The 56,471-nt window shown below is 61.2% G+C and carries 52 protein-coding genes, 1 tRNA gene and 1 pseudogene (1 of these 54 running past the window's edge); 30 read left to right on the top strand and 24 right to left on the bottom strand.

Features of this window, described 5'->3' with window-relative positions; all coding sequences use genetic code 11:
- The 5 genes from ACW9I6_RS06145 to ACW9I6_RS06125 form a co-directional block, all read right to left on the bottom strand.
- Window positions 1-558 carry the beginning of an amidase gene (locus ACW9I6_RS06145; RefSeq protein WP_008436038.1) on the bottom strand. Its footprint begins 831 nt before the window's first position, so the window shows 558 of its 1,389 coding nt (coding positions 1-558); it begins with the start codon at window positions 556-558; the stop codon falls past the left edge of the window.
- Between the two features lie 181 nt (window positions 559-739).
- Complete coding sequence (locus tag ACW9I6_RS06140) at window positions 740-1,567, bottom strand: hypothetical protein (protein WP_457339058.1); 828 nt, start codon at window positions 1,565-1,567, stop codon at window positions 740-742.
- Window positions 1,568-1,570: 3 nt separating this feature from the next.
- Entirely contained in the window at window positions 1,571-1,759 is a 189-nt protein-coding gene (locus ACW9I6_RS06135) for a hypothetical protein (protein ID WP_003208968.1), read from the bottom strand.
- Window positions 1,760-1,880: 121 nt separating this feature from the next.
- Window positions 1,881-2,471: a helix-turn-helix domain-containing protein gene (locus tag ACW9I6_RS06130; RefSeq protein WP_457339060.1), complete on the bottom strand. Its 591-nt coding sequence runs from the start codon at window positions 2,469-2,471 to the stop codon at window positions 1,881-1,883.
- On the bottom strand, window positions 2,447-4,402 hold the full coding sequence (locus ACW9I6_RS06125) for an oxidoreductase (RefSeq protein ID WP_457339057.1): 1,956 nt from the start codon (window positions 4,400-4,402) through the stop codon (window positions 2,447-2,449). Before ACW9I6_RS06125 ends, ACW9I6_RS06130 begins: the two co-directional genes overlap by 25 nt.
- 131 nt (window positions 4,403-4,533) lie before the next feature.
- On the opposite strand from ACW9I6_RS06125, the gene ACW9I6_RS06120 reads away from it, so the two are divergent.
- The 11 genes from ACW9I6_RS06120 to ACW9I6_RS06070 all read left to right on the top strand — a co-directional run bounded on the left by ACW9I6_RS06120 (window position 4,534) and on the right by ACW9I6_RS06070 (window position 17,745).
- A complete protein-coding gene (locus ACW9I6_RS06120) occupies window positions 4,534-5,292 on the top strand; it encodes a class II aldolase/adducin family protein (RefSeq protein ID WP_177022036.1) in 759 nt (252 codons plus the stop codon).
- 41 nt (window positions 5,293-5,333) lie between these two features.
- Window positions 5,334-5,972 (top strand): TetR family transcriptional regulator C-terminal domain-containing protein, encoded by a 639-nt coding sequence (locus tag ACW9I6_RS06115; protein WP_003208961.1) that lies wholly within the window; start codon window positions 5,334-5,336, stop codon window positions 5,970-5,972.
- Window positions 5,973-6,126: 154 nt separating this feature from the next.
- The gene (locus ACW9I6_RS06110) at window positions 6,127-6,918 is read left to right on the top strand and encodes an enoyl-CoA hydratase/isomerase family protein (protein WP_457339056.1); all 792 of its coding nucleotides are present in this window, start codon (window positions 6,127-6,129) and stop codon (window positions 6,916-6,918) included.
- Between the two features lie 41 nt (window positions 6,919-6,959).
- On the top strand, window positions 6,960-8,120 hold the full coding sequence (locus ACW9I6_RS06105; protein WP_008436052.1) for an acyl-CoA dehydrogenase family protein: 1,161 nt from the start codon (window positions 6,960-6,962) through the stop codon (window positions 8,118-8,120).
- An 18-nt stretch (window positions 8,121-8,138) separates the two neighbouring features.
- Window positions 8,139-10,238, top strand: a complete 2,100-nt coding sequence (locus tag ACW9I6_RS06100; RefSeq protein WP_457339055.1) for an acetate--CoA ligase family protein — start codon at window positions 8,139-8,141, stop codon at window positions 10,236-10,238.
- 11 nt (window positions 10,239-10,249) lie between these two features.
- Window positions 10,250-11,860, top strand: a complete 1,611-nt coding sequence (locus ACW9I6_RS06095; RefSeq protein WP_457339054.1) for a 5-guanidino-2-oxopentanoate decarboxylase — start codon at window positions 10,250-10,252, stop codon at window positions 11,858-11,860.
- A gap of 12 nt (window positions 11,861-11,872) precedes the next feature.
- Window positions 11,873-13,459 (top strand): ABC transporter substrate-binding protein, encoded by a 1,587-nt coding sequence (locus tag ACW9I6_RS06090; protein ID WP_457339053.1) that lies wholly within the window; start codon window positions 11,873-11,875, stop codon window positions 13,457-13,459.
- Window positions 13,460-13,624: 165 nt separating this feature from the next.
- A complete protein-coding gene (locus ACW9I6_RS06085) occupies window positions 13,625-14,584 on the top strand; it encodes an ABC transporter permease (protein WP_003208950.1) in 960 nt (319 codons plus the stop codon).
- 3 nt (window positions 14,585-14,587) lie between these two features.
- Window positions 14,588-15,415, top strand: coding sequence for an ABC transporter permease (locus ACW9I6_RS06080; RefSeq protein WP_003208948.1), 828 nt, complete (start codon window positions 14,588-14,590; stop codon window positions 15,413-15,415).
- A 2-nt stretch (window positions 15,416-15,417) separates the two neighbouring features.
- The gene (locus ACW9I6_RS06075) at window positions 15,418-17,037 is read left to right on the top strand and encodes an ABC transporter ATP-binding protein (protein WP_177022042.1); all 1,620 of its coding nucleotides are present in this window, start codon (window positions 15,418-15,420) and stop codon (window positions 17,035-17,037) included.
- A 9-nt stretch (window positions 17,038-17,046) separates the two neighbouring features.
- Window positions 17,047-17,745, top strand: coding sequence for an NAD(P)H-dependent oxidoreductase (locus ACW9I6_RS06070; protein ID WP_457339052.1), 699 nt, complete (start codon window positions 17,047-17,049; stop codon window positions 17,743-17,745).
- A 125-nt stretch (window positions 17,746-17,870) separates the two neighbouring features.
- Here ACW9I6_RS06070 and ACW9I6_RS06065 read toward each other — a convergent pair whose 3' ends face one another.
- Entirely contained in the window at window positions 17,871-18,947 is a 1,077-nt protein-coding gene (locus tag ACW9I6_RS06065; protein ID WP_102368695.1) for a 3-deoxy-7-phosphoheptulonate synthase, read from the bottom strand.
- A gap of 618 nt (window positions 18,948-19,565) precedes the next feature.
- On the opposite strand from ACW9I6_RS06065, the gene ACW9I6_RS06060 reads away from it, so the two are divergent.
- Both ACW9I6_RS06060 and ACW9I6_RS06055 read left to right on the top strand, forming a co-directional pair.
- On the top strand, window positions 19,566-20,318 hold the full coding sequence (locus tag ACW9I6_RS06060; RefSeq protein ID WP_457339051.1) for a carbon-nitrogen hydrolase family protein: 753 nt from the start codon (window positions 19,566-19,568) through the stop codon (window positions 20,316-20,318).
- 13 nt (window positions 20,319-20,331) lie between these two features.
- Complete coding sequence (locus ACW9I6_RS06055) at window positions 20,332-20,766, top strand: GNAT family N-acetyltransferase (RefSeq protein WP_307517342.1); 435 nt, start codon at window positions 20,332-20,334, stop codon at window positions 20,764-20,766.
- Window positions 20,767-20,830: 64 nt separating this feature from the next.
- On the opposite strand, the gene ACW9I6_RS06050 is transcribed toward ACW9I6_RS06055, so the two are convergent.
- The gene (locus ACW9I6_RS06050; RefSeq protein WP_008436063.1) at window positions 20,831-21,070 is read right to left on the bottom strand and encodes a DNA-binding protein; all 240 of its coding nucleotides are present in this window, start codon (window positions 21,068-21,070) and stop codon (window positions 20,831-20,833) included.
- An 81-nt stretch (window positions 21,071-21,151) separates the two neighbouring features.
- Between ACW9I6_RS06050 and ACW9I6_RS06045 the strand changes: the two genes are divergently transcribed.
- The 5 genes from ACW9I6_RS06045 to ACW9I6_RS06025 all read left to right on the top strand — a co-directional run bounded on the left by ACW9I6_RS06045 (window position 21,152) and on the right by ACW9I6_RS06025 (window position 24,882).
- Window positions 21,152-21,517: a helix-turn-helix domain-containing protein gene (locus ACW9I6_RS06045; protein ID WP_032899473.1), complete on the top strand. Its 366-nt coding sequence runs from the start codon at window positions 21,152-21,154 to the stop codon at window positions 21,515-21,517.
- Between the two features lie 151 nt (window positions 21,518-21,668).
- Window positions 21,669-22,310, top strand: coding sequence for a response regulator transcription factor GacA (gene gacA, locus ACW9I6_RS06040; RefSeq protein ID WP_008436066.1), 642 nt, complete (start codon window positions 21,669-21,671; stop codon window positions 22,308-22,310).
- A 1-nt stretch (window position 22,311) separates the two neighbouring features.
- A complete protein-coding gene (uvrC, locus tag ACW9I6_RS06035) occupies window positions 22,312-24,150 on the top strand; it encodes an excinuclease ABC subunit UvrC (protein ID WP_023658726.1) in 1,839 nt (612 codons plus the stop codon).
- Between the two features lie 32 nt (window positions 24,151-24,182).
- Window positions 24,183-24,743, top strand: coding sequence for a CDP-diacylglycerol--glycerol-3-phosphate 3-phosphatidyltransferase (pgsA, locus tag ACW9I6_RS06030; RefSeq protein ID WP_003208929.1), 561 nt, complete (start codon window positions 24,183-24,185; stop codon window positions 24,741-24,743).
- 63 nt (window positions 24,744-24,806) lie between these two features.
- Window positions 24,807-24,882 (top strand) — tRNA-Gly (locus ACW9I6_RS06025).
- Window positions 24,883-25,179: 297 nt separating this feature from the next.
- Here ACW9I6_RS06025 and ACW9I6_RS06020 read toward each other — a convergent pair.
- On the bottom strand, window positions 25,180-26,223 hold the full coding sequence (locus ACW9I6_RS06020) for an LLM class flavin-dependent oxidoreductase (RefSeq protein WP_102368697.1): 1,044 nt from the start codon (window positions 26,221-26,223) through the stop codon (window positions 25,180-25,182).
- 188 nt (window positions 26,224-26,411) lie between these two features.
- On the opposite strand from ACW9I6_RS06020, the pseudogene ACW9I6_RS06015 reads away from it, so the two are divergent.
- A pseudogene (locus ACW9I6_RS06015) lies at window positions 26,412-27,500 on the top strand (cache domain-containing protein); the annotation flags it as partial.
- 72 nt (window positions 27,501-27,572) lie between these two features.
- Window positions 27,573-28,358, top strand: a complete 786-nt coding sequence (locus ACW9I6_RS06010) for a methyl-accepting chemotaxis protein (RefSeq protein ID WP_371132958.1) — start codon at window positions 27,573-27,575, stop codon at window positions 28,356-28,358.
- Between the two features lie 42 nt (window positions 28,359-28,400).
- Here ACW9I6_RS06010 and ACW9I6_RS06005 read toward each other — a convergent pair whose 3' ends face one another.
- Window positions 28,401-28,886 (bottom strand): flavin reductase family protein, encoded by a 486-nt coding sequence (locus ACW9I6_RS06005; protein WP_087694309.1) that lies wholly within the window; start codon window positions 28,884-28,886, stop codon window positions 28,401-28,403.
- A gap of 321 nt (window positions 28,887-29,207) precedes the next feature.
- Between ACW9I6_RS06005 and ACW9I6_RS06000 the strand changes: the two genes are divergently transcribed.
- A complete protein-coding gene (locus ACW9I6_RS06000; protein ID WP_087694308.1) occupies window positions 29,208-30,614 on the top strand; it encodes a purine-cytosine permease family protein in 1,407 nt (468 codons plus the stop codon).
- Between the two features lie 183 nt (window positions 30,615-30,797).
- Here ACW9I6_RS06000 and ACW9I6_RS05995 read toward each other — a convergent pair whose 3' ends face one another.
- The 5 genes from ACW9I6_RS05995 to ribBA all read right to left on the bottom strand — a co-directional run bounded on the left by ACW9I6_RS05995 (window position 30,798) and on the right by ribBA (window position 36,063).
- Window positions 30,798-31,952 carry an ABC transporter ATP-binding protein gene (locus ACW9I6_RS05995; protein ID WP_457339050.1) on the bottom strand — a complete coding sequence of 385 codons (1,155 nt, stop codon included), beginning with the start codon at window positions 31,950-31,952 and terminating at the stop codon, window positions 30,798-30,800.
- 17 nt (window positions 31,953-31,969) lie between these two features.
- Complete coding sequence (locus ACW9I6_RS05990) at window positions 31,970-32,779, bottom strand: ABC transporter permease (RefSeq protein WP_087694306.1); 810 nt, start codon at window positions 32,777-32,779, stop codon at window positions 31,970-31,972.
- A gap of 6 nt (window positions 32,780-32,785) precedes the next feature.
- A complete protein-coding gene (locus ACW9I6_RS05985; RefSeq protein WP_168197505.1) occupies window positions 32,786-33,703 on the bottom strand; it encodes an ABC transporter permease in 918 nt (305 codons plus the stop codon).
- A complete protein-coding gene (locus ACW9I6_RS05980; RefSeq protein ID WP_087694314.1) occupies window positions 33,700-34,725 on the bottom strand; it encodes an ABC transporter substrate-binding protein in 1,026 nt (341 codons plus the stop codon). The genes ACW9I6_RS05985 and ACW9I6_RS05980 overlap by 4 nt, the downstream gene beginning before the upstream one ends.
- A 228-nt stretch (window positions 34,726-34,953) precedes the next feature.
- Window positions 34,954-36,063: a bifunctional 3,4-dihydroxy-2-butanone-4-phosphate synthase/GTP cyclohydrolase II gene (ribBA, locus tag ACW9I6_RS05975; RefSeq protein ID WP_457339049.1), complete on the bottom strand. Its 1,110-nt coding sequence runs from the start codon at window positions 36,061-36,063 to the stop codon at window positions 34,954-34,956.
- Between the two features lie 68 nt (window positions 36,064-36,131).
- Between ribBA and ACW9I6_RS05970 the strand changes: the two genes are divergently transcribed.
- Window positions 36,132-36,425 (top strand): DUF1330 domain-containing protein, encoded by a 294-nt coding sequence (locus ACW9I6_RS05970; RefSeq protein WP_087694313.1) that lies wholly within the window; start codon window positions 36,132-36,134, stop codon window positions 36,423-36,425.
- 47 nt (window positions 36,426-36,472) lie between these two features.
- Here ACW9I6_RS05970 and ACW9I6_RS05965 read toward each other — a convergent pair whose 3' ends face one another.
- Genes ACW9I6_RS05965 through ACW9I6_RS05935 form a run of 7 tightly spaced genes read right to left on the bottom strand, consistent with a single transcriptional unit; the run spans window position 36,473 to window position 41,658 of the window.
- Window positions 36,473-37,036 (bottom strand): NUDIX hydrolase, encoded by a 564-nt coding sequence (locus tag ACW9I6_RS05965; RefSeq protein ID WP_087694303.1) that lies wholly within the window; start codon window positions 37,034-37,036, stop codon window positions 36,473-36,475.
- Between the two features lie 2 nt (window positions 37,037-37,038).
- Window positions 37,039-37,791 (bottom strand): GntR family transcriptional regulator, encoded by a 753-nt coding sequence (locus ACW9I6_RS05960; RefSeq protein WP_087694302.1) that lies wholly within the window; start codon window positions 37,789-37,791, stop codon window positions 37,039-37,041.
- A 23-nt stretch (window positions 37,792-37,814) separates the two neighbouring features.
- Window positions 37,815-38,204: a carboxymuconolactone decarboxylase family protein gene (locus ACW9I6_RS05955; protein WP_087694301.1), complete on the bottom strand. Its 390-nt coding sequence runs from the start codon at window positions 38,202-38,204 to the stop codon at window positions 37,815-37,817.
- Window positions 38,205-38,215: 11 nt separating this feature from the next.
- Complete coding sequence (locus ACW9I6_RS05950; RefSeq protein WP_010567340.1) at window positions 38,216-38,701, bottom strand: flavin reductase family protein; 486 nt, start codon at window positions 38,699-38,701, stop codon at window positions 38,216-38,218.
- A 12-nt stretch (window positions 38,702-38,713) separates the two neighbouring features.
- On the bottom strand, window positions 38,714-40,195 hold the full coding sequence (locus ACW9I6_RS05945; protein WP_087694300.1) for an aldehyde dehydrogenase: 1,482 nt from the start codon (window positions 40,193-40,195) through the stop codon (window positions 38,714-38,716).
- Window positions 40,192-41,025, bottom strand: coding sequence for an alpha/beta fold hydrolase (locus tag ACW9I6_RS05940; RefSeq protein WP_102368700.1), 834 nt, complete (start codon window positions 41,023-41,025; stop codon window positions 40,192-40,194). Before ACW9I6_RS05940 ends, ACW9I6_RS05945 begins: the two co-directional genes overlap by 4 nt.
- A 42-nt stretch (window positions 41,026-41,067) precedes the next feature.
- Window positions 41,068-41,658 (bottom strand): amino acid synthesis family protein, encoded by a 591-nt coding sequence (locus ACW9I6_RS05935; protein WP_087694298.1) that lies wholly within the window; start codon window positions 41,656-41,658, stop codon window positions 41,068-41,070.
- A 278-nt stretch (window positions 41,659-41,936) separates the two neighbouring features.
- Between ACW9I6_RS05935 and katG the strand changes: the two genes are divergently transcribed.
- Entirely contained in the window at window positions 41,937-44,207 is a 2,271-nt protein-coding gene (gene katG, locus ACW9I6_RS05930) for a catalase/peroxidase HPI (protein ID WP_457339048.1), read from the top strand.
- Window positions 44,208-44,251: 44 nt separating this feature from the next.
- Here katG and ACW9I6_RS05925 read toward each other — a convergent pair whose 3' ends face one another.
- Complete coding sequence (locus ACW9I6_RS05925; protein ID WP_457339047.1) at window positions 44,252-46,012, bottom strand: sensor domain-containing phosphodiesterase; 1,761 nt, start codon at window positions 46,010-46,012, stop codon at window positions 44,252-44,254.
- Between the two features lie 216 nt (window positions 46,013-46,228).
- Entirely contained in the window at window positions 46,229-47,068 is an 840-nt protein-coding gene (locus ACW9I6_RS05920) for an EcsC family protein (RefSeq protein WP_457339046.1), read from the bottom strand.
- Between the two features lie 163 nt (window positions 47,069-47,231).
- Here ACW9I6_RS05920 and ACW9I6_RS05915 point away from each other — a divergent pair, with 163 nt between their 5' ends.
- The 7 genes from ACW9I6_RS05915 to ACW9I6_RS05885 all read left to right on the top strand — a co-directional run bounded on the left by ACW9I6_RS05915 (window position 47,232) and on the right by ACW9I6_RS05885 (window position 55,722).
- Window positions 47,232-48,359, top strand: a complete 1,128-nt coding sequence (locus ACW9I6_RS05915) for an alpha/beta hydrolase family protein (RefSeq protein WP_457339045.1) — start codon at window positions 47,232-47,234, stop codon at window positions 48,357-48,359.
- A 141-nt stretch (window positions 48,360-48,500) separates the two neighbouring features.
- A complete protein-coding gene (locus ACW9I6_RS05910) occupies window positions 48,501-49,370 on the top strand; it encodes an isocitrate lyase/PEP mutase family protein (RefSeq protein ID WP_003208921.1) in 870 nt (289 codons plus the stop codon).
- A gap of 345 nt (window positions 49,371-49,715) precedes the next feature.
- Entirely contained in the window at window positions 49,716-51,725 is a 2,010-nt protein-coding gene (locus ACW9I6_RS05905; RefSeq protein ID WP_177437412.1) for an ATP-binding cassette domain-containing protein, read from the top strand.
- An 8-nt stretch (window positions 51,726-51,733) separates the two neighbouring features.
- Window positions 51,734-52,783: an ABC transporter substrate-binding protein gene (locus ACW9I6_RS05900; RefSeq protein WP_371928442.1), complete on the top strand. Its 1,050-nt coding sequence runs from the start codon at window positions 51,734-51,736 to the stop codon at window positions 52,781-52,783.
- Entirely contained in the window at window positions 52,780-53,700 is a 921-nt protein-coding gene (locus tag ACW9I6_RS05895) for a homocysteine S-methyltransferase family protein (protein ID WP_134326252.1), read from the top strand. Before ACW9I6_RS05900 ends, ACW9I6_RS05895 begins: the two co-directional genes overlap by 4 nt.
- Window positions 53,697-54,152 (top strand): peptide-methionine (S)-S-oxide reductase MsrA, encoded by a 456-nt coding sequence (msrA, locus tag ACW9I6_RS05890; RefSeq protein WP_017475382.1) that lies wholly within the window; start codon window positions 53,697-53,699, stop codon window positions 54,150-54,152. The genes ACW9I6_RS05895 and msrA overlap by 4 nt, the downstream gene beginning before the upstream one ends.
- Window positions 54,153-54,192: 40 nt before the next feature.
- Complete coding sequence (locus ACW9I6_RS05885; protein ID WP_457339044.1) at window positions 54,193-55,722, top strand: GNAT family N-acetyltransferase; 1,530 nt, start codon at window positions 54,193-54,195, stop codon at window positions 55,720-55,722.
- A 2-nt stretch (window positions 55,723-55,724) separates the two neighbouring features.
- On the opposite strand, the gene ACW9I6_RS05880 is transcribed toward ACW9I6_RS05885, so the two are convergent.
- Window positions 55,725-56,276: a GNAT family N-acetyltransferase gene (locus tag ACW9I6_RS05880; protein ID WP_177036940.1), complete on the bottom strand. Its 552-nt coding sequence runs from the start codon at window positions 56,274-56,276 to the stop codon at window positions 55,725-55,727.
- Window positions 56,277-56,471 lie beyond the last annotated feature (195 nt).

Below are 56,471 nucleotides of genomic sequence, written 5' to 3'. Positions count from 1 at the left end.
CCAGGCGGCGGGCAGGCGCACCGAGCCACCGATGTCGGTGCCCACGTGCAGCGGGCCGTAACCGGCGGCGGCCGCTGCGGCGGCACCGGAGCTGGAACCGCCGGTGTTGTTGGCGGTGTTCCACGGGTTGCGGGTGATGCCGTGGAAGCTCGACAGGCCGGAAGACAGCATGCCGAAGTCCGGGTTGGTGGTCTTGGCCAGGATTATCGCGCCCGCTTCACGCATGCGGGCTGCGGGCGGTGCGTCCCTGAGGGCCGGGGTCAGGCGGGTGGCCGCGCTGCCGAGGGGAATGGGCACGCCTTCGGTGGCGATCAATTCCTTGAGAGTCACCGGTACGCCATCAAGGGCGCCGTTGGGTTGGCCCTTGTTCCAGCGCTCGGTGGAGGCCTGGGCCTGCTGGCGCACCTGTTGCGGGTCGAAGGCATAGAGCGCGTTGATCTGCGGCTCCCAGCGGTCGATGTGGGCCAGGAGCTGGTCGTAGTAGTCGATGGGCGCGAGTTGCCGGCTGGCAAATTGCGCCAACAGTTCGGCGGCCGTAAGGGTATGCAGGTCAGTCATCGAACGCTTCCTTGTGATGGGCCGGCTGGCTCATGGCGGGTTGCAGTAGGGACGACTATATAAACCCCGGTGTGACGCGGCCATCACAATCGATGCAGTTCAGTGTTGCGTTTTTGTGTGCACTGAAACCGGCGGGTAGATGTGGGAGTGGCTGGAAGGTTTACTGTTTGGCGGGAGGACCTCAGGCGCAGGCACCTGGCGTCTTTTTCCTGCGTGCCGACTCACGACGATAGCTCCGGATAGGCTGGGGTTTTGCCCGTATGCAGGATTGGAAAGACATCCACGTCGCAGGGTCAAAGCGGGTGGCTGATACCACCGCTTCCTGGAGCAGCATGATGGAAATAGCGTCTGACGCATCCGGGTATTCAGTATCGAGGATGATTTCCAAGGTGTCCTTGTCGCGATAGCCGCTGCAGGTCGGAATCAGACTGAAGGCGTGATCTATACCTTCGGACTCATTCGGCTCGCAGATGGATGAAACAACGCCCACATAAACATTCCGATCGTTGAGCGTGAACATGCATTGAGAGCCGCGCGCAATGGATTCCCTGAGCAGGGTCCTGAGGGGGCGCCCCGTTAGAAGCTCGAGCATCAATTGCTGGTTCAGTTCCTCCTCTGAAGCAAGTTGCAGTCTTCGTCGACGCCAACGCACAAATAATCGCGCCCAGCAGTAGGGAATGATCATGGCTGTCAGGCCGACCTGGAGCAAAAATACCCAGAGGCCATGATTTCTCTCGGTGGCAATATCCAGCTCTATCAGCAGCTTGCCCAGATAAGCACTGTAATCAATGGGGATTGTCTGGCCAGCCAGTTGCAGCGGCTGTTTGGACAGGCAAAGAATCAAAGTGGTCAGTACGAACGACAGTACGAGGCAGGTCCAGCCTAATCTTGCGACCTGTAGATAGAGTAACTGGCCCTCAAAGCGGTGGAGGCGGCAGTAATGGCCGGGGTGTTTCAAACACACCAAATAGCCACTCACCAGTAACGGCAGTATCAGTAGTAGCCCCATGGGTTATTTGAATATCAGTTCACGTATCTTGCGCTTGTGTTCCTTGAACTCGGGTGAGTTGGCGATTTCCGCCGGGTCGACAGAAATACCCCACTCACCCACTATCCTCATGGTTTTGTACCGCTTGATAGCCCTGATATTTTCCAGATCTTCCTCAGTGGGTTTCTTGAACCACGCAAACGACTCAAACATGACCGGCACCCTCATAAAAAGTAGTCGGTTTTATAGCAAGAGCCGTTTTTACCGACTACTGATGGCCCCCATCCAGAACTCCCCGCGTATCGTAGGAAACGTCCTTAGTTGCCCCAACGGTCTAAAACGTCGGCGGCGTAATCACCCAGATCACCACCGCATCCACCTTTCCGGGGTTGCCATAGCGATGGGGCTCACTGCTGGGGAAGCTGAAACTGTCGCCTTCAGCCAGCTGAAAATGCCGCTCGCCCACCCATAACTCAAACGTTCCGCTCAACACATAACCCGCCTCTTCACCCTCATGGCTATAGCTCTGCTGGCTATAGGCGCCCGGTGGAAAGCGCGAGTGCAGCATCTCCAATTGATGATTGGGCAGGGGCGTCAGCAACTGGTCGACGATCCCGTCCTCATAGTGAATGCTCTGGCGATTGTTCCTGCGCACCACAAAACCTTCATCCTCCGCTGCCGGCGTGGTCTCACTGGCAAAAAACCACTGGATCGTCACCCCCAGACTGCGGGCGATGTTGAACAAGGCCGGGATCGACGGGTAGGCGAGGTTGCGTTCCAGTTGGCTGATATAACCGGCCGTCAATTCGCTCATCTGCGCCAATTCGGTAAGCGTCATGCCCCGGGCCTTGCGCAAGCCGCGGATGCGGGTGCCGAGAAACAGCTGTGGCGGTTGGTCGTTCAAATGTCCCACGCTACTTTCAATCCTTCATAAATCGCCTCTTCGGCGGTACGCGGCGCCAGGCAATCGCCGATCCGCGTGAACGCCACCAGGCCTTCCAGTTCTGCGCCCAGAGTGTCCACCGGCTGGTGGCCCTGGCACAACACCAGGGTGTCGATATTTTCCAGCAGCATCGGCTCGCCGCTGGCGGTGTGTTGCAGGTAGACGGTAGTGTCGTCGCAGCCGTACAAACGGGCGTATGGGATGATCGGAATGCCCAGCCGATGCAGTTCGCCGGCCAGTTGGTCACGCACGTACAACGGCAGGTTTTCCCCGCAATGGGTACCGTTCACCGCCAGTTGCACCTGATGGCCGGCACGGGTGAGGCGCTCGGCAATGCCCGGGCCGATCCAGTCGCAACGCCAGTCCACGACGATCACCGAACGGCCCAGTTGCACCTCATCGCGCAGCACTTGCCAGGCATCCACCACCTGTAGCTCGCCGCCGCGTTCGAAGGCCGGCCAGTAGGGCTCGGCGCCGGTGGCGATGATCACCCGGTCAGGTTGTTCGCGTTCCACCAATGCGCGGTCGACGCGGGTGTTGCGCACCACGCGGACCCCGGCCAGTTCCATCTCGCGCTGCAGGTTGGTACTGGCCCCGCCGAACTCGCTGCGTCGGGGCAGTAACTGCGCCAGAAGCACTTGGCCGCCCAATTGGGCACTGGCTTCATACAAGGTCACCTCATGTCCGCGCTGCGCCGCCACCGCTGCCGCTTTCATCCCTGCCGGGCCGCCACCGGCGACCATGATCCGCTGGCGTCGCAGTGCCGGTTGCAGTTGGCCAAACTGCAATTCGCGGCCGGTCTCGGGATGCTGGATGCAGGAGATCGGCAGGCCTTTGTGGAAGTGGCCGATGCACGCCTGATTGCAGGCGATGCAGGCGCGTACATCCTCGGCATGGCCGCTTGAGGTCTTGACCGGCATGCGCGGGTCGCAGATCAGCGCGCGGGTCATCCCGCACACATCGGCCTGGCCGCGTTGCAGCATCAGTTCGGCCTCCTGGGGCTGGTTGATGCGCCCGGTGACGAACAGCGGAATCGACAGGTGCGTCTTGAACGTCGCCGCTTCTGTCGCCAGGTACGCCGGGGCAATGGCCATGGGCGGCACGATATGGATCGCGCCGCCGAGGGAGGCCGAGGTGCCGGCAACGATGTGCACATAATCCAGGTGTGATTGCAGCTGTTGCACGGCGGCCAGGGAATCCTCTTCGGTCAGGCCTTCGGGGTCGCGTTCATCGGCAGAAATGCGCAGCCCGATGATGAAGTGCTCGTCGGTTTCGGCACGCACCGTGGCGATGATTTCCCGCAGGAAACGCAGGCGTTGTTCCAGCTCGCCGTTGTAGCCGTCGGTGCGGCGATTCACCCGCGGGTTGAGAAATTGCGCGGGCAGGTAACCATGGCTGGCGACCACTTCCACACCGTCAATCCCGGCCTGATACAGGCGCCTTGCCGCAGCGCCGTAGCCGGCGACGATCTCGTCGATCATTGTCTGGTCAAGGGCGCGCGGCATCACCCGGAAGCGTTCGTTGGGCACCCCGGAAGCCGAGTAAGCCACCGCCAGCAAACCGTCGGCCGACTCCATGATTTCCCGCCCTGGATGGAAAATCTGCGACAGCACCACGGTGCCGTGGGCGTGGCAGGTTTCGGCCAGTCGGCGATAGCCGTCGATGCAGCTGTCATCGGTGGCCATCAGCACATGGGAGGTGTAGCGGGCGCTGTCGTGCACCCCGGCCACCTGCAACACAATCAACCCCACGCCGCCTTCGGCGCGTGCCCGGTGGTAGGCGATCAACTGCTCGTTGACCTGGTTGTCGGTGGGCATCGAGGTGTCGTGCCCGCTGGACATGATGCGATTTTTCAGGCGTTTGCCACGCAGTACCAACGGTTCAAAAAGATGCGGAAAGGCATGGGGCGACATGGTGCGGATACTCCAGGCGCTGTTGTTATTATTTTTCTATAGGAGGTCAGCCTCAGTAAAAAATCAACTTGTTTTTTTACTGGCGACTGGATTAGCGTCAGCCACATCACCCACCCGCCTGGAGAATAAAAATGCCTGGGGCCACCGAACGACAGCTGCGCGAAGAGCTTGCCGCCTGCTACCGGCTGATCGCGCACTTTCGCATGAGCGATTTGATTTTCACCCATATCTCGGTGCGTATCCCGGGGCCCGAGCATCACTTTTTGATCAACCCCTATGGGCTGATGTTCGAGGAGATCACCGCCTCCAGCCTGGTGAAGATCGGCCTGGACGGACGTGCGGTCGAGGCTTCGGCCCATGGCGTCAACCCGGCGGGGTTTGTGATTCACAGCGCGATTCACGGCGCCCGCGAAGATGCGCAGTGCGTGCTGCACACCCACACCCGCGCCGGCTGTGCGGTGGCGGCACTGGAATGCGGGCTGTTGCCGGTGAACCAGATTTCCATGGAGTTCTACGGCAAGGTCGCCTACCACGACTACGAAGGCGTGGCGCTGGACATGGACGAGCAACAGCGACTGGTGCGCGACCTCGGCGACAAGCCGGTGTTGATGCTGCGCAACCATGGTTTGTTGACGGTAGGGGAGACGGTCAGCCAGGCGTTCCTGCGCATGTATTACCTGGAGAAGGCCTGCGATATCCAGATCGCCGCCCAGGCGTGCGGCAAGCTGATCCTGCCGCCTGCGCACGTGTGTGAATACACCGAGCGGCAGTTCAATGAGCCAGGCCGGCCACTGGAAGAGGGCGAACTGGCAGACCCGGACGCCATGCAACTGGCATGGGCGGCATTGCTGCGGTTACTGGATCGGGTGTCGCCGGGGTTCCGGGAGTGAGGTAGAGTCGTCCAGCCGACTCAACCCAAGGACACCGCCTCATGACCCAGGAATCCCGTTTCTCCCGCATGGAACCGGAGTTGCGCAAGGCCAATCTGGTGCAGGCGACGTTGGCCTGCCTCAAGCGCGACGGCTTCCAGGGCGCGTCGATCCGCAAGATCAGCGCCGAGGCCGGGGTGTCGGTGGGGCTGATCAGTCATCACTACTCGGGCAAGGATGAGCTGGTGGCCGAGGCCTATCGGTCAATCACCCGGCAGGTCATGGACCTGCTGCGGGATGCGATGGCCAAGGCGCCGCCCAGTCCGCGGGAGCGGCTGTCGGCGTTCTTCCGCGGCTCGTTCTCCCCCGAATTGCTCGACCCGCAACTGCTGGATGCCTGGCTGGTGTTCTGGGGGGCGGTCAAGACGGCCCCGGCGATCAACCAGGCCCACGAACACTCCTATGGCGAGTACCGCACCATCATGCGTTCGGCCTTGGTGGACATGGCCGGGGAGGAGGGCTGGAAGCAGTTCGATGCCGATTTGGCGGCCATCGCCTTGAGCGCCTTGCTCGACGGCTTGTGGCTGGAATCGGGGCTCAATCCCGGCACCTTCACCCCGGAGCAGGGCATCCAGATCTGCGAAGCCTGGGTCGATGGCTTGCAGTCGGGCGGGCGCAAGCGCTTCCAGATCAAACCCTGAACTGACGATTCCACGCCGCCTGGACGCAATGTCCGGGCCGGCATTTTCCCCTCGAAAAATATTTGCAGTTACCCGATTGCCTCCTTACTGAACACTCGTTTAGTATCGCCCCATGTCGCACCCCTCAAGCCAATTAAAATAATTCGAGGATTCCATGACTACAGATCCGTCCGTGCTCACTCAGGTGCAGGCAGGCGTTGCCTGGATCACCCTCAATCGCGGCCCCCAGCGCAATGCCCTGGACATCCCGACCCTCAAGCACCTGCATGCCTTGCTGGACGGTTTCAACCGCGACCCGGCTGTGCGCGTGGTGGTACTGACCGGCAGTGGTCGCAGCTTCTGCGCCGGTGCCGACCTTGCCGAATGGGCCGATGCCGAAGCCCGTGGCGCCCTCGAAACCTACGGCTGGACCGAAACCGCCCACGCCCTGATGACCCGCCTGCACACCCTCGACAAACCTACCCTCGCCGCCATCAATGGCACGGCGGTCGGTGCCGGCATGGACCTCACCCTGTGCTGCGACCTGCGCGTCGCCGCGCAATCGGCACGCTTCAAGGCCGGCTACACCAGCATGGCCTACTCGCCGGACGCCGGCGCCAGCTGGCATCTGCCGCGCCTGATCGGCAGCGAGCAAGCCAAGCGCCTGCTGTTCCTCGATGAATTGTGGAGCGCCGACCGCGCCCTGGCCGCCGGGCTGGTGGGCGAAGTCGTTGCCGACGAGCGACTGCATACCCACGTCGCCGAGCTGGCCACGCGCCTGGCCAACGGCCCGACCTTTGCGTTTGCCCAGACCAAAACCCTCATCCGCGAAGGCGCCGGGCGCAGCCTGCCCGAGCAGCTCCAGGCGGAACTCGCCGCCGGCCTGCTGTGTGGACGCAGCGCCGACGGTGCTGAAGCCCTGCGCGCCTCGATGGAAAAGCGCCCACCGAACTTCTCCGGCAACTGATTCCCCTTCAAAACACCCTCGAACGATCGACAGGTAGCGCCATGAATTTCCAGCCCAGCCAAGAACAAGACATGTTGGTGGACGCGGTACGCAGTTTTGTTGCCAAGGAGTTGTTGCCCCACGAGGAGGCGGTGGACCGCGCCGATGAAGTTTCGCCGGAGCTTGCCGCGCAGATTCGTGACAAGGCCATCGCTGCCGGTTTCTATGCCTTCAACATGCCGGAAGACGTCGGCGGTGGCGGCCTGGATTACCTGTCACAGGCGTTGATCGAGCGTGAGTTGTCGAAAGTCTCCTGGGCGCTGCATGTGTTTGTCGCCCGGCCGTCGAAAATCCTCATGGCCTGCACCGGCGCGCAGATTGGCGAGTACCTGTTGCCGTGCGTGCAGGGCAAGAAGATCGACTGCTTTGCCCTGACCGAACCGGGTGCCGGTTCCGACGCCAATGCGATCAAGACCCGCGCCGTGCGCAGCGGTGATGACTTTGTGCTCAATGGCAGCAAGCACTTCATCAGCCACGCCGGCCACGCGGATTTCGCCATCGTGTTTGCCGTTACCGACACCTACGAACACAACGGTCGCCAACGCAATGCCGTGACCTCGTTCCTGGTGGACCGTGGCACGCCGGGCATGACCATTCGCCGGGGCCCCAAGTGCGTCAGCAACCGCGGCTACCACACTTATGAAATGTTCTTCGACGACTGCCGCGTACCAGCCTCCAAAGTCCTCGGCGAAGTCGGCAAAGGTTGGGAAGTCGCCAATGCCTGGCTGACCGCAGGCCGGGTGATGGTGGCTGCCAACTGCGTCGGCCAGGCCCAGCGTGCGCTGGACGTTTCCCTGCAATGGGCGGCCGACCGCAAGCAGTTCGGCCAGCCCATCGGCACCTATCAAGGCATCTCGTTCAAGCTCGCCGACATGGCCACGCAAATCCGTGCGGCCGAACTGCTGACCCTGAACACCGCCTGGAAAATGGACCAGGGCACCATGACCGACGGCGAGGCCGGCATGGCCAAGCTGTTTGCCAGCGAAGTACTGGGCAAGGTTGCCGATGAAGCGGTGCAGATCTACGGCGGCATGGGTTTGATGGACGAAGGCCCGGTGGAGCGCATCTGGCGCAACGCGCGGATCGAGCGGATCTGGGAAGGCACTTCGGAAATCCAGCGCCACATTATTGCCCGCGAACTGTTGCGGCCACTGTTGCGTTGATCGGGTCGGAGAACGCTTATGTCCCAGGCTATTCGCGACAATCTCAAGCGCCTGCTGGCGCCCCGTCACCTGGCATTCGTCGGTGGGCGCAGCATGGCCCGTGCCCTCAAGCGCTGCGCCGAGGGTGGTTTTGCCGGCCAGATGTGGCTGGTCAACCCGCAACATGACAGCCTCGATGGCGTTCCCTGCGTACGTCGCGTGGCCGATTTGCCGTGCGGTCCGGACGCGGTGTTTATCGCTACCAATCGCGAGCTGACCCTGACCTGTGTCGCCGAACTGGCGGCCATTGGCACCGGTGGCGCCATCTGCTACGCCTCCGGGTTTGCCGAAACCGGCGCCGAGGGCCAAGCCTTGCAGCAACAACTGCTCAAGGCCGCTGGCGAGATGGCACTGCTGGGCCCCAATTGCTATGGCCTGCTGGATTACCTGCACAGCTCGGCGTTGTGGCCGGTGGCCCATGGCGGCAAGCCGGTCGAGAAGGGCGTTGCGGTGCTGACCCAGAGCGGCAACTTTGCCTACAACCTGTCCATGAGCGACCGTTCGCTGCCGGTGGCCTATATGGCGTCGGTGGGCAACCAGGCGCAGTTGGGGGTTGCCGAGTTGATGGACGTGCTGCTCGACGAGCCGCGCGTTACAGCGATTGGCTTGCACCTGGAAGGCTTGAAGAATGTGCCGGGGTTCGCCCGTGCGGCCCACAAGGCCCTGGAGAAAGGCATTCCGATAATCGCCCTGAAAACCGGGGTGTCACAGATCGGCGCCGAGTTGGCTTTGAGTCATACCAGTTCGTTGTCGGGTTCCGATGCGCTGTACGACAGTCTGTTCGCGCGCCTGGGTGTGATCCGGGTCAGCGGGCCGGTGAGTTTTGTCGAGACCCTGAAAGCGGCGGCCTGCGGTAATCTGCCGGCGGGCAACAGCCTGATCGCCCTGGCCTGTTCCGGTGGTGATGCCGGGTTGATTGCCGACTACGCCGAGCGCAACGATTTGAGCCTGCCGAAGCTCGACGAAGGCCAGCGTGAAGAGTTGGCGCAGGTGCTGCCCAGCTACGCCAATCTGGTCAACCCGCTGGATTTCACCACGGCCATCTGGGGCAACAGCGACGCGCTTAATACGATGCTCGACACGGCACTGCGCACCGAAGCGGATGCGGCAATGCTGGTGCTCGACTACCCGGCGGAATTTACCGGTGAGCGCAAGGAGTGCGACCTGCTGCTGGAGCTGTTTTGCAGTGCGCTGACTCGCCACGGCAAGACTGGCTTTGTCACCTCGGCATTTCCCGAATTGCTCCCGGCCCACGCTCGCGAGCGTCTGCATGCCCAGGGCGTTGCCGCGTTGCAAGGCGTGGAAGATGCGCTGGCGGCCTGGGGCCGGATTGCCGACTATCAAAACAATCGCCGGGCGTTGTTGGCGCGGGGTGAGTCGATACTGGTGCCGCTGTGCCCGCAAGCGCTTGAGCAACACGGACAGTCGCTTGATGAGTGGGATTCCAAGCAGGCTTTACGGGCTTTCGGCCTGACCACGCCAGCCGGTGTCTTGAGCACTCCCGAGCGGGCCATAGCCGATGCCAAAGTGCTGGGTTACCCGCTGGTACTCAAGGCCGTCAGTGCCGACTTGCCGCATAAAACCGAAGCCGGCGCCGTGGCGCTCAACCTGCAGGACGGTTTCGCCTTGACTGCCGCCCTGGCCCATATGCGTGAGCGGATCGCGGCCTATGCGCCGGATGTACCTTTCGATCATCTGCTGCTGGAGTCCATGGCTACGCCGCCGCTGGCCGAGCTGATTGTCGGCATCAAGCGCGAAAACGACTTCGGCCTGGCGCTGGTGATCGGCGCCGGTGGAATCCTCGTGGAGTTGCTCAAGGACAGCCGCAGCCTGCTGTTGCCGACCACCGACGACGCAATCCGCAACGCCTTGCTCAGCCTGCGCAGCGCCGCATTGCTGCAAGGCTTTCGCGGACGCGAAGTGGCCGACATGGAAGCCCTGGTGGCGGCGATTCGTGCGGTGGCCGACTACGCCTGCGCCAACGCCGGGCAGTTGCTGGAACTCGATGTAAACCCATTGCTGGTCAATGCCCGGGGCGCCACGGCGGTCGATGCATTGATCCGTCTCGCCCAGGCGTGAAGGAGATGACAATGCAAAGCAAAACCTTGACGGGCGGCCAGGCCCTGGTGCGATTGCTGGCCAACTATGGTGTCGACACGGTGTTCGGGATTCCCGGCGTGCACACGCTGGAGCTGTATCGCGGCTTGCCGGGCAGCGGCATTCGCCACGTACTGACGCGCCACGAGCAGGGCGCCGGCTTTATGGCCGACGGTTATGCGCGGGTCAGCGGCAAGCCGGGGGTGTGTTTCATCATCACCGGGCCGGGGGTGACCAACGCCGCGACGGCGATCGGCCAGGCGTATGCCGACTCGATTCCGCTGCTGGTGATTTCCAGCGTCAACCACACCGCCAGCCTCGGCAAAGGCTGGGGCTGCCTGCATGAAACCCAGGACCAGCGGGCGATGACCGCGCCCATCACTGCGTTTTCAGCGGTGGCGTTGAGTGCCGAGGATTTGCCGGAGTTGATCGCGCGGGCCTACGCGGTGTTCGACAGTGAGCGACCGCGGCCGGTGCATATTTCGGTGCCGCTGGATGTGCTGTCGGCGCCGATCAAGCGCGACTGGAGCCATGAGGTGGTGTGCCGTCCCGGGCGAGGTCTGCCATCGGCTGAAAGCCTCGATCAGGCCGTGGCGAAACTGGCTGCGGCTAAGCGGCCAATGATCATTGCCGGTGGCGGCGCACTGTTGGCGGCCGAGGCCTTGCAGCGCTTGAGCACACAACTGGCGGCGCCGTTTTTCAGCAGTGTCGCCGGCAAGGGGTTGTTGCCGGTGGAGCATCCGTTGAACGCCGGTTCGACCTTGTGCATCGAGCCCGGCTGGCAGCTCATCGCCGAGGCGGATGTGGTGTTGGCCATCGGCACCGAAATGGCCGATACCGACTTCTGGCGTGAACGCCTGCCGATTAATGGCGAGCTGCTGCGGGTGGATATCGACCCGCGCAAGTTCAACGATTTCTATCCTTGCGCCGTCGCGTTGCACGGTGATGCCCAGCAAACGACGCTGGCTTTGCTGGAACGCTTGCCAGCCACGCCGCGCAACGCGGATGCCGCCACCGCTGCGGTCGCGACGTTACACCAGGCAGTCAGCAGCGGCCATGGTCCGTTGCAACGGATTCACCAGGCGATTCTCGACCGCGTCGCCGCCGAGTTGCCCGCCAATGCCTTCATCAGCAGTGACATGACCCAACTGGCCTACACCGGCAACTACGCCTTTCCCAGCAACGCCACCCGTAGTTGGCTGCATCCCACCGGCTACGGCACCCTGGGCTATGGCCTGCCGGCCGGTATCGGCGCCAAGTTCGGCGCACCGCAACGGCCCGGCCTGGTGCTGGTGGGCGACGGCGGCTTTCTCTACACCGCCCAGGAACTGGCCACGGCCGTGGAAGAACTGGACAGCCCGCTGGTGGTGTTGCTCTGGAACAACGACGCCCTGGGGCAGATTCGCGACGACATGCTGAACCTGGACATCGAACCCATCGGCGTACTGCCGCGCAACCCGGACTTCGCCGCCCTGGCGCGGGCGTTCGGCTGCACGGTCAGCGAGCCACAGAACCTGGATGAGCTGCAGACGGATTTGCGTAACGGTTTCAAGCGCAACGGCGTGACCTTGATCGAGTTGAAGCATGCCTGTGTGAACCTTTAGAGGAGCAACACCATGAGCGAAAACAACAACAAAATGACTCAAGCGATGCACCGGCGGGACTTCCTCAAGCACAGCGCCGTAGCCGGTGCCGTGGCCGCCGCGTTTTCCATGGGCCTGCCGCTGCAGGCCTTTGCCGAGGAGGCCACGCCCAAGCCGGGCGGCGTGTTGCGCATGGGCCTGGCCGGCGGCAGCACCACCGACTCCCGCGACCCGGGATCCTGGGTAGACACCTTCACCTTCGTCGGCTTTTCGGCGGTGTACAACACCCTCACGGAAATCGCGGTGGACGGCAGCGCCATCCCCGAATTGGCCGAAAGCTTCGAGTCGACGCCCGACGCGCGCACCTGGACCTTCAAGCTGCGCCAGGGCGTGACCTTCCATAACGGCAAAAGCCTGACCGCTGACGACGTGGTGGCCTCGATCAACCATCACCTGGCAGCCAACTCCACCTCGGCGGCCAAGACGGTGATCGGCGATGTGGCCAGTGTCAGCGCCAAGGGCAGCGATGCAGTGGTGTTCGAATTGCACTCGGGCAATGCCGATTTCGCCTATGTGGTCGCCGATTACCACCTGGTGATCATGCCCGCCAAGGACGGCGCCGCCGACTGGCAGGCCGGGATCGGCACCAGCGGTTATCGCCTGAAAAGCTTCGAGCCGGGCGTACGCATGGACCTGGAGCGCAACCCGGATTACTGGAAGCCGGGCAGGGCACACTTCGCCAGCGCCGAGCTGTTGGCGATTGCCGACGGCGCAGCGCGGGTCAATGCGCTGGTCACCGGGCAAGTCGACGTGATCAACAAGGTCGACCTGAAAACCGTAGCCCTGCTCAAGCGCAATCCCACGCTGGTCATCGAAGAAACCAAGGGCGCCCAGCACTACACCTTCCCGATGTTGTGCGACAGCAACGAGTTCAAGAACAACGACATCCGCATGGCGATGAAGCATGCGATCAACCGCGAAACCCTGCTGGCCTCGGTGCTGCATGGCTATGGCCTGGTGGGCAACGACCATCCGATCCAGCCCGGCAGCCGTTTCATCAACGCCGATCTGGAGCAGCGCACCTACGACCCGGACAAGTCGCGATTCTACCTGCGCAAGGCCGGTGTGGAGTCGCTGAAGGTGCGCCTGCAAGCTTCCGATGCCGCCTACACCGGCGCGGTGGATGCTTCGGTGCTGTTCAAGGAGCAGGCGCGCCAGGCCGGGATTGATATCGACGTGGTGCGCGAGCCGGCGGATGGCTATTTCTCCAACATCTGGATGAAGCAGCCGTTCACCACCTCGTTCTGGTACAGCAGCCTGACTGCCGACCGCATGTTCAGCATCGGCTACGCCAAGGGGGCGGCGTGGAACGAAACCCATTGGGATAACGACCGCTTCAACCAGTTGCTCAACGCAGCGCGAGGTGAGATGAACGCGCCGCTGCGCCAGGAGATGTACAACGAAATGCAGAGCCTGTGCCGGGACGACGGCGGGGCGATTGTGCCGTTGTTCGCCAGCTCCGTGGCGGCCCGCTCGAACCGCGTCAGCCATGGACCGCTGACGGCGCCGTATGGGGAACTGGATGGGTTGCGGTTGATCGAGCGATGGTGGCAGGCGTGAAGATTTCAGAAACGCCACAAGTCAGTTGTGGGGGTGGGTTTGCTCGCGAATGCGGTGGGTCGTTCTTTGTTTGTGTTGGCGGACACACCGCTTTCGCGAGCAAGCCCGCTCCCACATTGGTCCTGTGTCGCCTTCGAGAACATGCCCCACTCATGAGAACCGAACATGAATAGCCTATTCAAACTGGTACTCCAACGCCTCGCCCTTGGCCTGCTGTCGTTGTTCGCCGTCTCGGTGATCATCTTCCTGGCGGTCGGCATGCTCCCCGGTGATATCGCCCAGGCCATGCTCGGCCAGTCCGCCACGCCGGAAACCGTCGCCGCCTTTCGCGCCCAACTGGGCCTGGACCTGCCGCCCCTGAGCCGGTTCGTGCAATGGCTGCTGCGCCTCCTGCACGGCGACCTCGGCGCTTCCCTGGCCAACCAGCGGCCCATCGCTGAACTGATCGGCGCACGCCTGGGCAACACCTTGCGCCTGGCGGCACTGGCGGCGTTGGTCTCGGTGCCCCTGGCGCTGGTGCTGGGGATGCTCGCCGCGCTGTACCGCAACAGCTGGTTCGACCGCCTGCTCAACACCTCGGCCCTGAGTGCGGTGTCGTTCCCGGAGTTCTTCGTCGCCTACCTGCTGATCCTGGTGTTTTCGGTCAAGCTGGGCTGGTTTCCCAGCCTATCCAACCTGGCGCCGGATGCCTCATTCGCCACCATTCTCGAACGTTCGGTGTTGCCGGTGGCCACCCTGAGCCTGGTGGTGATCGCGCAGATGATGCGCATGACCCGCGCCTCGCTGATCAACCTGCTGGCCAGCCCGTATATCGAAATGGCCCGGCTCAAGGGCATCAGCCAGTCGCGGATTATCTGGCGCCACGCGTTGCCCAATGCCCTGGCGCCGATCGTCAACGTGATCGCGCTCAACCTCGCGTACCTGGTGGTGGGCGTAGTGGTGGTGGAGGTGGTGTTTGTCTACCCGGGCCTCGGCCAGTTGCTGGTGGACTCGGTGTCCAAGCGCGATATCCCGGTGGTGCAGGCGTGCAGCCTGATCTTTGCCGCCACCTACATCCTGCTCAATACCGGCGCCGATGTGCTGTCCATCGCCACCAACCCACGCCTGATGCATCCCAAGGGGTAGACCATGAGCCTTCTCACACAACTGGCCCGGGCGCCATTGAGCGCGAAGTTCGGCCTGCTGGTCATCGTGCTGTACGTGCTGGTGGCGTTATTTGCGCCGGTGCTCGCACCTTACGGGGAAACCCAGGTGGTGGGTGACGGGTTTGCGCCCTGGAGCGGCCAGTTCCTGCTGGGCACCGATAACCTTGGGCGGGACATGTTCAGCCGCCTGGTGTATGGCGCGCGCAACACCCTGGGCATCGCTTTTTTGACGACGGTGCTGGCGTTTTTACTGGGTGGCTTGAGCGGCTTGATTGCGGCGATCAAGGGCGGCTGGGTCGATCAAGGGTTGTCGCGGGTGGTGGACATTCTGATGGCGATCCCGCAGCTGATCTTCGCCTTGCTGATTCTCAGCGTGGTGGGCACCAATGCCACCTCCCTGGTGTTGGTGATTGCACTGCTGGACTCGACCCGGGTGTTTCGCCTGTCCCGTGCTGTGGCGATGACCGTGGTGGTGCAGGATTTTGTCGAAGCCGCGCGCTTGCGTGGGGAAGGGCTCTGGTGGCTGGTCACCCGGGAAGTGCTGCCCAACGCCGCCGCGCCGCTGATTGCCGAGTTCGGCCTGCGCTTTTGCTTCGTGTTTTTGTTTATCAGCGCGCTGTCGTTCCTTGGCCTGGGCATTCAACCGCCCACCGCCGATTGGGGCAGCATGGTCCGCGACAATGCGGTGCTGATTACCTTCGGCGACATCAGCCCGTTGCTGCCGGCCCTGGCGGTGGCGTTGATCACCGTCAGCGTGAATTTTGTCGTCGACTGGATGCTGCATAAATCCAGCGGCCTGAAGGAGTGTTGAGGATGGACAAGCCACTGCTGGAAATCCGCAACCTGCAGATTGAAGGGCATTACGAAGACGCCTGGCATCCGTTGATCAAGGGTATCGACCTGACGTTGCAACGGGGTGAGGTACTGGGGCTGATTGGTGAGTCTGGCGCGGGTAAATCAACCCTGGGCCTGGCGGCCATGGGCTTTGCCCGCGACGGTTGCCGCATCACCGGTGGCTCGGTGTGCTTTGACGGCATTCAACTGTTGCAGGCCAAACCCGAAGCCTTGCGCAAGCTTCGAGGACTGCGGATTGCCTACGTGGCGCAAAGCGCTGCCGCGTCGTTCAACCCGGCCCACCGGCTGATTGACCAGCATGTGGAAACCGCCGTGATCAACGGTGGCATCAGCCGCGCCCAGGCTGAACGCGAGGCGGTGGAGTTGTACCGCGTGCTGCGCCTGCCCAATCCGGAAACCATCGGCCAGCGTTATCCGCATCAGGTCTCCGGCGGGCAACTGCAACGGGTGATGACCGCCATGGCGATGGCCTGTCACCCGGACCTGATCATCTTCGACGAACCCACCACCGCCCTCGACGTCACCACCCAGATCGAAGTGCTGGCGGCGATTCGCGATGCGGTGAAAACCTTCGGCAGTGCCGCGCTGTATATCAGTCATGACCTGGCGGTGGTCGCGCAGATGGCCGACCGCATCATGGTGCTGCGCCACGGCAAGCTGGTGGAGGAGGCCGAGACCCGCACCATGCTCAGCGCCCCGCAGCAGGACTACACCAAGTCCCTGTGGGCGGTGCGCAGCTTTCGCACCGAGCCCAAGGCCTGTCCCCAGCAGCAGATGCCGTTGCTGGAAGTGCGTCAGGTGTGCGCCAGCTACGGGCATCAGCCGGTGCTGCATGACGTGTCGATGAGCTTGCATCGCGGCCAGACGTTGGCGGTGATCGGTGAGTCCGGCAGCGGCAAAAGCTCCACCGCACGCTTGATTACCGGGTTGCTGCCGGCTACGGCGGGGCAGGTGCTGTATGACGGTGAAGCGTTGCCGGCGGACTTTCGTCGGCGCAGCAAGGAGCAGTTGCGACGGATCCAGATGATCTACCAGATCCCCGATACCGCGCTGAACCCGCGCCAGCGCATCGTCGACATCATTGGCCGGCCACTGACCTTCTACCTCGGCCTCAAGGGCAAGGCCATGCGCGCCCGAGTCGCCGAGTTGCTGGAGATGATCGAGCTGGACCCGGCCACCTTCATGGAGCGTCAGCCCCGTGAGCTGTCCGGCGGCCAGAAGCAACGTATCTGCATCGCTCGCGCCCTGGCGGCCGACCCACAATTGATCATCTGCGACGAAGTGACCTCGGCCCTGGATCAGTTAGTGGCCGAGGGCGTGCTGAAACTGCTCAACCGCATTCAGCAGCAGTTGGGCGTGGCCTACCTGTTTATCACCCACGACGTCGCCACGGTGCGCGCCATTGCCGACGAAGTGGTGGTGATGCAGCGGGGCAGAGTGGTGGACCAGGGCAGCCGCAGCGCGATCTTCACCCCGCCGTATCAGGACTACACCGGCCTGCTGTTTTCATCGGAGCCGGAAATGGACCCCGACTGGCTCGACCATTTGCTGGCCAAACGGGCCGCGCTTACTTCTTGAGGAGTTTTTATGAAGGTGTTGATTGTCCACGCCCATCCCGAGCCGCAGTCGTTTACCGCGGCCTTGCGTGACCAGGCCACGGCTACCCTGCAAGCGCAGGGGCATGAGGTGCAGGTCAGTGATTTGTACGCGATGAACTGGAATCCCGTAGCCAGCGCCTCGGACTTCACCTCGCGGGAGAACCCCGACTACCTGGTGTATGCCCTGGAGCAGCGCCTGGGGGTGAAAAGCCAATCCATCGCGGCGGATATCCGGCAGGAGTTGGACAAGCTGCTGTGGGCCGATCTGCTGATCCTCAACTTCCCGATCTTCTGGTTCTCGGCGCCCGCGATGCTCAAGGGCTGGATTGACCGGGTGCTGGTGTCGGGCGTGTGCTACGGCGGCAAGCGGTTTTATGATCAGGGCGGGCTCGCCGGCAAGAAAGCGCTGGTCACGGTCACCCTTGGCGGGCGCGAGCATATGTTTGGCGAGGGTGCGATTCACGGGCCATTGGAGGACATGCTGCGGCCGATCCTGCGTGGCACGCTGGCGTATGTCGGGTTTGAAGTGCTGGAGCCGTTTGTGGCGTGGCATGTGCCGTATATCAGCGCCGAGGCCCGGCAGGATTTTCTGCGCAATTACCAGCAGCGGCTGGAAGGGCTGGCGGATGACCAGCCGTTGGTGTTTCCGAAGTTGGCGCAGTTTGATGAGGCTCTTTATCCACTTTAGTCAAGTGAATGAAGATCCAGTGTGGGAGCGGGCTTGCTCGCGAAAGCGGTGTGCCAGTTGATGCATGTGCTGGCTGAACCACCGCATTCGCGAGCAAGCTCGCTCCCACATTTGGTCTTCATTTGTCAGGCGCGATTGTGTGCCCGCAACCGTTCGGCAGCGCTGCGTAGCAGCTGTTCCGTGCCGTCCCAGCCCAGGCAGCCATCGGTGATCGACACGCCGTATTTCATCGACGGGCTCAATGGCTGGCAGCCTTCGAACAGGTGGCTCTCGATCATCATGCCGATCAGCGAGGTGTCGCCCTGCAGGCGCTGCTCCAGCACGTCGTTGAACACCGCCGGTTGGCGCAGCGGGTCTTTGCCGCTGTTGGCGTGGCTGCAGTCGACCATGATCCGCGGCGCGACTTTGCTCTTGGCAAGGTCGGCGTGAACCTGGGCCACGCTCTGGCGATCGTAGTTCGGCCCACGATGGCCGCCGCGCAACACGAGGTGAGTGTCGGGGTTGCCCGGGGTCTGGATGATCGCCGGATGGCCCTGGCTGTCGACACCAAAGTGACGGTGCGGGTGAGCGGCGGAGCGCATGGCGTCACAGGCGATGGCCACGCCGCCGTCGGTGCCGTTCTTGAAGCCGACGGGCATGCCGAGGCCGCTGGCCATTTCGCGATGAATCTGCGATTCGGTGGTGCGCGCGCCAATGGCGACCCAGCTCAGCAGGTCATCGAAGTAGCCGGCAGCCATCGGTTGCAGCAGCTCGGTGGCCACCGGCAGGCCCAGGCGCAGCATTTCACGCATCAGTTCCCGGGACAGGGTCAGGCCGGCGGCCATGTCATCACTGCCATCCAGGCGCGGGTCGTACGCCAGGCCTTTCCAGCCGATGGTGGTGCGGGGTTTTTCGACGTAGGCGCGGATCACCAGCAGCATCTGGTCACTGACTTCATGGGCCAGTTTTTTCAGGTTGCGCGCGTATTCCATGGCCGATTCCGGGTCGTGGATCGAGCACGGGCCGACAATCACCAGCAGGCGTGAGTCTTCACCCTTGAGGATGGCGCGCACGGCTTGGCGATGGGCGTGGATCTGTTCGTTGAGGAATGGGCTCAGCGGCAGTTGGTGCTTGAGCTCAAGGGCACTGGGCAAACGCTGGGTCAGCGCTTCATTGGCGCAGGACAGGGTTGAAACAGGCAGAGCGGCGATCGAGGCGTTCATATTCGGGCTTCCTGGGCAAGCGGCGGGCTGTTCCCGCACGCTCTGCCCTACTGGGGTGTTCGACAATTGGCCGTATTGGCTACGTGTGTTGGCTTGCCACCAATAGGTGACCGATCGGAGGCGGCAGGCTGTCCCGAACGGAGCTTGCTAAATCGCCAGGCGGTGGAGGTGTCGTAGCGGTAATAGGTGGCGTAGTTCATGGCGTGAGTCCTTTAAGTGTTCGGTGTGTGGCAAAAATAATAAGGGCTGAAAAAACAAAACCCCCGGTCGGGGAGCCGACCGGGGGTTAGATTTCTCTGGTAGGCGACCCCTTGAGTAGTGGGCGCCGATTTCAGGTATCAGGCGCGCCAGTGGCTAAACCAATACCCAAAATAAAAGCTGACCAGTGCGCTCAAACCGCTCACGCGGGCAGCCACGACCGAGCGCTGGGCGCTGGCAGCAGGGCAAACCTGGGTGTGGGTGAGTTGCAACATGGTGTGTCTCCAAATGATGGGGGGAGCTTAACTGAGGCGAGCGGGTGGATTCAATCAGTAATTTCTATTGAGGTTGGGTACTTACGGCTATGACCCCAGTGTCGATATGCTGCACGGACTTCACGATGATTGCCTGGATGCGACCATGACGGCCTTGACGATTGCTGCTGCCCAATCCATTTCCATTGCGGGCGACGTACCCGGAAATATCGCGCGTCACTTGGCTTTCATGCGCGTGGCGGCGGAGCACGGCGTGCAGTTGCTGGTGTTTCCGGAACTGTCCCTGACCGGCTATGAACCGTCACTGGCCGCCGGGCTGGCGATCGCGCCCGGCGATGAAGCGCTGGCGCCGCTGCGGGAGATGGCCCGTGAGTTGCGCATCACCGCGGTGGTGGGCATGCCGATTCGCCTGGGGGGCGCCAGTGAGGTGTTGATCGGTGCGCTGGTGCTGGGGCCGGATGGCTCGGTGGCGGTCTATACCAAGCAGCATCTGCATCCCGGTGAAGACGTGGCGTTTGCTGCGGGGCAGGGCGGGGCGGCCCTTGAATGGGGGGACGACCGGATCGCCCTGGCGGTATGCGCGGATTTTTCCCACGCCAGCCACCCTCGACAGGCTGCCGAGGACGGGGCGAACATCTACGCTGCGGGTGTGCTGATCAGCGAAGGCGGCTACGCGCCGGACACCGCCTTGCTACAGGGCTATGCCGCCGAGCACCGGATGCTGGTGCTGATGGCCAACCACGGCGGTCCATCCGGTGGCTGGGCCTGCGCCGGGCGCAGCGCAATCTGGGGCGCCGACGGTGGTTTGATCGCGGCTAGCCCGGGTGTAGGCGATACGCTGGTGATTGCACGACGCGACACCGTCGGCCAGTGGCAGGGAGAACAGGTGGCAATCTAGGGAGTTCAGGCACATGGCGTTTCAACTGCAGGCCGCGACCAGCCAACACCTGGCCTTCGCCCGGACCCTGACCCACCAGGCCATGGGTAATTATTATCGCCAATACGACTTGTCGTGGTCCGATGCCGGTTTCGATACCGCCTGGGCCGGACGAGAAAACTGGCTGATCTGTCGCGATAACGAGGTGCTGGGTTTCATCAGCATCAGTCGTGACCCCAAGGCACTGTATATCCGCGAACTGCACATCCTTGAGGCGTTTCGTCATCAAGGGGCTGGCGGCTGGGTTATCGAGCAGATGGTGTACAAGGCGCGCGCGCAAGGGCTGTGCCTTTTACGGTTGACCGTTTTCAAGACCAACCCGGCGCGACGGCTGTATCAACGCAAGGGCCTGGAAATCGTTGGAGCGGAGGATTGCTTCTGGCGCATGGAGCGCAATTGCCGGCCGTGATCGGGTGCGAGTACTGCCAGTTCGAGGAAAACAGGCACTTGGTTTTAATAAGCGCATACTCACTTCAAGAAATGACTTCCTGCTCTTGTCTCACGGTTTCGCCCTCAACCGGGATGATTCCGTCCTTCATGCCCAACAGGACCGCCACCTTGTGGGCTTCTCCACGCCGTCCCTTTTTGCGCCCAGCGAGCACTTGATAAGTGGTTGCCGGGTCCACGCCATGTTCCCGGGCGAACGCTTGAACAGACTTACCTTGATGTTCCAGCCAGGCCTTGGCTTGTGCAGCAGTGCGAATACCGGGCATAGTTCAAAACCGTTCAAGTTTGTGTAAAACGAGATGAGTGTGTCACCTCTAGGGGTGTGCCAAATAGGATCATACATCCAAATGAGTGGAATCGGTTTCCGGTTAAGGCAAGAAAGAGAGCGGCTTGGTCTGTCGCAGAAAACTTTTGGTGAAATAGGAGGTGTAGAGGCGAACGCACAGGGTAAATATGAAAATGGCGGACGCGCGCCAAAGGCTGATTACTTGTCCCGCGTGGCAGAAAGAGGTGTCGATATCCTGTACGTGTTGACCGGCAATCCAACGCCGACCCAACTTGAAAACCTGAGCCAGGTCGAGGAGAAAGTGCTGGGGAACTACCGTGCGATGTTCAAGGAAGACCAGGACGCAATCCATCGCCTGACTTCTACCCTGGCCGAGCATTCACTCACCACCAATGGAAAAAACCGGTCATCGGCCCCGGATTCCTGACCTTTTACCCAGGAAATTGAGCCGTCCGCCATTCGGCGGCGGCCCGTTGTGCATTGAAACTCTATATATATGACGCTTGCAGCTAGGTCTGCGCCGTGGTTTTTTGCTAAGGTGTTCAGCAACCTATAAGACCATATCGCGAGGTGTCTGCTTGATTAGGGTGCTAGTAGTCGATGACCATGATCTCGTTCGTACAGGCATTACACGAATGCTGGCTGACATCGATGGCCTGCAAGTAGTCGGCCAGGCCGAGTCAGGGGAGGAATCCCTGATCAAGGCCCGGGAGTTGAAGCCCGATGTGGTTTTGATGGACGTTAAGATGCCCGGGATCGGCGGTCTTGGCGCCACTACGAAGTTGTTGCGCAGCCATCCGGATATCAAAGTCGTGGTAGTGACCGTGTGTGAGGAAGATCCTTTTCCTACACGGTTGCTACAAGCGGGCGCTGCCGGCTATCTGACCAAGGGCGCGGGATTGGCGGAAATGGTCCAGGCCATTCGCCTGGTATTTGCCGGCCAACGCTACATCAGCCCGCAGATTGCCCAGCAGCTGGCGATCAAGTCGTTCCAGCCCACCAGCGACTCGCCGTTCGATGCGCTGTCGGAGCGGGAAATCCAGATCGCCCTGATGATTGTCGGCTGTCAGAAAGTCCAGTCGATTTCCGACAAGCTGTGCCTGTCGCCGAAAACCGTGAACACCTACCGTTATCGGATTTTCGAAAAGCTTTCCATCAGCAGTGATGTTGAATTGACCCTGCTGGCGGTACGCCACGGCATGGTAGATGCCAGCGCCTGAAATGACAGCCTCTGAAATTAAAGTGCTGTTCGATCCGAGTGCGTTCCTTGCAACCTGCAGTGGCCGTCCTGGCGTGTATCGCATGTTCGACAGCGAAGCGCGCCTGCTCTACGTCGGTAAAGCCAAGAACCTGAAAAGCCGCCTGGCGAGTTACTTCCGCAAGACGGGCCTGGCGCCGAAGACCGCGGCGCTGGTGGCGCGTATCGCCCAGGTGGAAACCACCATCACCGCCAATGAAACCGAGGCGCTGCTGCTTGAGCAGACGCTGATCAAGGAATGGCGGCCGCCCTACAACATCCTGCTGCGTGACGATAAGTCCTACCCGTACGTGTTTCTCTCGGACGGCGACTTTCCGCGCCTGAGCATCCATCGCGGCGCCAAGAAGCAGAAGGGCAAGTACTTCGGGCCTTACCCCAGCGCCGGCGCCATCCGCGAAAGCCTGAGCCTGCTGCAAAAGGCGTTTTTCGTGCGCCAGTGCGAAGACAGTTTCTACAAGAACCGCAACCGCCCGTGCCTGCAGTACCAGATCAAGCGCTGCAAGGCGCCGTGCGTGGGCCTGGTTGAGCCTGCGGAATATGCCGAGGACGTGCGTCACTCGGTGATGTTCCTCGAAGGCCGCAGCAATGCCCTGGCCGATGAGCTGTCCGGCGCCATGGAGCAAGCGGCCAGCACCCTGGATTTCGAGCGCGCCGCAGAGCTACGCGACCAGATCTCCCTGCTGCGTCGCGTGCAGGACCAGCAGAGCATGGAGGGCGGCACCGGTGACGTCGACGTCATCGCCGCCTTCGTCAACCCGGGCGGCGCCTGTGTGCACCTGATCAGCGTGCGCGGCGGCCGGGTGCTGGGCAGCAAGAACTTCTTCCCCCAGACCGGTATAGAAGAGGAGGTCGCCGAAGTCATGGCGGCGTTCCTCGGCCAGTACTACGTCAGCAGCCCCGAGCGCGACCTGCCGAGCGAACTGATCGTCAACGTGGTGCACGAGGACTTCCCGGCGCTGATCGAAGCGATTCACGAACTGCGTGGCCGCGAGCTGGACATCAGCCACCGCGTGCGCGGCACCCGTGCGCGCTGGCAGCAGTTGGCCGTGACCAACGCCGAACAGGCCCTGGGCGCACGCCTGGCCAACCGCCAGCACGTCGCCGCGCGGTTTGACGCCCTGGCCGAAGTCCTCAAGCTCGACGAGCCGCCCCAGCGCCTGGAGTGCTACGACATCAGCCACTCCAGCGGCGAGGCCACCGTGGCTTCCTGCGTGGTGTTCGGGCCGGAAGGGCCGATCAAGTCCGATTACCGGCGCTACAACATCGAAGGCGTTACTCCGGGCGATGACTATGCCGCCATGCACCAGGCCCTGACCCGTCGCTTCAGCAAACTGAAGGACGGCGAGGGCAAGCTGCCGGACATCCTGCTGGTGGATGGTGGCAAGGGCCAGCTGTCCATGGCCCGCGACGTACTCAACGAACTGGCGGTACCCGACCTGATCCTGCTCGGCGTGGCCAAGGGTGCCACCCGCAAGGCCGGTTTTGAAACCTTGTACTTGAATGATGCAGCCCATGAGTTCACCTTGAAGGGCGACTCCCCGGCGCTGCACCTTATCCAGCAGATCCGCGACGAAGCCCACCGTTTCGCCATCACCGGCCACCGTGCCCGACGTGGCAAAACCCGGCGTACCTCAACCCTGGAAGGGGTGGCAGGGGTCGGGCCGACACGGCGGCGGGACTTGTTAAAACATTTTGGTGGCTTGCAGGAGCTGTCCCGTGCCAGCATCGAAGAAATAGCCAAAGCTCCCGGTATCAGTAAAAAGCTCGCAGAGTTGATTTATGCAAATCTGCACAGCGAGTAGAATGCCTTCTCACCTCGTAGCCAGTTGTGCCGATGAATATCCCTAATCTGATCACCGTACTACGCGTCCTGCTCATACCGATTTTCATATTGCTGTTTTACCTGCCGTACGAATGGAGCTACATGGCATCCAGTTCGGTGTTTGCCTTCGCAGCCGCCACCGACTGGCTGGACGGTTACCTGGCCCGTCGCCTGGAACAGAGCACGCCGTTTGGCGCGTTCCTGGACCCGGTGGCCGACAAACTGATGGTAGCGGTCGCCCTGGTGCTGCTGGTGCAGGAACACGGCAACCTCTGGCTGACGTTGCCGGCGGCCGTGATCATCGGTCGCGAGATCGTGGTCTCCGCCCTGCGGGAGTGGATGGCCGAAATCGGCGCCCGAGCCCACGTGGCCGTGTCCAACATGGGCAAGTGGAAAACCGCGGCGCAGATGCTTGCCCTGGTGATCCTGCTGGCCAACCCATCGGATTTCTCCTTCTGGGTATTGCTGGGCTACGCCTTGCTGCTGATCGCCGCGGGCCTGACCTTGTGGTCCATGCTGCAATATTTGCGCGCCGCCTGGCCGCATCTGCGCACCGAGGTTGAAAAGAAATAAAACTTTTTTGAATCAAGGGGTTGACGGGTGATGAGGATTCTATAGAATGCGCATCACCAAGACGCGGGAATAGCTCAGTTGGTAGAGCACGACCTTGCCAAGGTCGGGGTCGCGAGTTCGAGTCTCGTTTCCCGCTCCAAACACAAAGAAAAAGCCACTCAATAGAGTGGCTTTTTTTTGCCTGGGATTTAAGGAATAGACGCTTCGGCGTCTTTTTTCGTTTCTACGCAAAACTACTGAAATCTGTCTCCAGCCACTTTTTTAAGTACATTTTTGAGTACATGGAATACGGGCAGTGGGCACAGCGGTTTTTGGGCGGAGCACCCCGGTCCGGCATCGTATACATCTCCTCGACCCGAAGCACATGCCGCATTCCCGCCACCCGAAACAACAACGCCGGCAAGTGCCGGCGCTGTGTGCGGTTCAGCCATTACCCTCAGCGAAATGCCGGCACCACGTGCTTGATAAACAGCTCAAGGGATTTTTTCTTCTCCGCGTGGGGCAAGCTGTTATCACACCAGAAGCTGAACTCGTCCACACCCAGCTCCTGGTAGTACTGGATGCGCGGGATGATTTCTTCAGGCGTGCCAATCATTGCGGTCTTGTGCAGGCTTTCCAGTTCAAACTCCGGACGCCCGGCGAATTTTTCTTCCGGGCTCGGGTCAAGGAAGCCGTTGACCGGCACGGTCTTGTTGCCGAACCAGGCATCAAAGGTGCGATAGAATCGGGCGATTGCCTTGGCCCCGACTTTCCAGCCGTCAGGGTCGTCTACCGCGTGCACGTGGGTGTGACGCAACACCATCAGTTGTGGGCGTGGCACATCCGGGTTGTTGTCCAGGGCAGCCTGGAATTTATTTTTCAGGTCGAGGACTTCTTCGTCGCCCTTCATCAACGGCGTGACCATCACGTTGCAGCCATTAGCTACCGCAAAGTTATGCGAGTCCGGGTCGCGTGCGGCAATCCACATCGGCGGGTTGGGCTGCTGGATCGGCTTGGGCACGCTGGTGGAGGTGGGGAACTTCCAGATGTCGCCGTCATGGGCATAGTCGCCTTTCCACAACGCACGTACCACCGGCACCATCTCGCGCAGCGCCTGGCCGCCGGATGAGGCGGGCATGCCGCCGGCCATGCGGTCGAACTCCACCTGGTAGGCACCACGGGCCAGGCCGACTTCCATGCGTCCGTTACTGATCACGTCGAGCAGCGCGCATTCGCCTGCCACCCGCAGTGGGTGCCAGAACGGCGCGATGATGGTACCGGCGCCCAGGTGAATGGTGGTGGTTTTGGCCGCGAGGTAAGCCAGCAGCGGCATCGGGCTGGGCGAGATGGTGTATTCCATGGCGTGGTGTTCGCCAATCCAGACGGTGCTGAAACCACCGGCTTCCGCCATCAGGGTCAGTTCGGTCAAGTCTTCGAACAACTGGCGATGGCTGACACTTTCATCCCAGCGTTCCATGTGCACGAACAGGGAAAATTTCATGACGCTTACCTCGGATCTATTGTGATCGGCCTGTCGACTGCGGGCCCTTAGGTGCTCTCGCCAATGTGAAGCTTGCCAGTGATGAAGGCTATTCGGCGGATTGATTGTTGGTATACCATAATACGGAATATCTGCAAAACTTTTCTCTCCAGCGGTCGCACATTCACTTCACAAGGAAGGCGAGCTAGATGAACATAAAACAAAAATTGATCCTGGCCTTTGCGGTGATCGCCAGCCTGCCAGTCATTCTGGTGGCAGTGATGATCATCCTCAACGTGCGCCATGAGGCACGGGACGGCTTTATCGACGGCAGCGAACGCGAGATTCGCCAGGTCGACAATGCCATGCAATTGTTTTTTGAAGGCATCAGTCAGAACGTCGCCTACCTGGCGGCGCATCCGCAGTTGCAAAGTATCAACGGCGATGTGAAACGCTATCTGGCCAGCGACGCCGCCCAAGTCGCACTCGGCGAGCGCGATCAGCAGTTGTTCAAGCTGTTCGAGGGCCTGGCCAAGAGTCATTCGGCCTACACCTACCTGTCACTGGGTACTGAAGATGGCGGCTATGTATTCTGGCCGGGTGACCCGAAGCTGGCGAGCTACGACCCGCGCACCCGGCCCTGGTACAAGACGGCCATGGCGCAACCGGGCAAGACCCTTCGCACCGAGGCGTATTACTGGGCCGCCGATGACGTGGTGCTGGTCAGTACGGTGCGAAGCTTCAATGACCGCCAGGGCAACGCGAGCGGGGTGGTGAACATCGATGTTTCCCTCAAGCAACTGACCGACCTGGTCAAACAGATCAAGCTGGGTGACAGCGGCTACCTGATGTTGATGGAAGCCAATAACACCGTGTTGGTGGACCCGAATGACCCGTCTCACAACTTCAAGAAACTTAGTGAGTTGGGCGAGGGTTACCGGCAGTTGAGCGAGGCTGGGCAGGGCCTGGTGCAGGTCGAGTTGGCAGGCGAGCGCTACATGGCGTTTGTCTGGCCGTCCAGGGCATTGGGCTGGCGGTTTGTCGGGGTGGTACGGGAAAGTGAAGTGATGGCCGGCGCGGCGCGCCTGACCTGGCTGATCGCGGCGATCGCCCTGGTGTGTGCCGTGTTGTTTGCAGTGGTGGGCGCCTGGTTTGCCGGGCTGATCGTCAAGCCGATTCGTGGTGTGGCCAGCGGCCTGGAAGGCATCGCCCAGGGCGAAGGAGACCTGACGGCGCGTCTGCCGGTAAAAGGGCGAGACGAGACGGCACAACTGGCCGGCTGGTTCAACCAGTTCCTCGAAGCGATCCGCACGCTGATCCAGCGCATCGGCCAGGCGGCCGGGCAGATCCACAGCAGTTCGGGGAGTGCCATGGAGGTCTCGGTGGAAATGGCTGAGGTCGCCTCACGCCAACGGGAGGCCGTGGACATGGTGTCCACCGCGTTTCATGAGATGGTCGCCACCTCCAATGAAGTCGCGCGCTCCTGCAGCCAGGCCGCCGACTCTGCCGACAACGGACAGCGCCAGGCGCACACCGGCCAGCAGCAGATCGACGCAGCAGTGAGCAGCGTAGGGCGCCTGAGTGAGGAAATCGGCCACTCCGCCCAGTCCATGGAGCAACTGGAAAAAGACAGCAACGACATCCAGTCGATACTCGGCACCATCCGCTCCATCGCCGAACAGACCAACCTGCTGGCGCTGAACGCTGCCATCGAAGCCGCCCGAGCCGGTGAACAGGGGCGTGGTTTTGCCGTGGTGGCAGACGAAGTGCGGGCCCTGGCCAAGCGTACTTCGGACTCCACCGGCGAGATCGACGGGCTGCTGGGCAACCTCGCCCGGCGTACCCATCAGATGGGTAAACAAATGCATGCCAGCCTGGAGGTGTCCCAGGAAACGGTGGTGTCGATCAACGACGCACGGGCCAGTTTTGGGTTGATTCGCGAGTCGGTGGACGTGATCCGCGACATGAATACGCAAATCGCAACGGCTGCCGAAGAGCAGCACCAGGTGGCTGAAGACATCAATCGGCACATCAGCCAGATTCACGGGGATGCACAGTTGGTGGCGAGCCTGGCTGATTCCACGCGCCAGGATGCGCAGCAATTGACGACGTTGTCTCAGACGTTGAATCAGTTGGTCAGCCGCTTCCGCACCTGACCGGTGGGCGCCCGGGCTGCCGGGCGCCTGCAACGGTAACGATCAGGCAATGGCGGGCAGGGCGCCCATCTTGCCGTGGCAATACACCAGTGGCCCGGCGTTCTGCCGGGGCACGATCAGGTTCTTCACCGCACCGACCATGATTGCATGGTCACCGCCTTCATACTCACGCCACAACTCGCACTCGATCACCGCCGTGGCATTGGCGAGGATCGGGTTGCCCAGTTCACTCAACGTCCATTCGATGCCCTGCGCCTTGTCTTTGCCCTTGCGCGCAAAAGCATAGGCTTCGCTTTGCTGCCCACCGGACAGCACATGAATGGCAAAGCGCTGATTCTTGATCAGCACCGGATAGGAGTCGGAACTGTAGTTGGGGCAGAACAGCACCAGGGCCGGCTCCATGGACAACGAGCTGAACGCACTGGCGGTAAGTCCGACTATCTGCCCGTCATCATCGAGCGTGGTGATCACGGTGACTCCGGACGGAAACGAACCCATCACTTGTTTGTAGATGGCGGCATCGATCATGGGACGGTCCTCGTAGGGTGAAGCGGATTTTATAGATTTGTAGGTCTGATGGTATACCGTAATACAATCTAATCAAGGGCTTTTTCAGGCGGCCGATGAACGTTGACCTTTGGTCTTATAGCCAATGAATACGGGGGTTAGCCCGCTGAATGAAGAGGGGCCGTGTGGCACAATAGCGGATCAGATGCGTGCCAGGACTACGGATCAGTCTTGTGAAAATGTTGGAATACCATAATATGGTGTTCGTATGGGGGTGGCCAGAGAGCTCCCCCGGTTTGGCGTCAAACAACTATAAGATCAGACAAACGCGAGTTCATTTCCATGCCCCAGATGTCCCGGCAAGATCCCCTGATCGAGAATCACACGGTCGATTACGTCCCCCTCGCGGAGCGCCATGGAAAGGCCCGCGACCTGTTCACCCTATGGTTCAGCACCAACATTGCACCGCTGCCCATCGTCACCGGCGCTATGGTGACTCAGGTGTTCCATCTCAACCTGGTGTGGGGGCTGCTGGCGATTGCCCTCGGGCACATGCTCGGCGGTATTGTCATTGCCCTCGCGTCGGCCCAGGGCCCGCGCATGGGCATCCCGCAGATGGTGCAGAGCCGGGGTCAGTTCGGGCGCTACGGAGCGCTGCTGATCGTTTTCTTCGCGGCCCTGATCTACATTGGCTTTTTCATCTCCAACATTGTGCTGGCGGGCAAGTCCATCGTCGGCATCGTGCCGTCGGTACCGGTGCCGGCCAGCATCCTGATCGGCGCGCTCAGCGCCACGGCCATTGGCGTGATCGGCTATCGCTTTATCCATACCCTGAACCGCATCGGCACCTGGGTGATGGGCAGCGCATTGCTGGCGGGTTTCCTCTACATTTTTTCCCACGACCTGCCGGCAGACTTCCTCACCCGTGGCGGCTTCAATCCGGCCGGCTGGCTGGCGACGGTGTCGTTGGGAGTGATCTGGCAGATCAGCTTCTCCCCCTATACCAGCGATTATTCGCGCTACCTGCCGGCTGATATCGGCATCACCCGACCCTTTGTCGCCACCTACCTGGGGGCCACTCTCGGCACCATTTTGTCGTTCTCCTTTGGCTTGGTCGCCGCCCTGGCGACACCCGAAGGCACTGAGGCGATGGTCGCGGTCAAGCAAGCCACCGGCTGGCTGGGGTCGATCCTGATGGTGCTGTTTCTGCTCAATATCATCAGCCACAACGCCCTGAATCTGTATGGTGCGGTGCTGTCGATCATCACCTCGATCCAAACCTTCGCCAGCCAGTGGACACCCGGCATCAAAGTGCGTGTGGTGCTGTCCAGCGTGGTGCTGGCCGGATGCTGCGTGGTGGCATTGGGCGCGTCGGCGGACTTCATCTCGCAATTTATCGGCCTGATCCTTGCGCTGCTATTGGTGCTGGTGCCGTGGGCGTCGATCAACCTGATCGATTTCTACATCATCAAGCGTGGCGCCTATGACATTGCGTCGATCTTTCAGGCGGACGGCGGGGTTTACGGACGCTTTAACCTGCATGCGATCGTGGCGTATTTCATCGGCATCATCGTGCAACTGCCGTTTGCCAATACGTCGCTGTACGTGGGGCCATGGGCCAATCTGGTAGAGGGCGCAGACCTGTCGTGGCTGGTGGGGTTGGTGGTGACGTGTCCGCTGTATTACTGCCTGGCGACGCGCGAGCATAGCCGGAAGATGAGGACGGTAAAGTTGGGCTATACCGACTGATCATCGAATGAACTGAAATGCCCGGCCAATGCCGGGCATTTTTTTATCTGCAGTTAAGGCCTGCCGATGCAGCCGTATCCTTGTAGCAAGCTGGCTTGATGATCAATGACATCCGGCCAGGTCCAATGTTAGCAGGCAAAAAAAGGCCGCCACAACCCGACGTTGTGGCGGCCCAAGGGTGACTCAATGGGCGCCGGCGGCCTTGTTCAGATCGCTTTCAGCCCATGCGGTATAGACGCAAGCATCCGCCGTGGCCCAGCGCACGCGCACCGGGTCGCCGGCCTTGAGTGGCATGCCCGCAGCAGACAACGCCTTGACTGTCATCGAGGTGCCGCCAAGGGTTTTCACGGTGCAGGTCTGGCTTTCGCCGAGGAACAGCACCTCGCCTACAATCGCTGACACCTCATTCCAACCCGCCGCCAATGCCTGCTCGGTAGCTTGCTCGACACTCAGCGCCAAGGCTTTTTCCGGGCGTACCATCAACAGCACCTCCTGCTCGGTTTGCAAGCCGCTGGTCAGGCGGATCGACAGCGATTGGCCTTCAAACGATGCCACCGCATTCCCCTGCGCCTTGAGCTTGAGGAAGTTGGAGTTACCGAGGAACGAGGCTACAAACGCATTTGGCGGGTTCTGGTACAGGTTGTAGCCACTGCCCAGGCCGACAATCTTGCCGTGGCTGAAAATCGCGATGCGCTGGGACAGGCGCATGGCTTCTTCCTGGTCGTGGGTTACGTAGACGATGGTGATGCCCAGGCGCCGATGTAATTGGCGCAGTTCGTCCTGCAGGTCTTCACGCAGTTTTTTGTCGAGGGCGCCGAGGGGTTCGTCCATCAGCAGGATGCGCGGCTCGTACACCAGCGCCCGCGCGATGGCGACGCGTTGCTGCTGGCCGCCGGAGAGTTGCGAAGGGCGGCGATGGGCAAATTGCTCAAGCTGCACCAGCTTGAGCATGGCGTCGACGCGCTTCTCGCGCTCGGCGCTGGCCAGTTTGCGAATCGCCAGGGGGAAGGCGATGTTGTCGCGCACCGACAAATGCGGGAACAGCGAGTAACGTTGGAACACCATGCCGATGTCGCGTTTGTGCGGCGGCACATTGACCAGGGATTGGCCGCTCACCAGGATCTCGCCGCTGCTTGGCGTTTCAAAGCCTGCGAGCATCGACAGGGTGGTGCTTTTGCCAGAGCCGCTGGAGCCGAGGAAGGTCAGGAATTCGCCGTCCTTGATGTCCAGCGAGATGTTATCCACGGCGGCAAATTCACCGTAGTACTTGTTCAGGTTGCGCAAGCTGACCAGGGGTTGGCCATGGTTTTGCGCGGTATCTTGGATCACTGCACTCATGTCTTGCTCCTGGGCGCTCAAGCGCGGGTTTCTGTGCGCCGGCGAAGGGCGGCGGCGATGACCATGACGAGCACCGAGAGGCCGATCAGCAACGTCGAGGCGACGGCAATCACAGGCGTCAGGTCCTGGCGCAGGGTGGTCCACATTTTTACGGGAAGGGTTTGCAGGGTCGGGCTGGCCATCATCACGCTGAGCACCACTTCGTCCCATGAGACGAGAAAGGCGAACAACGCGCCGGCCACCATTCCCGGGCGAATCGCCGGGAATGTCACCTTGAATACGGCCTGCAGGCGCGATGCACCGCAGATCACCGCCGCATCTTCAATCGATTGGTCGAACAGCTTCAGCGAGTTGATGATCGAGATAATGGTGAACGGCAGCGCGACAATCACATGGCTCACTACAAAGGCGAACATCGTGCCGGTATAGCCGAGCTTGAGGAACAGTGCGTACACCGCCACCGCGATGATCACCAACGGCACGATCATCGGCAGGGTGAACAGGCCGTAGAGCAACTCGCGGCCAGGAAATCGCCCACGCACCAGGGCAAATGCGGTGGGCAGGCCCAGCGCCACGGCGAACACGGTGGTCAGTACCGCAACCTTGAGGCTCGCTACCGCCGCGTTCATCCAGTCGGCATTGGAGAAGAACTGGCCGTACCATTTCAGCGTCCAGCCCGGTGGCGGGAACACCAGCCATTGGGACGAGCCGAACGACAGCAACACGATGAACACGATCGGCAACAGCAAGAACAGGCCAATCATGCCGGTGGTGGTGTAGAGGCCCAGGCGCATCCTGCGGCTCATGGCATTGGAAGTCAGGAGCATGACGGCTTACCTCGCGTTGCTGGCGCCAACCGGGGATTCCGGCTGAAGCTTCAGGTAGAAGTAGAACAGCACCAGCGTGATAAAGATCAGCAATGCGGCGCCGGCACTCGCCAGGCCCCAGTTGAGGAACGACTGCACCTGCTGGATGATGAACTCAGGCAGCATCATGTTCTGCGCGCCGCCGAGCAGCGCCGGGGTGACGTAGTAACCGAGGGACATCACAAACACCATCAAGCCGCCGGAAAACAACCCCGGTCGGCACAGCGGCAGGAACACCCGGAAGAAGTTGGTCCAAGGGCTGGCACCGCAGATGGAGCCGGCCTGCAGGATCATCGGGTCGATGGCCTGCATGGTTGCCTGCAATGGCAGCACAATGAACGGGATCATGATGTAGCTCATACCGATCACCACGCCGGTCAGGTTGTGCACCATCTCCAGCGGCTGGTCGATGATGCCCATCGCCATCAGTGCCTTGTTGATCACCCCGGAGGCTTGCAGCAATACCAGCCATGAATAGGTGCGGGCGAGCAGGCTGGTCCACATCGACAGCAGCACGATGTTCAGGATCCAGCGCCCCCAGCCGCGTGGTACCAGGGTAATCACCCAGGCCAGCGGGAAGCCCAGCAACAGGCTGAACAGGGTCACCAGGCCGGCCACCGAAAAGGTATTGAGCAGTACCCGGGCGTATGCCGAGTTAGCGAACAGTTGCTCATAGTTGCCAAGGCCCGGTACGGGCTCCAGCACGCCGCGCAGCAACAGGCCGATCAGCGGCGCGAGGAAGAACAGGCCGAGGAACAGCAGCGCCGGGATCAGGTTGCTCGACCCCCGCCAGCGCTGCGCCAGGGATGGCGCACCTGGTTTGCAGGAAACTGCGCCAGCAACGCCGAGGGCGCTCCCGGTCGGCGTGGTTGCCGTCATTTTCATTTGACTAGCCATTCATTCCACCGTGTCGCAATGGCCGGACCGTTCTTGGCCCAGTAGGCGAAATCGAGGGTGATCTGGTCCTTGGCATACGCCGTCGGCAGGTTGGGCGCCAGCACTGAGTCCAGGCGCTGCACACTGTCGATGTTCACCGGTGCATAAGCGGTCAGGTTAGAGAAGTCGGCCTGGCCCTTGGCGCTGCTGGCACTGGCCAGGAACTTCATCGCCGCGCCTTTGTTTTTGCTGCCTTTAGGCACGACCAGGATGTCCGCCATCACCAGATTCTGTTTCCAGCTTACGCCTACGGGTGCGCCATCTTCCTGCAGGGCATGAATGCGGCCGTTCCAGAACTGACCCATGCTGACTTCGCCCGAGGCCAGCAGTTGCTGGGACTGTGCGCCGCCGCCCCACCAGACGATGTCTTTCTTGATGGTGTCGAGTTTCTTGAAGGCGCGGTCCAGGTCCAGGGGGTAGAGCTTGTCGGCGGGAACGCCGTCAGCCAGCAGCGCCAGTTCGAGTACGCCAGGGCTTGGCCATTTGTAGAGGGCACGTTTGCCGGGGTAGGTTTTGGTGTCGAACAGCGCGGCCCAGTCCTGTGGCTTGCCAGCGCCGAGCTTGCCCTCGTTGTAGCCGAGTACGAAGGAGAAGAAAAACGAGCCGACGCCATGGTCGGAGACAAACCGCGGGTCGATCTTGTCGCGCTGGATCACCGAAAAATCCAGGGGTTCGAGCAGCCCTTCAGCGGCGGCGCGCAAGGCGAAGTCAGCCTCCACGTCTACCACGTCCCACTGCACGTTGCCGCTCTCGACCATGGCCTTGAGCTTGCCATAGTCGGTGGGACCGTCCTGCACCACAGTGATCCCGCTGGCCTTGCTGAAAGGATCGGCCCACGCCTGCTTTTGCGCATCCTGGGTGCTACCGCCCCAGCTCACGAAATTGACGCTTTCGGCCGCCAGGGCCGCGTGAGTGGCCGTGGCCAGCAAACCCGCGAACAGCATCGCGGTTGCACGTTTGTTCAACACCATTTTCACGCCCTCATTTGTTTTGTTATTGAGCGGGCCTGGTAATGCCCGCCTATCGGGAGCAGTAGGTCTCTCGAAGCCTCTATTGCGAAGCCTCAAAAGTCGACCGTACCAAGGCTTGTTACTGGCGCTATCCCTGGCATGCGCACTTGGCAAAAGTACTCGGTCGATGGAATATCATATTATGGTATTCCAAGCTTTGTGCAAGCACTTTGCCTTACCGGTTATCCGTCATTCGGTGAACGGAATGCTCTCCACCACCTCCAGGTTGTAGCCTGTCAGCCCGGCGTATTTCAGCGGAGGGCCAAGGTGGCGCAGCTTGCAGACGCCAAGGTCCTGCAATATCTGCGCGCCGGTGCCGACTTCCGAATAGATCCGCGACTGCGAACGGCTGAACTGGCGCGGCGTCTGGGTCAACTGCGGGACGCGTTCGAGCAGGGCCTGGGAGGATTCATGATTGGCCAGCACCACCACCACGCCGCTGCCTTCTGCGGCGACGCGTTGCAGGGCGGCCCATAAGGTCCAGTTGGAGGGGCCGCTATACTCGGCGCCCACCAGGTCGCGCAGCGGGTCGATCACGTGCACGCGCACCAGGGCGGGCGTGTCGCGGTGTAACTGCCCCATGACCATCGCCATGTGCACGCCGCCATCAATGCGGTCCTCAAAGGTGATCAGGCGGAACGTGCCGTGCACTGTGGGCAGGTCGCGCTCGCCGATGCGCACTACGGTGCGCTCGGTACTGAGGCGGTAGTGGATCAGATCGGCGATGGTGCCGATCTTGATCCCATGCTTGTGCGCGAACACCTCAAGGTCAGGGCGACGTGCCATGGTGCCGTCATCGTTCATCACTTCGACGATCACCGAGGCTGGTGTGTGCCCGGCCAGGCGCGCCAGGTCGCAACCGGCTTCGGTGTGCCCGGCGCGCGTCAACACGCCGCCATCCTTGGCGCGCAACGGGAAAATATGCCCCGGTTGCACGATGTCGGCCGGCCCCGCATCGGCATTCACGGCCGCGGCCACCGTGCGCGCCCGGTCGGCGGCGGAGATGCCGGTAGTCACGCCGGTGGCGGCTTCGATGGACACGGTAAACGCGGTGCTGAACACGCTGCCATTGCTCGGCACCATCTGCTGCAGGCCGAGGCGCTGGCAGTGTTCGTCGGTGAGGGTCAGGCAAATCAGGCCACGAGCTTCCCGGGCCATGAAGCTGATAGTCTCGGCGGTGCAGCACACCGCGGGCAGCAACAGGTCGCCTTCGTTCTCCCGATCCTCGTCGTCCACCAGGAGCACCATTTTGCCTTGGCGGTAGTCTTCGATGATGTCTGCGATGTTGTTGAAAGACATGGTGGCTGCTCGATTTATTGGTTGTATGTATTATGGTATACCACAAAACCAAGCAAGAGGATGTCACGATGAAGGCTTACTGGATTGCCCATGTAAATGTGTCCGATGCAGAGCAGTACACGCAGTACACCCAGCGCGCGCCTGCGGCCTTCGCGAAGTTTGGCGGGCGCTTCCTGGCCAGGGGCGGGCGCAGCGCCGCGATGGAAGGCGGGCCTGCCAGGCAACGTAATGTGGTGATCGAGTTCGACAGCTACGAGCAGGCGCTGGCCTGTTATGAGTCTGCGGAGTATCAGGAGGCAAAGGCGCGTCGTGAAGGGGCGGGCGAGGCGCAGATCATCATCGTGGAAGGGCTGGTGCCTTAGGGGTATCAGGCATACATCACATTTTTGATCCGTGTCGGGTCTGACGATCAGCGGATGAAGTGAATCTTGCCGCTGTCGTCGTTACCGATGTAGATGCCATACACCCCAGCCTGGCGTTCCTCGATATAACGCTCGAGGATCTGCCGGATCGCCGGGTAGTAGATGCTGTCCCAGGGAATGTCCTCGGGCGCGAAGAACTTGTAGTCGAGGGTCTCCGGCCCGAACTGGCCGGTGATCTGCAGCGCGATGGCGCGGAAGATGATGTACACCTCGCTGATCTTCGGCACGCTGAAAATCGAGTAGGGCGAGAGGATCTCCGCGCGTACGCCGCTTTCTTCCCAGACTTCGCGTAGTGCGGCCTGTTCAGTGGTTTCGCCACCTTCCATGAAGCCGGCCGGCAGCGTCCAGGTGCCAGGACGCGGCGGGATGGCCCGCTGGCAAAGCAGATATTTGCCGTCCTGCTCGATGATGCAGCCGGCGATAATCTTCGGGTTGATGTAGTGGATGTAGCCGCAGCCCCGGCACATCAGGCGCTCATGGGTATCACCCGGTGGCAGCTGGTGACCGAGGTCACTGCTGCCACATGTCGGGCAAAAACTGGGGCTGGGCATGGTCAGTGACCTATGCGCGGTTCTTTGAGGGCGATGGGCAGTGTGATCTCGGGGATCTTGCCGGTCTCTTCCTGCTTGCGCTTGAGGTAATCCAGGGCCACGGCGGCGGCGGCGCGCACGTGGTCGACACAGGCCTGGTGGGCGGCGAGCGGGTCGCCGCTCTTGATCGCCTGGACCATACGCTCCATTTCCTGGTTGCTGGTACCGCGACGGTTTTCCTGGGATACCGAGGTCGCGCGCAAGTAGCTGATACGTGCCTGCAACTGACGCAGTTGGGTGGCCGCCACGTGGTTGCCGGAGCCTTCGAGCAACACGTCGTAGAATCCTTGTACCGAATCAATGACCTGTTGCAGCTCACCGTCCTTGAGGGCCTTGCGGTTTTCCTCGAGGGCTTTTTCCAGTGCCTTGATGTCCTTGGCCTTGGCGCGCAGGGTGAACAACTGCACGATCAAGCCTTCGAGCACGCAACGCAGTTCATAGATGTCGACGGCATCGGCCAGGGTGATGATCGCCACTTGCGGGCCCTTGGCATCGGCGAACTCCACCAGGCCTTCGGACTCCAGGTGGCGCAAGGCTTCGCGCACCGAGGTGCGGCTGACGCCGAGGCGGTCGCAAAGGTCGCGTTCCACCAGGCGGTCACCCGGCAGCAGTTGGAAGTTCATGATGGCGCTGCGCAGTTTTGCCAGCACGATTTCGCGCAGGGTGACCGGGTTGTGATTGACCTTGAAGCTGTCGTCGAGTGGCAGGCGTTTCATGGGGGCTGCTCTGAATGTTGCGGTTAACTGGAGGCCTCGGCGTCGGTTTCGGCGAAGGCTTCACGGGCCAGTCGGAAACTGTCCACGGCGGCGGGAACCCCGCAATAAATGCCGACCTGAAGCAGAATTTCGCGTATTTGTTCACGACTCAGCCCGTTACGCAAGGCGCCGCGCACGTGCAGCTTGAGTTCATGGGGCCGATTGAGGGCCGAAATCATCGCCAAGTTTATCATGCTGCGTTCTTTAAGCGACAAACCCTCACGGCCCCACACATGGCCCCAGCAGTATTCGGTGACCATCTCCTGCAGGGGGCGAGTGAAGTCGTCGGCGTTCTCGATCGAACGTTGCACATAGGCTTCGCCCAGCACTTGCGTACGGATTTTCAGGCCCCGTTGGTACTTGTCGTCGCTCATCAATCAGCTCCTCAGGCCAGGGTGGGCAGCGGGCCCAGCTTGCCCTTGTGGTAGATCATCGGTGTGACCGGTTGCTCGGGCAGGATCAGGTTTTTCACCGCTCCGACGATGATCGCGTGATCGCCACCGTCGTATTCGCGCCACAACTCGCACTCGATGATCGCCGTGGCCTTGGCCAGCAGCGGATTGCCCAGTTCGCTCAAGTGCCACTCGATGCCCTTGGCCTTTTCCTTGCCCTTGCTGGCAAAGGCATAGGCTTCGGCGGTCTGGTCGGCGGACAGCAAATGAATCGCAAAGCGCTTGCTGTCGCGCAGGATCGGATAGGTGTCCGATGCATAGTTGGGGCAGAACAGGACCAGTGCCGGGTCGATCGACAGCGCACTGAATGCGCTGGCGGTGATGCCGACGATGCCGCCATCCGGGTCGAGGGTAGTGACGACCGTCACCCCGGACGGGAATGAACTCATGACGTCTTTGTAAATGCCGGGTTCGATCATGGTCGGGGTCTCTTAACGCATCACAAAAGGATCAGGCATGGGCGCCTGGGAAAGGTTGATCCACACCGTCTTCAGCTCGGTGTAAGCCAGTACTGAATCGATGCCACTTTCACGTCCATAGCCGCTGTTCTTGAAGCCGCCAATGGGCGCCATGGCCGAGACGGCGCGGTAGGTGTTGACCCAGATAATCCCCGAACGCACGTCGCGGGCCAGGCGGTGGGCACGACCGAGGTCGCGGGTCCAGATGCCGGCGGCGAGGCCGAACTGAGAGTCGTTGGCGATGGCCAGGGCTTCGGCTTCGTCCTTGAAACGGATGACCGAGGCCACTGGGCCGAACACTTCTTCCTGCATGATCTTCATCGAGTTGCGGTCGCACTCGAACAGGGTCGGCTCATAGAACCAGCCTTCGCCCAGGTTCTGCGGACGCTTGCCACCGGTACGCAGGCGCGCACCTTCAGCGATGGCATCCGCCACCAGGCCTTCGACCACGGCCAGTTGCTGTGCGGTGGCCATGGGGCCCATTTCACTGGCGTCGTCCTGCGGGTTGCCGATGCGAATGCGTTTGGCGCGCTCTACCAGGCGCTCGACGAATTCGTCGTAGATTTCATCCTGCACCAGCAGGCGCGAGCCAGACACACAGCTTTGCCCCGACGCCGCGTATATCCCGGCAATCGCACCATTGATGGCGCTGTCGAGGTCGGCATCGGCAAAGATGATGTTCGGTGACTTGCCGCCCAGTTCCAGCGACAGCTTGGCGAAGTTCTCGGCGCTGCTGCGTACTACGTGCCGCGCCGTGGCTGCGCCGCCGGTAAAGGCGATCTTGCGCACCAAAGGGTGGCGGGTGAGGGCGGCGCCGGTGCTTGGGCCGTAGCCAGTCACCACATTGACCACGCCCGGCGGAATGCCAGCCTCCAGGGCCAGGCGCGCCAGTTCGAGGATGGTCGCCGAGGCGTGCTCCGACGGTTTGATCACGATGGTATTACCCGCTGCCAGGGCCGGCGCGAGTTTGATCGCGGTCAAGTACAGCGGGCTGTTCCATGGAATGATCGCGGCCACCACGCCCATGGCTTCGTGCACGGTGTAGGCGAAGAGGTCCGGCTTGTCCAGCGGCAGGGTGCCGCCCTCAAGCTTGTCGGCCAGGCCTGCCGTGTAATGGAAGAACTCCGGCAGGTAACTGACCTGACCGCGTGTCTCGCGGATCAGCTTGCCATTGTCGCGGCTTTCGAGCTGTGCCAGTTGTTCCTTGTTTTCGGCAATCAAATCTCCCAGGCGGCGCAGCAGTTTGCCCCGCGCGGTAGCGGTGAGGCCACGCCAGGCCGGGCTGTCGAAGGCGCTTTGCGCGGCCTGCACGGCGCGCTCCACATCCGTCTCGTCGGCGTCGGGCAGTTGCGCCCAGGGTTCGGCCAGGGCCGGGTTGAGGCTGTCGAAAGTCTTGCCGGACAGGGCATCGACCCATTCACCGCCGATGCACATCTGGAAGCGTGCGAGTGTCATGCAACGATCCCCTTTATTGGATTTTTTTGGGTGTACACCGTGTCAAGAAAGCCCAGCAGCAGTTGGTTGACCAGCCGCGGCGATTCCACTGGCATCATATGCCGTTGCTCGGCCAGCACTGCAACCGTCGCACCGGGAATGCGATCGGCCAGTTGCCGGGCCATCTCCGGGGTCGAGCCCGGGTCGAGTTCACCGGTGGCGACCAGGGTCGGCGCGCGCAAACCCTTGAGGTCGTCGGCGCGGTACATGTCCTGGGTCGCGAACAGCTCGTACGTGGTGAGGTAGCCCTGGGGGTCGTTGCCCGCCAGGGTTTCACGCAGCGCAGCGATCTGCGCCGGGTTGGCTGCCTGGTACTCGCGGCTGAACCAGCGTGACAGCGCGGCTTCGGCATTCGCATCCGGGCCATGCTCGGCGGCCTGGGCAGTGCGTGCGATCACTCCGGCACGCTGTTCGGCGCTGCGGTTGAACACACTGTTGAGCACCACCAGGCCTTGCAGGCGTTCGGGGTAATGCAAGGCAAACGCCCGCGCAACCAGGCCGCCCATGGAAAACCCGATCACCGTTGCCTGAGGCAGTTGCAGGTGGTCGAGCAGTTCCAGCAACTGGTCGGCATACCCCAGCAGCGGGGTGCCGGCAGCCGGGCGCGGGCTGGCGCCATGGCCCAGCATGTCATAGGTGATCACGCGATAATTCGTGGCCAGGCCAACGACTTGCCCGCCCCACATTTCTTTATTCAGGCCCACGCCGTGGATCAAAACCACAGGCTGGCCTTGGCCGGTCGCCAGATAACTGGTGCCAGCCGGGGTGCGATCAGCGGTGAGCTGAATCATGGAGCGCTCCTGCATGTTTTTTGTTTGGGTGACCGGTCTTGCTTACTGGGCTTTCTCGGCTGCCAGCTCTTCCAGGTCGATGTAACGGTTGCCGATGCGTGGGTGCAGGCGGCCGCCGTCGGCGCACCCAAGGACCACCACGATCTCGTCGGCACGCGGGGAATCTTCTATCTGCATTTCCAAGGTGATGTAGTGCGAGCGCAGCCCTTCGTCATCCTTGTGCATCATCGGGATTTGAATCGATGTGCCCGGGCCACCGCGCTTGTTGGTAAAACTCAGGTAGCTCTTGGCCTTGACCGCTTCGCGGTAGTGGTTGCCAAAGCGCAGGGTATGGATGATTGCCGAGGCGTGTTCGATTTCACCGTCGGCACCGACCACGGCGGCCTTGCCATAGGCTTCGATGTTGTCTGCACCACCGATAATGCCAATCAGGCGCTCCACCATCAGTGCGCCGAGATCCGAGCAGTTGGCACGGATTTCCGGTTTCAGGTCTTCGACAAAACCGCGACCCAGCCACGGGTTTTTCAGGACGACAGCCAGGCCCACCATAGTCACTGGCGTGTCGGAGGCCTTGCCGCCTTCAATAAAGGTTTCTTCTACATAGCTGACGATCTTGCGGATTTCAAAACTCATGGCTGCTCCACCTGGGTGCTGATTGGTTTGTGTATGATGGTATACCATAATACCGCAAGCGCAAGAGCTGCAAGCAAACTGAAGATGGGTTCGCGCGATAAAAGGTCGAGCGGATGGCTTTTTCTGGTCTTGAGATCCCAGTGGCTCTTATGCAGGGCGGGGCCCCAGGACGGCTTTCAATCCCAAGAACAGGTCTATCAGGGGATAACGTTGCAGCTATTAGAGTTTTCTGCGAACGAGGCTAATCTTTGAAAACGTCACTAAAAGGTGTGCCAAGCATGTCAACTGAATCGAAATGCCCTTTCAACCACGCTGCGGGTGGCGGCACCACGAACCGAGACTGGTGGCCCCAGCAACTGAATCTGAAGATCCTGCATCAGCATTCCTCCCTCAGCGACCCTATGGGTGAGGGCTTCGATTACGCCAAGGCGTTCCAGAGCCTTGACTTTGAAGCGGTCAAGCAGGATTTGCGCGATGTCATGACGCAATCCCAGGACTGGTGGCCGGCGGACTTTGGCCATTACGGCCCGCTGTTCATTCGCATGGCCTGGCACAGCGCCGGGACCTACCGTACCGCCGACGGTCGCGGCGGTGCCGGTTCCGGTCAGCAGCGCTTTGCACCGCTCAACAGCTGGCCTGACAACGTCAGCCTGGATAAGGCGCGTCGCCTGATCTGGCCGGTCAAGCAGAAGTACGGCCGGCGGATTTCCTGGGCCGATTTGATCGTACTCACCGGTAACGTCGCGCTGGAGTCCATGGGGTTCAAGACCTTCGGGTTCTCCGGCGGTCGCCCGGATGTCTGGGAGCCGGACGAGGACGTTTACTGGGGCGCCGAGACCACGTGGCTGGGGGGAGAAGAGCGTTACGGCGTGCAAAAGAAAATGCAGCAGCCGGGTGATGGTCCGTTGGTGGCTGAACCGCAGAACCATGGCAACGAAGAAAGCCGCACCGGGGGCGGTGAGCGCAACCTGGAAAATCCCCTCGCCGCTGTGCAGATGGGCTTGATCTACGTGAACCCGGAAGGGCCTGAAGGTGTTCCGGATCCGGTCGCCTCGGCGAAGGATATCCGTGAAACCTTCGGTCGCATGGCGATGAATGACGAAGAGACCGTAGCCCTGATCGCCGGCGGTCACGCCTTCGGCAAGACCCACGGCGCAGGTCCGGCGGATAACGTCGGCCCGGAACCGGAAGCGGCTGGCCTGGAAGAGCAGGGGCTGGGCTGGAAAAACAGCTTCGGCAGCGGCAAGGGCGGTGACACCATCACCAGCGGGCTGGAGGTGACCTGGACTTCGACGCCGACAAGATGGAGCAATGAGTACCTCGAAAACCTCTTCGGCTTTGAATGGGAACTGACCAGGAGCCCGGCGGGCGCCCACCAGTGGACGCCGAAGAACGGTGCTGGCGCCGGCAAGGTTCCGGATGCCCATGACGCCGGCAGGCGGCATGCGCCGAGCATGCTGACCTCGGACCTGGCGCTGCGCTTCGATCCGGCGTACGAGCAGATCTCCCGACGTTTCCTGGCCAACCCGGACCAACTGGCAGACGCCTTTGCCCGTGCCTGGTTCAAGCTTACCCACCGCGACATGGGCCCGCTTGCGCGTTATCTCGGCCCGGAAACCCCCGCGGAAGAGTTGCTGTGGCAGGACCCGATTCCTGCGGTCGATCATCCACTGGTGGATGAGCAGGATGTGGCGGCGCTCAAGCAAAAGATTCTCGCCGCCGGGCTGACGGTCTCGCAGCTGGTTTCGACGGCATGGGCAGCGGCGTCCACCTTCCGCGGCTCCGATAAACGCGGGGGAGCCAATGGCGGGCGCCTGCGCCTGGCTCCGCAGAAGGACTGGGCGGTCAACCAGCCTGAGCAACTGTCGGGCGTACTGAAGCGTCTCGAAGCTATTCAGGGCGACTTCAATACCGCACAGACGGGAGGTAAAAAGATTTCCCTGGCCGATCTGATCGTGCTGGCGGGCAGTGTGGGGGTTGAGCTGGCGGCCAAAAATGCCGGCCGCCAGACCACGGTGCCTTTCACGGCAGGGCGCACGGATGCTTCCCAGGAGCAGACGGATGTCGAGTCGTTCGGTTTCCTTGAACCGGTCGCCGACGGCTTTCGCAACTACCAGAAGGGGCACTACAAGGTGTCGGCCGAAGCGTTGCTGATCGACAAGGCGCAACTGCTGACATTGACCGCACCCGAAATGACGGTGCTGTTGGGCGGACTGCGGGTCTTGGGTCTAAATGTCGGGGAAAGCAAGCACGGGGTGTTCACCGAGCGCCCGGGAACCCTGACCAATGACTTCTTCAGGAACCTGCTGGACATGGGCGTTGAATGGAAGCCAGTCACCGGCACCCACGATACCTTTGAGGCGCATGACCGCAAGACCGGTGCCGTCAAGTGGACGGGCACCCGGGTCGACCTGGTGTTCGGTTCGCATGCCCAGTTGAGGGCGCTGTCCGAGGTCTATGGCAGTGCCGACGCCGAGGAGAAGTTCGTCGAGGACTTCGTGGCGGCCTGGACCAAGGTGATGAATCTGGATCGCTTTGAACTGGCCTGACACTGGCGCCTGACGTTTACAGGCCCACGCTGTGGGCCTGTTCGCTAGCGGCCTGGGCTTATCCAGGTTTCCAGGTCCGTTGCGGTCATGGGCTTTGCTATCAGGTAGCCCTGCGCTTCGGAACATCCCCACTGTATCAAGAGGTCGAGGATTTCCTGGTTTTCTACGCCTTCGGCAACGACTCGGTAGCCGAGCCCTTTCGCCAGGCCTATCAGGGTTTTAACCAACTGCTTGTCATTTTGATTGCTGCCCAGCCCGCTGATCAATGATTGATCCAGCTTGACGGTAGTGGCCGGCAGTTCCTTCAGGTACGCCCAGTTGCTGTAGCCCGTGCCGAAATCATCAACCGCGACCTCTATGCCAATCTGCCGAACGCGCTGCAGTTGCCGGATGACTTCCTCAGGGTTGGTCATCAACATGCTTTCGGTAAACTCAAGTTCAAAGTCGGCAGGGTCAAGGTCATGCCGGTGAAGCTCATCAATCATCGCGTCCACGAACTCGGAGCTTTCCAGATCGCTGACGGTAATGTTCATCGCTATTCGCAGGCGCACGCCTTGTGCTTTCCAGGCTGCGGCTTGCCGGATGATTGCGTTGAGCACCCATAATCCAACGGACGGTATCAACGCGGTTTTTTCGGCCAGGGGGATGAACTCGGCAGGGCTGATGGGGCCAAGCAACGGATGGGTCCAGCGTAGCAATGCCTCTACCGAATCACAGCTTCCCGAGGGCAGTTTGACTTTGGGCTGATACACCAGGCTGAACTGTTTGTCGCAGCTGACCGCTTCCGGCAACGAACTCAGCAACATGAAAGCGCGTTGCTGAGCCGCATCAAACTGGGGTTCATAAAGAGACCAGCCCAGCTTGCGGTCACGCGCCTCATCTGCCGCACTCACCAGCAGGCGTAGCCAGTCTTGCGGGCCGGAATGGTGAATGGGCAGCACGCCAATCCCGACTTGCATGAGGATGGGGATGCCGTGGCATTCAACAGGCTTTTTGAAGTCCTTGAGAATACTTTCGCAGATGTGCTCGGTGGTTTGATTCTCCTCTAGGATGAAGCCAAACCGCGTCGGGCTGATTTTGTAAAGCAGGCACTGCGCGGGTAACAGGTTTTGCAGGCGAGATTTGATCGCCAGAACCAGGTCTCCGGCAAAGCTGTAGCCCAGGGCCTTTACAATATCGTTGAGAAACTTTGGCGAGATAATGTCAACTGCGTACACATGGCACGCGTTTTCAAGCTTAAGCGCTTGACGTATATCTTCCTCAAGCCTGAGTCGATTGAATAGCCCCGTGGGTTGGTCTACGAAGTTGCGGGACCGCATGCCCTGTATGCGCATCATGACCAGCTCGGCAAAGTCGTTGAGCATTGCACTGTCACGCTCGCTCATGGGAGGGCGGGGGACAGTATCAATGATGCAGAGACTTCCCAGGGTAAAGCCATCCTCCGTGATCAATGGCGCGCCCGCGTAATAACGAATATGCGGCGGCCCCGTGACCAGGGGATTGTCTTTGAAGCGGGCATCCAGCGTTGCGTCCGACACCTCCAGCAGGGCGTTGTCCAGGGTAGAGTAGGCGCAAAAAGACACTTCTCGCGGTGTCTGCGTTTCTGTAATTCCCACGCGTGCCCTGAACCATTGCCGGTGTTTATCGACAATTGAAATCAGTGCGATGGGGGCGTTGTAATAGGCAGACGCCATCTCGACGATCTTTTCAAATACATCATCACTATCGCTGTCGGTTGGACAAAATTTCGCGACCTCTTTTAGCCGTTCAATTTCATTCGGCGGAATAGGAGCGCCTTCGCCCATGACAATCCTCAAAGTGGTTATGTTCGTACAACAAGGTATCAGACAGTGCCATCATTATGATGTTGTTTTTCTATTCATCAGATAGCTCAAGGGTATGGCGTCCGGGTGATCTCTTCCTGCGTATCTCCCTAATTCTTGCGCCCTCGGGATGAATGTACGCGCGGGGCAGCGAAGTGGATGCACGGCATTAAAAATTTTTCCGGCATTTCCGCGCTTTTAGTTCACCCGGGGCGCCGCCTTTATGGCCATGTACGCATCCTTGATGGGCTCAAAACCATATTTCTCTTCCAGCCGTTTCACGATGAAGTGCCCCCGCGCCATGTCCTGGTAGAAGTGGGTGAACAGCGTATTGATCGTCGCCCCGGTAAAGGCGCCCATCACCGGAACGGCCTGGGCTGCGAACTTGCTGGAAATGGTAAAGCCAAAACGTGTCGCGACTTTATCGATGAGGATCGCCAGCCATTTCCCGGCTTGGCCCGGGGACAAGCTGCTGATGGCCTTGGAGCCCTGCTTGGTGGCGATCCCCGCCAGTTCCTTGGACAGTTGTTGCATGGCCTGGGTGGTGAAGCTGCGGGTCATGTAGTAACCGGTCTCCGTTGCATCGTCGGCCTGGCTGGTGCCACCCATGGCAAACACCTCGATGCAGGCTTGTTTGGTCGAAAAGTCGCCCAGGTCGAAACCCTCGCTGCGCGCCACGTCGGCGACCGCGCGCATCATGATGGTGGTGGAGATCGGCAGCTCGATAAACAGCGCCGCGAAACCGAAGGCCCCGCCGATGGCGCCCGAGGTGGCCGCAAAAGCCTTGTGCAGCCGGGTCGAGGCCGGTTTTTTCGGACTGTTGTCCAGGCTTTTCAGCGCCGCGCCGGCGGATGAATGCAGCGCTGCCGCCACCGCGCCATTGATCCGTTTGGAAACCACCCCCGGCAATGCCTTTACCGCGCTTTCAATCGGGGAGCCGATCATGCCGGACAGCCTGGCCGTCAGGGAGGGTGACTCCAGCAAACCGACGGCCCGCTTGAGATCCTGATAGTCCTCGGGATTGTCTCTGATGCTCACAGGCGTCTCCTTGAAATTTTTCCGGCTTTGATAAAACAAAGACCCGCGAAGAGGGCCATCGTGCCGTCACGCTTTACCCATTCTTTACCTGCGCGGGTGCTGCGTTCGCCGGCGGGTCGGTTAGGCTGCCAGTTACCTTGAACTGAACGGCGGTGTGAATCGAATGAACCTTCAACCTCGGTACTGGCTGGCGGTGAGCGCCCTGGTGGGCAGCCTGGGATTGATTGCGGGGTGTGCGGGCGATCCGCCAAACCCGCGGGCCGAATTCAGCGAGCGGGTCAACAAGGAACTGAGCACCGCGTATCAACCGTCCCATTATGAAACGTCCGGCTGGGGCGCGACCTGGCAGCTCGACAAGCAATCGGTGAACGTTGCGTGGCTGGCACCGGTGACCCATGAGCGCCTGCCGCTGATTATCTACTTGCCGGGTTTGGGTGAGCCGGCCTCGGGCGGGGTGGCGTGGCGCAAGGCTTGGGCGCAGGCCGGTTATGCGGTGTTGTCGGTTCAGGAACCCGCCCATGATCAGTCGATCTTTGCCTCGCAGCAGGCGTTATATGGCGACTTTCGCGGGATGGCGAGCAGTCATTACTCCGCCGCCGCCCTGCGTGACAGGCTGTCGACCTTGCAGAAAGTCCTGGGCGAAGTTCGGGCACGGGCCGCCAAAGGCGACGCGCAACTGGCGGCCATCGACTGGAACCAGGTGGTGGTGGCCGGCTTTGATTTTGGCGCGCAGACCGCTGAGGCACTCGCCGGGGCGCTGGAGCCCGGGGCCACCCCGGGCGTCGGGATTCAACCCAAGGCGGTGTTGCTGCTCAGCCCTTATGTGGACGCCGATGCCCGGCCGGACGTGTTTGCCCGGATAACGGCGCCCGTGCTGTCGATGACCGGCCAGCAGGATGAAGATCCGTTCAACTGGGTCAGCTCTTACCGTCAGCGAGAGGTGTTGGGCGAGTCGGTGACAGCGGCGGGCAGTGTTCAGCTGGAGTTGAACAGTGCGACGCACAAGACCTTGTCCGGGAGCGAGCTGTTCAGCCGGCCGGCGAAAAGGACCGACAAGGGCAGTGCTTCGTCTGGCGACGCGCCCAAGGGTCGAGGGCACAAGCACGGCGCCAAACCTGGCGGCGGCGGCCCGATGGCGGGCGAACCGGCGCCGGACCCCAAGCAGGTGGCCGCGATTCAGGCCATGGGTGTGGCGTTCCTGGATAGCCGGGTCAAACACAATCCCGCCGCCACCGAATGGTTGCAACAGGGCGCGTCAACCTGGCTGGGTGAGGCGGGACGGTTGAAGTAATGGCGGCGCTCTTCCCCCGCCAAGCGTGATGTATAAGTTTCTCAAACGTCATCAACCATCTTTTTCCGGCGTGATACGCTAGCCTTACTTTTGAATTGGCACTGGTCGTTCCCGCGTATACGGCGACAGTGAGGAGTGAACATGTCGAAAATTTCCCACCAGGATCTACGGCGCTCGTTTCGCGAGCTGCTGGCCTCCCAACACTGCTTTCACACCGCCTCGGTGTTCGACCCGATGTCCGCCAGGATCGCTGCAGACCTGGGCTTCGAAGTCGGCATCCTGGGAGGCTCGGTGGCGTCATTACAGGTCCTGGCTGCACCGGACTTCGCGCTGATTACCCTGAGTGAGTTCGTCGAGCAGGCCACCCGCATCGGCCGGGTGGCGCAGCTTCCGGTGATCGCCGACGCCGACCACGGCTACGGAAATGCACTGAACGTGATGCGCACCGTCCAGGAACTGGAGCGTGCTGGCGTCTCGGCGCTGACCATTGAAGATACCCTGCTGCCCGCGCAGTTCGGGCGTAAATCCACCGATCTCATCAGCACGGAAGAGGGCGTGGGCAAGGTCAAGGCAGCCCTGGAGGCGCGGGTCGATCCGCAGCTTTCGATCATCGCGCGGACCAACGCCGCCGTGTTGCCAGTGGAAGACGTTATCCATCGCACCAAGGCGTATCAAGAGGCTGGCGCAGACGGCATCTGCATGGTGGGTGTCCGTGACTTCGACCACCTTGAACAGATCGCCGAAGGCCTGACGGTCCCGTTGATGCTGGTGACCTACGCCAACCCGCATCTCAATGACAACGAACGCCTGGCCAAATTGGGTGTGCGGATTGTGGTTGCCGGGCACGGCGCGTACTTCGCCTCGATCAAGGCCACCTACGACAGCCTTCGCGAACAGCGCAACCTCACGCGCAGCACGTCAAACCTGACCGCCAGCGAACTGACCCACACCTACACGTTCCCCGACACCTACGTGAGTTGGGCCAAGGAGTTCATGGATGTTCAAGAGTAGAGCCTGCCAGGCGTCAGGCGTTACGCGACAGAAACTGAAAAAGGACCTCTGAAAAGAGGTCCTTTTTTTTCGTCTGCACAAACGTATTTCTTCGTGGGTTGCCACCGTCGACAGCGTCCGAACCGCAGCGCTTAAGCTAATGCAAAAAAGGTATTTATTCCTACTTTTTAAGATCGTTTAGCTTTATGCCCACGGAAGGTGTTGCGCTTCAAGCGCAGCGCTTTTTTTTGCGTTTGGCTACCTGGAGCTACTGTGACAATCATTCAATCCCCGTTGGCGACTGCCTGGGTCGCGCCTTCCCGACACCCTGAGGGGGGCGGAGACGATCATGCGAATGACGGTGACGTGGTGCTTGAACTGCGAAACATCACCAAGGCTTATGCGCGAAAAGACGCGTCGGCGCTGCCAGCCGTCAGCAATATCAACTTGAAGGTACGCCGCGGAGAAGTCCTCTGCCTGATGGGCACCTCCGGCAGTGGCAAGTCGACGTTGCTGCGGCACATCAACCGCTTGATCGAGCCCACCAGTGGCGAGGTGTTGATTGAAGGCGAGGCCATCAGCGAGCTGAGCAGCAAGGCCTTGCGTGCATTGCGCTCGCGCCGTATCGGCATGGTGTTTCAGCATTTTGGCCTGTTACCCCACCGTACGGTTCTGGACAACGTCGCGTTGCCGTTGGAATTGCGCGGGGAACCCGAGTCGGTTCGGCACGCGGCTGCCATCACTCAGCTGAAGGCCGTAGGGTTGGACGGTTGGGGAGAGCATTATCCCCACGAGCTTTCCGGAGGCATGCAGCAACGCGTCGGGTTGGCCCGGGCGCTGGTGACGCAGCCCGATATCCTGCTGATGGACGAGCCTTTCAGCGCACTCGACCCCACCATCCGCCGCGATTTGCAGCGTCATTTCCTGACCCTGGCACGTGAGCGCGGGATCAGCACCTTGTTGGTCACCCACGACCCGGCAGAAGCCATCCTGCTGGCCGATCGTATTGCCGTGCTACGCAAAGGCCGATTGGTGCAAGTGGGCACTCCGGCGCAGTTGCTTGAGCGTCCTGCCGATGCAGAAGTCGCGGATTTTTTCCGCGACTGCACGCCCACGCCATCCCCGGTGCAACAGGTTGCCAGCGTCCGCCTCCAGGCTCCCGATGCCGAGCCTCGTGAGCAACATGCCAGCCCCGGTCTGCGCGGCTGGCAAGCGCTTCTGCTGGGGCCGGCAGCGCTGGCTGCCCGTGGCAGGGGCGGCTGGTTCTGGCTGACCTTCGCCGCCGAGCTTGCCGCTTTGACCTTCCTGGTCAAAGGCATTATCAGCGGTGCGTGGCTCGCAGTGCTGGCCGCCATGGCGGTGCTTGGTGCCAGCCGTTTCCTGGCCGTTTCCCCCAGCCGTCAGCCGGTGCGCCGCACCGTATCGGGTTGGGGGCTGCCGTTGTTGGTACTGCTTGCCAGTGAGGCGTTGGTGGTCTGGCGAGTCATCACACCGGACACCCGTAGCGCGTTGCTTCAGTTTCCGGCAAACCGCCAAGCGTTGCTGTTTGCAGCAGACAGTATCGACCAGTTCATTGGTTGGTCTCAGGTGACCTTCGAGGGCGCATTTGTCGGGGTGATTGTCGCCGTCCGCACCGTCATCGAGGGCATCGAAAACCTGCTGGGATGGTTGCCATGGTCAGTCTCGGCATTGGCGCTGGTGTTGTTGGCCTGGCGTTCGGCCGGCCTGGCGCTGGCACTGACGAGCAGCGCTGCGTTGCTGTACATCGGGCTGTTCGGTTTCTGGGAGCGCACCATCGCCACGCTGGCACTGGTGGGCTCGTCGGTACTGATCGCGCTGGTCATCGGCGTGCCCACCGGCATCCTCCTGGCGAAACGACCGCTGTTTCGCCGCGTGGTAACGCCGTTGCTGGATGTGATGCAGACGCTGCCCACCTTTGTGTACCTGATTCCCGCCGTGGCGTTCTTCTCGGTGGGCAAGACGCCGGCGGTCATCGCGACGGTGATTTTTGCCTTGGCACCGATGATTCGCCTGACATCGCTGGGGATCCAGGAAGTCCCCAAGGATGCCGTCGAGGCTGCTGTCGCCCATGGCGCCAGCCCCTGGCAAACCCTGATCAAGGTCCAGTTGCCACTGGCTCGCCGTTCCTTGTTGCTGGGCATCAACCAAACCATCGTCATGAGCCTGTCGATGGTCGTGGTCGCTGCGCTGATCGGCGCCGGAGGCCTGGGTTATGACGTGATGACGGCGCTGCGCAACATCAAGGGCGGCGAGGGCATGCTGGCCGGTGTCGCGATTGTGCTGTGTGCGCTTATCCCGGACCGAATCATTCAATCGAGCTTGCGCAAGCAAGATCACCTGCACAACCCATCGTGAGATTTATCGTGAACACACCCTTATCGCGCCGCCTGGGCGCCGCCGCACTGCTGGCCTCCCTGATTCTCTCCCCGACGGTTTCCGCCAAGGACAAAATTGTCATTGGCGAGCAGAACTGGACGGGCGCAATCGCCATTCAGCACATTCTTGGGGAAGTCATCGAAAGCCGCCTGAACGGTGATGTGTCGTACCTGGCCGGGGACGTGCCGGTGCTGTTCAGTGCTGCCGCAAAAGGCGATGGCGCGGTGGATGTGCTGACCGACATCTGGTTGCCCAACCAGTCGGCAGCATGGGCCCGATACGTGACGGGCGGCACCCGTTCACTGGTGCCGAACGACCACCCTTATGCCGGCGAGCAAGGGTTTTACATCCCGGGCTATATCCAGGACAAATACGGTGTGAAATCGGTCTACGACCTGAAAAAACCGGAAGTGGCCAAGCTGTTCGAGCCGCTGGGCGGTGGCGAGGCACAGCTACTGGTGGGCCCGGCGGGCTGGGAGTCGACCTATATTGGCCAGATCAAGGCCAAGGATTATGGGTTCGCCGATCAATTCGAGGCGGTGTCCACCGAGGCCTCTGTGACCTACGCCAAGCTGGCGGCGGCGTACAAGGCCCAACGCGGCGTGGTGTTTTACGCCTACACCCCGGACTGGATCTTCTCGGCCTTTGACCTGCGCCGTCTGGAAGAACCGGCGTTCGACGGTTATGCCCAGGACAACAAAAAGGATGACCCGCTGTACAAGGCCGATGGCTGCTGGAAATTTATCAGCCCGACGGTCGACCCGGACTGGTTGAACAAGAGCCAGATCACCTGCGCCTTCCCGGACGCCAAGGTCTACGTACTGGCGTCAACGGCTTTGCAGAAGCGCGCGCCAAAAATTGCCGAATTCCTGCGTAATTTCTCGATTGAACCGGCGCAACTCAATGGTCTGATCCTGAAGATCGAAAAAGAAAAACTCCCGGCAGATGCCGCGGCCAAGGCCTGGGTCCAGGCGAACACGGCCACGGTTGATCAATGGTTGGCTCCGTCGGCGCAAAAAGTGAGTACAAACCCATGAGCCAGATTGCTGTGCGCCTGCTCGATGGCGGCATGGGCCGGGAGTTGAAACGCATCGGAGCGCCGTTCCGCCAGCCTGAATGGTCGGCACTGGCGTTGATCGAGGCGCCGGAGTTTGTGCTCCAGGCTCACGGAGCATTCATTGCTGCCGGTGCCCGGATCATCACCACCAACAGTTATGCCGTGGTGCCGTTTCATATCGGGGATGCACGCTTTGCCGAGCAGGGGCGTCTGCTGGCGGAGCGGGCAGGGCGCCTGGCGCGTCAGGCGGCATCCGCGAGTGGCGAGCCAGTGGCGGTCGCGGGCTCGTTGCCACCGGCCCTGGGCTCCTATCGGCCTGACCTGTTTGATCATCAACGCTCGGTCGCGATCCATCGCGAGCTGATCGACGGGCTGCAAGCCCATGTGGATGTCTGGCTGGCGGAGACCCAGAGTTCGACTGCTGAAGTTCGAGCGGTCGTTGAGGCGTTGGGCGCGCAATCCAAGCCGCTTTGGGTATCGTTTACGCTGCTGGATGAAACGGATGGGCCCGCGCGGCTGCGTTCCACCGAATCGGTGGGCGACGCCGTACGTGTGGCGGCACAATTGGGCGCGCAGGCGGTACTCTTCAATTGCAGCCAGCCGGAAGTCATGGCGGCGGCGCTCACCGAGGCCCGGCTTGTGATTCAAAGCCTTGGTCAAAGCCTTGAGCTGGGGGTTTACGCCAACGCGTTTCCTCCCGTCAACACAGAGGCCAAGGCGAATAGCACGTTGCTGGAAATTCGTAGTGACCTGGGCCCCGAGTCTTACCTGGAGTGGTCCAGAACCTGGGTCGAGGCGGGTGCGACCCTCGTTGGCGGCTGCTGCGGCATCGGGCCCGAGCACATCGCGCAGTTGCACCTGCACCTGATACCGCAAACAGAGGTGGCTGGAAAATGAGTGAGCATGATGTGGTTGAGCAGGCGACCTTTGGCGCCGGCTGTTTCTGGGGCGCGCAGGCGTCCTTCAACGGCTTGCCCGGCGTGCTCGACAGTCGGGTCGGTTTTGCCCGGTCATCCCAAGGTGACTCACCGCTGATCGAAGTGGTGCAAGTTGACTTCGATGCGAGGGTGATACCCTTCACCCAACTGGTATCGCACTTCTGGACGTTGCACGATCCCACGTCAGTAGATCGCCAAGGTGCAGATATTGGGGTGAAATACCGTTCAGCGGTATTTTTTACCACAGCTCAACAGGCCCAACTGGCGCTGGTTGCCAAACAAAAGCTGGATGCTTCGGGACAGTTGGGCAAACCAGTGGCGACCGTGATTGTGCCACTGGCTGAATTTCAGCTGGCCGATGAAGAGCATCAGAACTATCTGGAAAAGCACGGCGGCACTTGCTCAATCTGACTGTATTCGAACACACCACTTGAGGCTTGAATCGACTTCCATGACGGATAACGCCCAACACCCCAAGCTGGCATTCAGGCCGGTGAACCTGGATGCGCATCTCGACGTTTGTGTACGTTTCGCCATAGACGCTCAAATTTGCGCCTTCGGGTCGGCAGAACGCTTTCACACAAGCGATGGCAAAGGGACCGAACGTTACGCCGACTGGCTAAGGACCAAGTCGACGGACTTGCCAGGCAGCGTTGTACACGTGTGGCTGGGCGAAGACATCATTGGCCAGATTGAGATGGGCCGGGCGCCGGAGGATTTGACGGTAGGCTACGTGAGCCTTTTTTATCTGGTTCACGATATGCGCGGGCGAGGGCTGGGTAAGTTGCTGGAGGCCTACGCCTGGTCATTTTTGAGCGGGTTGGGTTGTGAGTCACTGCGGCTGTCCGCGACGCCGACCAATACACAGGCACGGCTCTTTTACGAACGGGGTGGCTGGCAAAATTCGGGGCCTCGCAAGGAGGCTCCCCATGTTTGCTTATTCCATAAAAAAGCCAGTGCCGAAGGTGCAGGCCTGCCCGTTGTGATCAACCCGGACGACTATCTGGAAACCGAGTTCGGCAGGGAGTTCACACCTGAGCGCAATCGCCAGGCATGGCAGCTCGCGTATACGCGGTTGAGGCACGAGCTGTCACAGGCGGCAAAGGGCACTCATGTCTACGTGGTCATGGGCGTGCAGGGGGCGGGCAAGTCTCGCTGGGTGTCGGAAAACCTCGGTCGGCTGGGACGTCGGGCAATTGTCTTTGATGCCGCCCTGCCTGCGCGGCGTCATCGGCAGGAGCTACTGTCCATCGCGAGGGACTATGCAGTCCCGGTGATCGGCATCCTGGTGAGCGCACCGCTGGAGCTGGCGCTGGCGCGAAATGCCCAACGCAATGCTGACAAAAAGGTGCCGGAGGACGCGCTGAAAAGCGTGTTCAGCATGCTCGAGCCACCCGGTGAAGACGAAGGATTCGTCTGGGTGCAAACCATTGAACAACAGGCGCCGCTGCCCACAACCCTGCAAACTGACCGGATGACCCTGGTTGCGCCCGACGTGGCGCTCGCTGAAAAACTCGCCGATGCCTTGAACGCCAGCTACGCGCTGCACCGCCGGTTTCTCGTGTGGAGCAAGCCGCACTGGACGCTGGAGGACACGCAGGAAAGCCTGCAGCGCTCGGCAAAAGACTTCGATGCGCCTGTCGGGGAGAAACGGTATTTCCTGTTATCTCGCGACGAGCCCCAGGCATTGGTGGGCTGTATCGGCCTGCTGCCGCTGGCCGATGAGATTCACAGCTACGAAGTTGGCTATTGGGGCAATCAGGCACACGCCGGTCATGGGCTGATGAGGGAGGCATTGACCGCTCTGGTTTCGCAGTTGAGCGGGCACACACTGCGCCTGACCACTTCTTCGGCGAACATATCCAGTCAACGACTGGCTGAGGCAACGGGGTTTGAATGGGTGGAAACCCTTCAAGGCGCGCGGCGCTGCGAGTACTTCGGCGTACGCGATACGCTGGTTTACCGCCGGACCGCGCGCTGACCCTAAAGGTACTCACACTCCCCACGCAGCAGCGAAAGCTGAACCAGGTCTTGATGAGCTGCGTTCCAGTAACCCGCCTGCCTCAACGTTCCTTCACGCACGAACCCGGCTTTCTCAAGCAGGTTCAGTGACCGAGCGTTGTCAGGATGAACCAGCGCCTCGATCCTGTTGAGTTCCATGTGCTGGAACGCCCATCGAAGGGCGGCGTAAACCGCCTCCTTCATGAGCCCCTGTCCCTGTGCCGATTGCGCCATCTCAAACCCGATGGCACAACTGCGCCACATACGATTCCATTTGAAGAAACCACAGGTGCCGATCAGCGCTGCCGTGGCTATGTCTTCAATCCCCCAGCGAATCCCCGGATTGGGTGAGGTGCGCCAACTGGCAAACAGCTCGATCAGTTGCTCCGCTTGATGAGGCTCGGTGATTGGGTCGGCACCGAACCACTTCATTGCTTCAGCGTCGCTATGAATCGCAAACAACCCCACCGCATCCTCCTGTGTAAGTTCTCTGAGGGTCAGGCGTTCGGTTTTGAGAGTCGGAAAATCGGACACTGCGGGCGTCACCTTTTAGAAAAACGATTCGCTAAGGTGTGTCGTGCGGAATAAAAAATCAATCTGTTCAGTGGTGACGCAGGGCGTCACGGGATACGAACACACGCTCCTGATCAACTGAGATCAACTGAGATCAACTGTGGGAGCTGTCGAGCCCCAGCGAGGCTGCGATGCAGGCGCCGCGGTCTGGCAGGT

The sequence above is a fragment of the Pseudomonas sp. SDO5522_S412 genome, assembly GCF_054071215.1.
This window is presented reverse-complemented; position numbering and strand designations above follow the sequence as displayed.

What these genes read in the sequence shown, in the direction of transcription:
- ACW9I6_RS06005 (WP_087694309.1), bottom strand. Translation starts at nt 28,886, where the DNA reads ATGATCGATGCCGCCATCTACAAACAAGTGATGGGTTCGTTTCCGTCC.
- uvrC (WP_023658726.1), top strand. Translation starts at nt 22,312, where the DNA reads ATGACAGCCTCTGAAATTAAAGTGCTGTTCGATCCGAGTGCGTTCCTT.
- ACW9I6_RS05995 (WP_457339050.1), bottom strand. Translation starts at nt 31,952, where the DNA reads ATGAGTGCAGTGATCCAAGATACCGCGCAAAACCATGGCCAACCCCTG.
- ACW9I6_RS06050 (WP_008436063.1), bottom strand. Translation starts at nt 21,070, where the DNA reads ATGCCCGGTATTCGCACTGCTGCACAAGCCAAGGCCTGGCTGGAACAT.
- ACW9I6_RS06045 (WP_032899473.1), top strand. Translation starts at nt 21,152, where the DNA reads ATGAGTGGAATCGGTTTCCGGTTAAGGCAAGAAAGAGAGCGGCTTGGT.
- ACW9I6_RS05925 (WP_457339047.1), bottom strand. Translation starts at nt 46,012, where the DNA reads ATGGGCGAAGGCGCTCCTATTCCGCCGAATGAAATTGAACGGCTAAAA.
- ACW9I6_RS06000 (WP_087694308.1), top strand. Translation starts at nt 29,208, where the DNA reads ATGCCCCAGATGTCCCGGCAAGATCCCCTGATCGAGAATCACACGGTC.
- ACW9I6_RS05960 (WP_087694302.1), bottom strand. Translation starts at nt 37,791, where the DNA reads ATGAAACGCCTGCCACTCGACGACAGCTTCAAGGTCAATCACAACCCG.
- ACW9I6_RS05950 (WP_010567340.1), bottom strand. Translation starts at nt 38,701, where the DNA reads ATGATCGAACCCGGCATTTACAAAGACGTCATGAGTTCATTCCCGTCC.
- ACW9I6_RS05935 (WP_087694298.1), bottom strand. Translation starts at nt 41,658, where the DNA reads ATGAGTTTTGAAATCCGCAAGATCGTCAGCTATGTAGAAGAAACCTTT.
- ACW9I6_RS06105 (WP_008436052.1), top strand. Translation starts at nt 6,960, where the DNA reads ATGAATTTCCAGCCCAGCCAAGAACAAGACATGTTGGTGGACGCGGTA.
- ACW9I6_RS05980 (WP_087694314.1), bottom strand. Translation starts at nt 34,725, where the DNA reads ATGGTGTTGAACAAACGTGCAACCGCGATGCTGTTCGCGGGTTTGCTG.
- ACW9I6_RS05915 (WP_457339045.1), top strand. Translation starts at nt 47,232, where the DNA reads ATGAACCTTCAACCTCGGTACTGGCTGGCGGTGAGCGCCCTGGTGGGC.
- ACW9I6_RS06085 (WP_003208950.1), top strand. Translation starts at nt 13,625, where the DNA reads ATGAATAGCCTATTCAAACTGGTACTCCAACGCCTCGCCCTTGGCCTG.
- ACW9I6_RS06065 (WP_102368695.1), bottom strand. Translation starts at nt 18,947, where the DNA reads ATGAACGCCTCGATCGCCGCTCTGCCTGTTTCAACCCTGTCCTGCGCC.
- ACW9I6_RS05970 (WP_087694313.1), top strand. Translation starts at nt 36,132, where the DNA reads ATGAAGGCTTACTGGATTGCCCATGTAAATGTGTCCGATGCAGAGCAG.
- ACW9I6_RS06075 (WP_177022042.1), top strand. Translation starts at nt 15,418, where the DNA reads ATGGACAAGCCACTGCTGGAAATCCGCAACCTGCAGATTGAAGGGCAT.
- ACW9I6_RS06125 (WP_457339057.1), bottom strand. Translation starts at nt 4,402, where the DNA reads ATGTCGCCCCATGCCTTTCCGCATCTTTTTGAACCGTTGGTACTGCGT.
- ACW9I6_RS06110 (WP_457339056.1), top strand. Translation starts at nt 6,127, where the DNA reads ATGACTACAGATCCGTCCGTGCTCACTCAGGTGCAGGCAGGCGTTGCC.
- ACW9I6_RS06090 (WP_457339053.1), top strand. Translation starts at nt 11,873, where the DNA reads ATGAGCGAAAACAACAACAAAATGACTCAAGCGATGCACCGGCGGGAC.
- pgsA (WP_003208929.1), top strand. Translation starts at nt 24,183, where the DNA reads ATGAATATCCCTAATCTGATCACCGTACTACGCGTCCTGCTCATACCG.
- ACW9I6_RS06020 (WP_102368697.1), bottom strand. Translation starts at nt 26,223, where the DNA reads ATGAAATTTTCCCTGTTCGTGCACATGGAACGCTGGGATGAAAGTGTC.
- ACW9I6_RS05945 (WP_087694300.1), bottom strand. Translation starts at nt 40,195, where the DNA reads ATGACACTCGCACGCTTCCAGATGTGCATCGGCGGTGAATGGGTCGAT.
- ACW9I6_RS05885 (WP_457339044.1), top strand. Translation starts at nt 54,193, where the DNA reads ATGACGGATAACGCCCAACACCCCAAGCTGGCATTCAGGCCGGTGAAC.
- ACW9I6_RS06120 (WP_177022036.1), top strand. Translation starts at nt 4,534, where the DNA reads ATGCCTGGGGCCACCGAACGACAGCTGCGCGAAGAGCTTGCCGCCTGC.
- ACW9I6_RS06100 (WP_457339055.1), top strand. Translation starts at nt 8,139, where the DNA reads ATGTCCCAGGCTATTCGCGACAATCTCAAGCGCCTGCTGGCGCCCCGT.
- ACW9I6_RS05955 (WP_087694301.1), bottom strand. Translation starts at nt 38,204, where the DNA reads ATGAGCGACGACAAGTACCAACGGGGCCTGAAAATCCGTACGCAAGTG.
- katG (WP_457339048.1), top strand. Translation starts at nt 41,937, where the DNA reads ATGTCAACTGAATCGAAATGCCCTTTCAACCACGCTGCGGGTGGCGGC.
- ACW9I6_RS06080 (WP_003208948.1), top strand. Translation starts at nt 14,588, where the DNA reads ATGAGCCTTCTCACACAACTGGCCCGGGCGCCATTGAGCGCGAAGTTC.
- ribBA (WP_457339049.1), bottom strand. Translation starts at nt 36,063, where the DNA reads ATGTCTTTCAACAACATCGCAGACATCATCGAAGACTACCGCCAAGGC.
- ACW9I6_RS06140 (WP_457339058.1), bottom strand. Translation starts at nt 1,567, where the DNA reads ATGGGGCTACTACTGATACTGCCGTTACTGGTGAGTGGCTATTTGGTG.
- ACW9I6_RS06055 (WP_307517342.1), top strand. Translation starts at nt 20,332, where the DNA reads ATGGCGTTTCAACTGCAGGCCGCGACCAGCCAACACCTGGCCTTCGCC.
- ACW9I6_RS05990 (WP_087694306.1), bottom strand. Translation starts at nt 32,779, where the DNA reads ATGCTCCTGACTTCCAATGCCATGAGCCGCAGGATGCGCCTGGGCCTC.
- ACW9I6_RS05940 (WP_102368700.1), bottom strand. Translation starts at nt 41,025, where the DNA reads ATGATTCAGCTCACCGCTGATCGCACCCCGGCTGGCACCAGTTATCTG.
- ACW9I6_RS06070 (WP_457339052.1), top strand. Translation starts at nt 17,047, where the DNA reads ATGAAGGTGTTGATTGTCCACGCCCATCCCGAGCCGCAGTCGTTTACC.
- ACW9I6_RS06095 (WP_457339054.1), top strand. Translation starts at nt 10,250, where the DNA reads ATGCAAAGCAAAACCTTGACGGGCGGCCAGGCCCTGGTGCGATTGCTG.
- ACW9I6_RS06115 (WP_003208961.1), top strand. Translation starts at nt 5,334, where the DNA reads ATGACCCAGGAATCCCGTTTCTCCCGCATGGAACCGGAGTTGCGCAAG.
- ACW9I6_RS05985 (WP_168197505.1), bottom strand. Translation starts at nt 33,703, where the DNA reads ATGAAAATGACGGCAACCACGCCGACCGGGAGCGCCCTCGGCGTTGCT.
- ACW9I6_RS05910 (WP_003208921.1), top strand. Translation starts at nt 48,501, where the DNA reads ATGTCGAAAATTTCCCACCAGGATCTACGGCGCTCGTTTCGCGAGCTG.
- msrA (WP_017475382.1), top strand. Translation starts at nt 53,697, where the DNA reads ATGAGTGAGCATGATGTGGTTGAGCAGGCGACCTTTGGCGCCGGCTGT.
- ACW9I6_RS05965 (WP_087694303.1), bottom strand. Translation starts at nt 37,036, where the DNA reads ATGCCCAGCCCCAGTTTTTGCCCGACATGTGGCAGCAGTGACCTCGGT.
- ACW9I6_RS06135 (WP_003208968.1), bottom strand. Translation starts at nt 1,759, where the DNA reads ATGTTTGAGTCGTTTGCGTGGTTCAAGAAACCCACTGAGGAAGATCTG.
- ACW9I6_RS06060 (WP_457339051.1), top strand. Translation starts at nt 19,566, where the DNA reads ATGACGGCCTTGACGATTGCTGCTGCCCAATCCATTTCCATTGCGGGC.
- ACW9I6_RS06010 (WP_371132958.1), top strand. Translation starts at nt 27,573, where the DNA reads ATGGAGGTCTCGGTGGAAATGGCTGAGGTCGCCTCACGCCAACGGGAG.
- ACW9I6_RS05895 (WP_134326252.1), top strand. Translation starts at nt 52,780, where the DNA reads ATGAGCCAGATTGCTGTGCGCCTGCTCGATGGCGGCATGGGCCGGGAG.